A 57,088-nucleotide genomic window follows, 5' to 3' on the forward strand; every position below is an offset into this window, starting at 1 on the left:
CGCCGGTCTCTCGCCCGCGCTGGTCGAGGACGCCTTCGAACTCGTCGAGCGACTCGTCGATCGCGGCGCACGCGTCATCCTCATCGAGCAGAACGTGAAGGCCGCGCTGCGGCTGGCCGATCACGTCAACATCCTCGTCGCGGGCGAACTCGCCTTCGACGGCTCGCCGGACGAGCTCTCCGACGAGAGCGAACTGATGGAAGTGTACCTCGGACTCTAGTCCGATCGAATCCTCTTTTCCCACGGCAGGGCCGACCGACGCGACAGCACCCAGAGGACGACGCCGGCCAGCAGCGCGCCGAGCACGTTCGCCAGCATGTCCAGCAGATCGAACGACCGGAGCGGGAGGAACGACTGGACGACTTCCAGGCCCGCGCCGTAGGCGCTGGCGACGACGACCGCGACCACGAGCAGTCTGGGCGTGACCGTCCACAGCGCGTAGACGACGAGCACGACGAACGCTGCGTAGGTAGCGGCGTGAAGCCACTTGTCCGCGCCGACGAGTCCGAACGGGCCAGCGGGGGAGATCCCGCTCGACGGCGGCGGCACGACGGACCCGCCGAAGACGATGACCGCATACAGGACGGCCGGACCAGTGCGGCCGGGCCAGGCCGTGAGTGAGCGCCAGGGCGATTGCACGTGCGACACTCGGCCGCTCATCCTCAAGACCCCTCGGGTTCTACGACTGCGGTTTCGCGTAACTACATCTGGTTACCACCAACTGGCAACGACTAACATGTTACAAGCCGTAATTAATTACGGTACGTTAACTCATGACAACACTCGGTGGGTTCCACGACACGGTCGCTCGGGTAGACCTGAGCGCGGGCGACGTACAGTACGAGGGCATCGACGAGGCGGACGCCCGGAAATATATCGGTGCCCGCGGCCTGGGCGTCAAGTACGTGTTCGACCAGGGGCCGGACGTCGATCCGCTGGGACCGGACAACCTCTTGGCGTTCATGAACGGACCGCTCACCGGAACGCAAGTGACGATGAGCGGGCGCATCGCCGTCTGTACGAAGTCGCCGCTGACGGGCACCGTCACTGATTCCCACCACGGCGGCTGGTCCGGCGCCCGGCTGAAGTGGGCGGGCTTCGACGGCCTCCTGTTCGAGGGACAGGCCGACGAGCCAGTGTACGCCTACGTCGAAGACGGCGAGGTCGAACTCCGTGACGCCTCGCACCTCTGGGGCAAGGGCGTCCACGAGACGCGCGACACCCTGGAAGAAGAGGTCGACGGCCAGTACGGCAAGAACCTCTCGATGATGGCCATCGGTCAGGGCGGCGAGAACGAGGTGAAGTACGCCTGCATCATCAACGAGGACGACCGCGCCTCGGGTCGCGGCGGCACGGGCTGCGTGATGGGCAACAAGAACCTGAAAGCCGTCGTCGTCAAGTCCACGACGGACATGCCCCAGCCCGCCGACCAGGAGACGTTCAAGAAAGGCCACAAACAGGCGATGCAGGTCATTCAGGAGTCCGACGTCACCGCCCCGAACGAGGGCGGTCTCTCGCTGTACGGGACGAACGTCCTGATGAACCTCACCGAAGAGATGGACGGCCTGCCCACCAAAAACGGGCGCTACTCCTCGACGGAATCGATGTCCGACGCGGAGGGCGACGGCGAGCGCATTATCGACTCGGAGAAGGTCTCCGGGGAGAACGTCCGCGAGAACATCCTCGTGGACGAACCCACCTGTCACTCCTGCCCGGTCGCCTGCAAGAAGGAAGTCGAGGTGACGGCGATGCACAAGGGCGAGGAGATGAACGTCCGGATGGAGTCCTACGAGTACGAGTCCGCCTGGGCGCTCGGGCCGAACTCCGGCCACCACGACCGCGACCGCATCGCGGTGATGCTCGACCGCTGTAACGACCTGGGCATCGACACCATCGACACGGGCAACACCATCGCGATGGCCATGGAGATGATCGAGGAAGGCAAACTCGACTTCGAGGACACCATCGAGTGGGGCGACGCCGACGAGATGATCTCGCTCATCGAGCGCATCGCCCACCGCGACTCGGACCTCGCCGACCACCTCGCCGAAGGGCCGAACCACATGGCCGAAGAATTCGACGCCCACGAGAACTCGCTGGCGGTGAAGGGCCAGACGATGGCCGCCTACGACCCGCGCTGCATGAAGGGCATGGCCATCGGCTACGCCACCTCGAACCGGGGGGCCTGCCACCTGCGCGGCTACACCCCGTCCGCCGAGATTCTAGGCCTCCCGGAGAAAGTCGACCCCGGCGAGTGGGAGGGCAAAGGCGAGTTGTGCGCCCTCTTCCAGGACATGCACGCCATCAGCGACTCGTTCGACATCTGCAAGTTCAACGCCTTCGCCGAAGGCATCGAGGAGTACGTCCTCCAGTACAACGGCATGACCGGACTGGACGTGACCGAAGACGAACTCATGCAGGCCGGCGAGCGCGTGTACAATCTGGAGCGCTACTACAACAACCTCGCCGGCTTCGACGGCGACGACGACACGCTCCCGGACCGGTTCATCGAGGGCCACGAGAACGCGATCCCTGCCCAGGGCGCCAGCGAGGGACAACTGGCCGAACTAGACAAGCTGAAAGGCGAGTACTACGCGGTCCGCGGCTGGGTCGACGGCGTCGTCCCCGACGAGAAACTCGACGAACTGGACATCGAGATCGGTCCCGGGACCGGCGTCTCCAGCGGCGACGCGGCCGCGCCGAGCGACGACTAACCACCTTTTTCTTCGTCGGGTGGCCTCGCGCTGCTCGGCCACCTCTCCTCGAAAAACGTGGGCGAAAAAGCCGCTCGCTCCCGTCGGTCGTTCGCGGTACAACCGCTTAGGTGAGACCGTACCGCAGCAGCACCACAACGGCGCAGCGACAGCACCGCAACGGCACCGCGTCGCGACTGCACTCCGAACCGCCTTTGACCCACGACTCGGAACTGTCGGCCATGACCGAGGGGGACATCGACGATCAGGTCACGCATCACGACGCACTCATCAACGGCGTGCGACTGCACTACGTCACTGCAGGCCCCAAGGACGGCGACCTTGTCGTCCTGCTGCACGGCTTCCCGGAGTTCTGGTACTCCTGGCGCAACCAGATCCCCGCACTCGTCGAGGAGGGATACCGCGTCGCCGCGCTCGACATGCGCGGGTACAACGAGTCCGAGAAACCACAGGACGTCGAGAGCTACGAGATCGAACAGCTCGTCGGCGACGTCGTCGGGTTCATCGACCACCTCGGCGAGGAGTCGGCCCACGTCGTGAGCCACGACTGGGGCGGAGCGGTCGCCTGGGCGCTCGGTATCGCCCAGCCAGAAGTCATCGACAAACTGGTCGTCATGAACGCGCCGCACCCGGCCGCGTTCGCCCGCAACCTCGATCTCGATCAGTTGAAACGCTCGTGGTACGTCCTTTTCTTCCAGATTCCGATGCTCCCCGAGTGGCTCCTGACTGCCGACGACGGGCAACTCGTGGGCGACCTGTTCCGCGACCAGGCCGCCGATCCCGACGCGTTCAGCGAGGACGACGTCGAACGCTACAAGGAGGCGTTCACCAAGCCCGGCGCGGCGACCGGCGCGATCAACTACTACCGGTCGTATTTCCGAGCCATCGCGGAACCGATGGCCAGGAGCGCGCTGCCGGTCGTCGGCCAGTTCTTCGACCCGCCGGGCAGCGAGGAGATTCCCGTCGAGACGCTGCTTTTGTGGGGCGAACAGGACGAGGCGCTCGGCGTCGACCTCTCGATGGGCCTCGACGAGTGGGTGCCCGACATCCAGGTCGAGCGGTATCCGGCGGCGAGCCACTGGGTGCAGTGTGACGCCCCCGAGCAAGTCAACGCGGACCTGATCGACTTCCTCGCCGACTGATCGTCACCGCTCGATCAGCACGCAGTCCCGAATCTCCAGCGCGGACGCGAACTCGTCGCTGCGGTCGTTGCGCCGCCCGTACCGACCGAGTTGTTCGTGATGGGCGCGCCGGACGGCGTCGACCTCTCGCGGCGTGAAGTCCAGCCGCTCGCCGATGGTCTCCCAGTGGCCGTCCTCGACGAAGAAAGCCGTGTAATCGTCGGTCTCGTAGGCGACCTCGTACTCCCGGTCGTAGGTATCGAGTCGGGGACCGAGGTCGGCCTGTACCAGATCGACGAGGTCGGGGAGTCGCTGCGGGCCGACGCTGGCTTTCGCCGCCGTCAGCAGCAGAATCTGACCGTCGATCGGGTCGCCCGCCATCAGCCACCCGCGCGCATCGCCTTCTGGGAGAACCGCTCGACCAATGAGTCGAGCGTCTCCTCGCTGCCCTCGAAGGAAACAGTAATCTCGGTCAGCGTCACCGACGGTCCGATGGACGCTTCGCCGACGGTAAGCGTGGCGGTCCAGTCGTCGGCCGCGACGCGCGCCGGCTCGTCGTCCTCCGGGTCACCGTCGACGAGTTCACCGCCGAGATTGGTCAGGTAGTGGACCGCGAGCCGCTTGGAGATACCCCGGAAGGATTTCTCGCGCTCCATCCTCACTCCCTCGCCGCGGGACGGCGGTCGGGGTCGGCGCCGCCCGCGACCGGCGGGAACACGGAGAGCGTGTCGCCGTCGTCCAGCGACGTCGCCGACCCCGCCATGTGGACGACGTTCCGACCGTTCTTGAGGATGCTCAGCTGTGCGCGGACCTCGCCGTCCTCGTCGAGCAGGCGATCGTTCATGTCCGGGTACTCCTTCTGCAGCGTCGAGAGCACGTCGCCGACAGTCGCGTCGTCGGGGACCTCCCGATCGACGACCTTCTGCCCGACGATCGCGCGAAACGTCGCGAAAAAGCGGAGTTCGAGGTGCATATCCATGGCAGGGTCGCAGGACGTATAAATCTCGTCGGGGATCAGAGGTCCTGCAGCCGGATGCCGTCCTCGACGAGGCGGTGGTGGCGCTCGCGGTCGAGGCGGTCGGCCAGGTCGTCGTGTTCGTACAACTGGCCGATGCAGTCGGCCATGAGGTTGCGCCAGGCGATGGCGTAGATGGGCGACTGGCCCCACGCGCGCATCTCCGGAACGAACTCGTCGTAGGCCTCCAGGCGCTCCTCCATCAGTTCGATGGCGTCGAGGACGTAGCCCGCGGCCTCGCCGTCGTCGTCCGCCTGCTCGACGGCGCGGTTGATGCGTTGTTCCCACCCTTCGACGGCACGGTGCATGTCCTGAGCTGCGACCTGGCCGTCTTCGGGCAGTGAGTCGAGAATCGGCTGCGGAATCGACAGAGATACCTCGTTCATGGCTACCGGGTCGCACGGCAGCGACTAAAGCCTCCCGGCGACGGGACTGCCTGCGTGCACGAGCCCCTCGCGACGTGACAGACAGGAAGAAAACAGGTCGGCGAGCGCTCAGTTCGACGGGAGCGCGTACTGCAGTTCCTTGCCGTCGACGGTGGTCGTCAGCGTGATCGACGAGCTGCCGAACGAGGCGGGCTGCTCCGGAATCGGCGGCTGCTCGCCGATCTGCGCGTCGGCAGTCGTCGCGGAGAACTGGCCACCGGCGACCACGTACAGCGTCTCACCGGCGGTCAGTTCCTCGGAGAGCGTGACGGTCCCGTAGGTCGTCAGTCGGCTCCCGACCTCGATCTCCGTGCCGGCCGGAATCGAGCCGTCCTTCAGTTCGAGCGCGAGCACGTTCCCGTCGGCCGTCGTCGAGAGCGAGGCGCGGGGGGCCGCCGCCCAGTCGGGCTGGGCTGCGGTCGCCGTGCCGATCTCGGAGACGGAGTAGTTCATCGTCGCCGTCTGCGTCTCGCCGTCGGATTCGAGCGTCGCGGTGATGTCGGCCCGCCGGACGATCCCGTCGTCGGTGACGAGGACCGTCCCGCTGGCGTCGGTCGCGTTCTGGACGGTGTTCAGCGGTGAGCTGGACACAGAGGAGTTGAAGCGGCCGATATCGAAGCGATACATCTCTTGTCCGTCGAGTGTCGTGGTTCCGTCGCGCGAGAGGGACACACCGGAAAGGGTCGCAGTGGGAATTATCCGGAAAATGGCTGCGGAGAAACTATAGCTCATCGACATCGGGGTCGAGCCCTGGCTGATCGTCACCGGCGGCGTCGCCGACGCGTTGCGCTTGGCGACGACCGATCCGGACGACCAGTACTCGTCACTCGTGCCGGCAGTCTCGTTCGTCCGCACGAACGCGTCGCCGTCCGAGCCGTTGGTGTACTCGATGCGGGCGACCCGGGACCCCATCTCGACCCGCATCTCTTCGGTGAAGTGCGTGTCGTTCGAATACAGCGACTCGAAGTGGTTCGCCCACAGAGCGGTCGCGTTGTAGACGCCCGCCGACTCGTTGACGCCGGGGAGCGCAGAGACGTCCGACAGCGAATCCTGGGAGCCGTTCGCAGAGGCGTTGTTCGCGTCCGGCGTCGCCGTTCCGCCCGGCGATCCGCCGTTACAACCAGCGAGGACGAGCATCGCCGCGACCGCGACGGCGAGCAGTTGTCGCTTCATGCCTTGCCGACACAGGCAGCAGAAGTATAAACGTACTGACTTTCAGGCGGCCAGAACAGTTTTCTATGCCTACAGTTCTTCGACGTGGCGGACCTCGCTGGCGATCCCCCGCGTCGACTCGGCCATCTCCGGCCCGCTCATCTCGGCCCGGCCGACGCCGAACGCCGACGGTCCCTCGATGACGACCTCGTCGCCCGGCCGGATGTCGTCGCTGGCGTCGACGACGCCCGGCGCGAGGACGCTCCCGTGAGGGACGAAGTCGTCGATCTCGACGCGTTTGACCGGCGCGTCGCTCTCGACCCACCGCTTCCCGCCGGCCAGCGTCAGCGACAGCATCCCGTACTGGGGAACCATCGCCGCCAGTTGTTCGCCGTCGCCGTCGTGTGCGCGGAGCTTCGGATAGCGCGAGCGGGTCTGGAGGTCCGGGAAGATCGCCTCGCCGGCGCCCTCGCCGAACTGGTAGTCCGCGATGGCGCGGATGGTGTTGTGTTCGCGCTCGCGTTTCGGGTACTTCAGTTCGCCCTCGAGTTCGGTCCCGAGGTTCGAGAGCGACTCGCTCGTCGTCGGGTGGTCGTCGACGGTGAACACCGGTTCGACGTCGAGGTCGGCCGTCGCTCGCTCGACGATCTCCCGGTAGCCTTCCGGCGGGACGTGGGCGATCACTTTCGGGTAGTCGTTGCGCCGGAGGTAGGCTTCGAGCACGTCGCTGACGAACTCGATCTCCGTGGCGGTCCACTCGCCGGTGACGACCGAATCGTAGTGCTGGGCGGGGTACGTGGTTTCGAGTTCCTGGGGCACGACGCCGATGGGCGAGGTCATCGAGGCGACGTGGGCGCGCCACTGGATGACGTCGTGGTACTGCCCGTGGCTCTGGGACTCGCTGTACGGCTTCGTCGCCGAGCACGGCACGAGGACGAGCGGGCTCGAAAACCGACTCCGATACCGGTCGGTCACGCGCTGGGCGAACCGCTGGATCTCGACCCGCCGGATGGAGTCGTCGGTGGCCGCAGTGATCTCCGCGCGCCGGAGGACGGGCGTGCGCTGCTCGACGTACCCGTACTGCTGGTCGAGTCGCCGGAACGTGGCGGTGAGCCACTGGTCCTGGCGGGCCTGGCCCTCGACGTAATCGCGGAGGCGGCCGTCCCGAATCCGGCGGCGGACGCGTCGGAGTTCCGCGCGGAGCGCGTTGGCGTTGTGTTCGGCGCAGTCCTCACGGGTGAACTCCTCGCGGGGCTGTTGGCAGGCCGGACAGGCACAGGGAAGTTCGTCCAGGTCTTCCAGGAAGTACTCGTCGTCGGTGGTCTGGTAGAAGCCCCTGGTGCCTCGAACGACGGCGCGGTCGGTGTCGACCAGGTCGACGCCCGCGTACGCGAGCGTCGCGACGTTCCGCGCCGTCGCGACCCCGGAGAGGTACAGCGCGCTGTCGGCGGGAATGGCCTCGCGGGTCTGAATGATCGCGTCGACGAACGCCCGCGCGTGGCCGACGTAGCCTGCGGCGTTCGACAGCACGTACGCGTCGCTCCCGTGGTCGGTCGCGGTCTCGGGCGAGACGACGGCCGCGTTCGGGTAGTCGACGTCCGGATAGTCGACGGCGAAGGCCTGCTGGACGTCCTCGGGCGTCCCCGCTGGGAGGCCACGGTGGGGGAGTACCGTCAGTTCCGTCTCGTCGCCGTCCGGGCGGTCGCGCTCCTCGGGCCAGAGACTGCCCGCGTCGGTGACGACGTCGTCGGCGACGGCGGGCGTCGTGAGCGGCTCGGCGAGCCGCAGTTCCCCGATGCGGGCGGCCCCGTCCCGCTCGTGGATCTCGAAATACTCTGTCATGCCATCCCCTCGGGGGAGCGCGGCCAACTATCTTTCCTTCGCGAGAACGGCGACGGGGCCACAGCGTCCCGTCAGCTCTCGATCTTCTGGACGATGCGCATCGCCGCATCGACGGCCGTGTCCGCGTCGACCGGCTTCTTGAGCAGGACGCTCTCGATGCTCCACTCGTCGCTCCCTTTCAGCTTGCCAGTCCTGACCTCGCTGTCCTCGTGAACCGAGCTGGCCGCGTTGGCCGCCCAGTCCGGCGTCCGGATCGTATCGAACGCGTCCGGGTCCCTGATGCGGACGTGGACGTACTCGTCACCGTCCTCGACGGCTCGGATCTGCGCGCGCGTTCCGGGGATCTGCGTCGGCGGGAGTTGCTGTTGCTGTGACTGCGGTTGCTGCTGGAACCCCTGGCGTTCGCCGGCCTGGTGTGTCTCCGCAGGTCTCTGTCGGTGCTGGGGCTGTTGTACCTGGGCCTGGCCCGAGAGTTGCTGTGGGTGCTGCTGGATCGGCTGTTGCTGTGAGTGCTGCTGAACGGGCTGTTGCTGTGGCTGTTGTTGAACGGGCTGTTGCTGAGAGTGCTGCTGGACCGGCTGTGTCTGGGGCGCTTGCTGTGAGTGCTGTATTCGCTGGCCCTGCTGCTGTGGAGGCTGTGGCTGCTGGCTCTGCTGGAACTGCTGTTCCTGTCGTGGCTGTCGTTCCTGCACCGGCTGCTGGGATTGCTGGAGCGGGAGCGCGGCCTGTGGCTGCCCACCGCCCTGCTGCTGTGGCACCGGCTGGATCGGTTGTGCCGACAGTTGGTGGCCCGGGACGGGTTTGAACTGCCGTTGGGACGGCTGCTGTCCGGGCTGTCCCTGGACGGACTGTTGGTGGCTTCGCGGGTCGCGCTGCTGAGAACTGGGTTGGTATCCGGTCATGAGTATGGCCTCCTGGGGTGTGGAGCTGGTGCGCACGCCGACGCGAATCAGTGACCGCACCGGGCGTTCCACGTCCAGCAGCAAAACGGTGCGGGCGAACCCGTGCGACGAGCGATCACAGTTGCCCGACCACGACACCGAGACCGTACAGCAGCACCGCACCCGCCATCAGATAGGCGAGCCAGGAATCAGTCGCGTCCCCCGCCTGGTCCTGTCGTCGAAGTCCGTACAGCCCGCCGATCAGGATGAGTGCACTCGCCACCACAGCGATGCCAGTAACGGGTGTCAAGCCAGTCTCGCGCACACTTATCGCACTATCGACCACGGTGACAGCGCCGTACAGCGCGAGAGATCCGTTGAACAGCGTCGATCGGTCCATAGCAGTCGTCCGAAGTTGTTCCCGCGAGCCAGCAAAACCCTGTGGTCAGTCCCAGTCGCCGTCCTCGACGCCGAGTTGGTAGACCGACACCTCGTCGGGAACCGCCGCCAGCGCCGTCTCGGGCCAGTCGTGATACGCCAGCGTGAACGTCGCGTCCGGATTGGCCGCGACCAGTCGACTGACGCCCTCGGCGGCCTGTTCGTAGGCCTGCACGTCCAGCCGTTCGGGTACCTCCGCGTTCAGCGGATACACGTCCGAGAGGTCCCGCGGGAACGGGCCGAAGGGCGGGGTGACGCGCCAGGTCTCGTCGTAGGCCTCGTTCGTGTCGCCCTCGCTGAGCAGCACGTTCCCCTCGGCGTTCAGCCGCTCCAGTCGCTGGTGGTGGCGCAGCACCTCCGGCCGCGCGGCGCTCTCCGAGGAGAGGTAGAAAAAGGCGTCCTTCGAGACCGGGTCTGTTTCTTCCAGTTGCGCGGCGTGGTCGACGAGCGCGCGGTAGCCGTCGAGCATCGTCGGGTGCCCGCGTGCGCGCGTCTCGACGAGTTCCAGTAGGTTGCCCCGGCGGATCGCCTGCTTGATGCGGCGCATCTCGCCGTAGGTGACGTGGAGGTTGTGTTCGGCCAGGAGTCGCTCGCGCTCGCGGGCGTTCTCGGCTTCCAGCTCGTCGGGCGTCGTCGACGCACAGACGGGACACTCACACGGGAAGTAGTCGAGGTCTTCGAGGTGTTCAGTTCCCCGGACGGTGAGGTAGCGGTCGTCGCGGGCGTACAGGGCGTACGCCGCCGAGTCGAACAGGTCACAGCCCATCGCCACCGCGAGCGCGAACATCATGGGATGGCCCGCGCCGAACAGGTGGACCGGCGCGTCCTCGCCGAGGCCCCGCTTTGCGGCCGCGACCAGGTCGATCATGTCTGCGTACCGATAGTTATTCAGCAGCGGAACGACCGCACCCACCGGGAAGACGTCCAGGTCCGTCCCGTCGGCGTGGTCGGCCGCCGCCTCCCTGAGATCGGGATAGGTCGACCCCTGGATGGGACCGTTGACGAGCATGTCGCCCGTGTCGACGGTTTCGGCGAGTTCGAGGCGCTCCTGGGTCGTCGCCAGTTCCTCTTCTGCCTGCTCGCGGGGAACGTCGGGCGGCGTCGGGATGTCCACCGGCGTCCCGATGTCCGAGCCGATGTCGCGCTGGAACTGGAGGATCTCCTCGGTGTCGACGTCGATCGTGCCGTACTCGGCGAGCTGAAACGATCCCGAGTCAGTCATGATCGCACCCGAGAAGTCGTAGAGGTCGTGGATGCCTCGCTCCAGAACGTCCTCGCGGTGTTCGTCGGAGCCGTAGAGGCTGTAGGCGTTCGTGATGAGGATCTCCGCCCCGAACTTCGCTTCGAGGACGCTGGGTTCGATGGTCCGGACGTGGGGGTTGATGACCGGCAGCAACGCCGGCGTCTCGACGGTCACGCCCGCTCGGGGAACTTCGAGTTCCCCGATGCGGCCGGCCGCGTCCCAGTCCCTGACCTCGAAGCACTCGCGCATTGCACCGGCGTAGTGGGGGTGCCCGCCTAAGGGTTCCGTTCCGGGTTACTCGCCGAACGCGGCGTAGTAGAGCACGCCGAGCGCCGTTCGCCCGTCGCGCAGCTCGTCGTCGCGCACCGCGGCTTCGAGGTCCGCGAAGTCCGCCGTCGTCACGCGGATGCTCTCGTTGTGATCCAGATCCTGCTCGCCCGTCGGTTCGCAGCCCTCGGCGACGAAGTAGTGAAAGACCGCGTCCGCGATGCCGTTGGCCGGTTCGACCGTCGTCAGGTGGTCGACCGCCTCGGCCTCGTACCCCGTCTCTTCTTCGAGTTCGCGCCGTGCGGTCGTCGCCAGGTCGTCCGCGTCGCTCGCTTCGACGCCGCCCGCCGGGAACCCGCGGTTGACGCGCTTTACCGCCTGTCGCCACTCCTCGATGAGGACGACCTCCCCGTCGGGCGTGAAGGGAACGATCACGACGCTCTCGCTCTCGGAGAGGTAGTCGTAGTCGGTCTCCGTGCCGTCGGGGAGGCGCACGCGCTCGCGCTGGATGTCGAAGCCCGGGCACATGTACGCCGTCTCCCCGTACAGCGTCTCCCAGGCGAGCGGCTCGGCGTCGCCACCGTCGGTTTCGTCCCGTCCCGTCGCATCGCCAGTTCCCTCGGTCATTACCAGTTCTCTCTCGCTCGTCACCCAAAAGCACGCCCAAACCCCGCACAATCGGCGCCCCGTTTGCACGCACGACCTGTTGGCAGTTTGTCCCCCTACTCGTCCCCGTCGGGATCGTACGCCCGCCCGATGTCGAACTTCGGCGCGCCGACGCCGAGCACCCGGGTTCGATCGGGCGCGTCTGCGGGGTTGTACGGCCGAATCGGACTCTCGGGTTCGGCCACGAACACCTCGCCCGCCGGGACGGTGAACGTCTCCTCGGGCGTCTCGACCGACAGTTCGCCGTCGAGAACGTAGAATATCTCTTCGCGCTGTTCGTGGTAGTGATACTGGGTCGCGAGCTGCTCGCCGGGCGCCAGGTCGTACACCGCGGCCGCGAGTTGGGCGAGTTCGGCGGCCTCAGTAATCGACCGGCGGTCGCAGGAGTGGTCCGGCGAGTCAGCCAGTTCCTCGGGGTCCAGCACGTGATAGCCCATATCGAGACGAGGTCGGCTGCGGTAATGAAACGGCCCCCTCGGCAGCGCCGAACCGATTTCCGGCGATGCCGGGGCTTTCGAGGGATAAGCCCTGTATTACAACGAGCAGTGCGGGCATCGAGACGAGTCGAGATGAGCACCGAGAATCTACCTCGCGCCACGGACGAGACCTGCCCGTGGTGTGGCGAGTCGATCACGTCCGCCGCCGACCCCGTCATGGTCGTCCCGAAACGCGGCCGGTCCCGCGAAGAGATCATGCACCATCACTGTGCGGTCGAGTGGGAGACGTTCATCGAACACGCCCGCGACCTCGCCAGTTCCGGCAAGCGCTGGCCGCTGATCGAGAGTCCGCTACAGAAAGGGTGGGAGTTCGAGACGGGGAGCAGAGAGTAACGATCAGAGGAACCAGCGGACTCGTTCGTTCCCCGACTGCCGTCACTCTCTCCGGAGGTTCGTCACTGTCAACACGTCCTGCAGGTGCTCCGTCTCGAAGTCGGCATCCGTAACGACGAGTTCATCACCGGTGGAGCGGGCAGTCGCCGCGATCAGTGCATCTCCAGTCGATAACCGAATCCCGTCGTTCATCATCTCGTCTTGGAGCCTCGCTGCTTCCAGTGCAATCTGTTCGGTGAAATCGAGAGTTTGCACACCGCCAAAGCCCCGGCGTGCTTCGACGACGTCAGTCTTTCCGGCCCCCAGAAGTCCGTCGAGTACCTCGTAGACACAGACGGCAGACGTAAAGAACGGTTCACGCCCGTCGAGATACTCGACGACCGCAGTGTCGTCGCTCATGTAGTCGATGATCGCAGAGCTATCGAGAAAGACCATCTACTCCCAGTTCTCCCGCGCCGAGCGAATTCGATCTTTCGCCTGTGCGGCTTCCTCAGAGGACAGAATGCCCTTCTTGATCGGCGTCTCGTCGGTCGTAATTCGCGTCAGGAACTCGTCCCACGTCTCGTCGTCGCGTTTCAGATCGTCGAGTCGTTCCTTCGTCGAGGAATCGACCGGGATCGACGTTCGGCTCATATTAATTCATACTGAATTCATCGGTTAGTAGCTTTCCCCAGTGGGTTACACAGCCCCCAAACGCCTGTCTCGTTTCGCGGGAAGTGTGAGGCCGGCGCAGATAGTCGAACCGCGTCAGACGTGCTCGCTTCGCTGCGCGCGACTGACTGGCTCGAATCTCCGTGGCCCATTCCCCACAACGGACACGCGTCGCTGTCGCTTCTCGTGGTTGCGTTGCGGGAGAAGTGGGCCGGCGCAGATAGTCGAACCACGCCCAGAGGTACCTGCTCGCTACGCTGCGCGGGCTTGCCTCTGGTCTACTTCGAATCTGCTTCGGCTGCAGTTTTTCACGCTCCTCCGCGACGCCTCGCTGTCGCTCGGCGTCGAGTCGTCGCGGAAAAATGGGCCGGCGCAGATTCGAACTGCGGTTACGGCCACCCGAAGGCCGAAGGATACCAAGCTACCCCACCGGCCCGCACGGTAGCAACCGAAGGAAAGGCCGGCCCAGTTTTAACCGTTGCGAAGTCGCAGTCAGCTCCCGCGCCGCTCACTCGATCGCGTACTGCTCGTACCGCCGGCCGACGGCCCGAAACGACCACCAACAGAGAACCAGCGCGACCAGCAACGGCACCGCGAACCCGCCCCAGTGGACCCACTCGGTCGGGATTCCGGCGACGTCGGCACCGACGCCCTGCAGCGCCGTCGCCACGTCGCCAGCGACGCCCACTCCTTCGCTGGCCAGCAAGCCGAACGGGAGCGCGAGCAGTCCCCCGATCAGCAACGCGAAGGCCTGCTTCGTGGCGCCGGGGGCCAGCGCCGACCCGACCGCGACGGCACCGGGACCCGCGAGCGCGAGCGAGTAGATCACGATGGCGCTCAGACTCGGCGGGACCACCTCGCGGTCGCTCCCGACGCGTACCGAGTCGAACCGCGGGAAGAGCATGCCGACGGCGGGAGCAGCCGTGACGGCCAGCAGCGAGAGCACGGTCACGATCGCGACCAGCAGGCCGACCTCGACGGGCGTGTACGGGCCGTACGTTCCGGACCCCACAGTCCCGACGAGGCCGAGCGGGAGTCCGAGAAGCAATCCGGGGAGGGCCAGCCCCAGCGCGAACTGGCGACCGGACGCGAGCGAGGTGAGCGTCGCGGGCAGCACGGGTCCCTCGTCACCGAGGGGATTGAGCCCGAACGCCGCGCCGGCCAGCCACGGAACGGTGAGCGCGAGCACGGGCGGCAGGACGGCGAACAGCGACCCGAACCGGGCGACGTTGACGAGCATCGAGCCGAGGAAGACGACCGGCAGGAAGACGAACGTGAGCCGCGCCGGGTTCCGGCGGGCGACGACCACTGACCGCTGAGCCACTCGCAGGGTGGGCTGGCTCAGCGACGGGAATGCGACGGGACGGGCCGCAGCAGCGAGCGGATCCGCCGCGCTCCCGGTGTCGGTCCGCGCCTTCGCCTGCGCGACCTCGTGTTCGACGGTGTCGCCGAACCAGAGCGCGGTCGCGATGCGGTCGAGCACGAGCCCCCAGCCGAGAATCCAGGCCACCGCAGCACCGCCCGCGACGGCCGCCCGGACCGGTGACCCCACGATCGGCGAGCCCACGACTGCGAGGTCGACCAGCCAACTCACGGGGAGGTACCCGAGGAGCGACGTGAACCCGCCGTCGCCGAAGTTCTGGAGCGCGACGTAGGCGCCGACGAACCCGACGACGGCGACGCCGGCGAGCACGGACTTGTAGCGAGCGACGAATCGAACGCGGGCGACCAGCAACTTCGCAGCGAGGCCGATGGCGGCGCCGAACACGAGCGCCGAGAGCACGAAGAGCACGGCCGCGAGCAGGAGGAACGGCGCGGTGAGCGGCGAGGCGGTCGCGTAGACGAACGCGCCGCCGACCAGCGCCACCGGGAGCGCCACGTAGGCGGCCGCACGCAGGAACTCGGCGCTGAGCAGCCCCACGAGGACCGATCGGACAGAGACGGTCATCAGCATCAGCGACTCGTTGTCGATGCGGTCGTGGCGCGACCCCGCTCGTTGGGCGAAGATGAACGTCGCGAACAGCCACTGGAGGCCGAACGTGCCCCGTATCTCGTTCGTGAGCGGGAACGAGGAGAGACCGCTCGCGAACCGGAGGACGAGCCACGCGCCGAACAGCACGAACAGCGAGACGAACGCACCGCCGATCCCCAGGAACAGCAGTCGCGTCCTGTCGGACCGAAGCCCCCGGAGCGTGCGCCGGAACTCCTGGCGACCGATCGCGAGGCCGTGGGTCGGCCAGCCGGGTTCAGGCATCCGTCGACCCCTCGGTGGCGACCGCTGCCCCGTCCTCGGTCGCGGGGTCCTCGCTCGTCACGTCGAGGAACACGTCTTCGAGCGTCCGCCCCGTCCCCTCCGTCACACCCGCTTCGGCCTGCCGTTTGAGATCGGCCGGTGGCCCCTCGGCGACGAGGCGGCCGTCAGAAAGGACGCCGACGGTGTCGGCGTGCTCGTCGACCACGGGAAGGATGTGCGTCGAGAGGAAGATGGTCGCGCCCTCGTCCGCGAGGCCGTCGATCATGGTCCGGATCGTGCGTGCGGCGCGCGGGTCGAGCCCGCTCGTCGGTTCGTCGAGGAAGAGCACGTCCGGGTCGTGCAGCAGCGACTGGATGAACGCCGTCTTCTGGCGCATCCCCTTCGAGTAGGTGTCGATGCGCCGGTCGGCGTCGTCGGCCAGGTCCAGGCGCGCGAGCAGGTCCTCGATGCGTTCCTCGGCGTGGCCGGACGGGAGGTCACGGAGGCCGGCGACGTAGGTCAACTGCTCGCGCGCGGTGAGTTCGTTGTACAGCGGCGGTTCCTCGGGGAGGTAGCCGACGCGCTGGATGAGTCGCTCGCGGTCGGTCACCGAAACGCCCGCGACGCTGGCCGTGCCGCTCGTGGGCCGCGTCAGCGAGGTGAGCATCCGCATCGTCGTGGTCTTGCCGGCCCCGTTCGGGCCGAGAAAGCCATACACCACGCCCTCGGGAACCGCGAGATCGAGGGCGTCGACGGCGACCGTCTCGCCATAGCGTTTCGTCAGGGCGGTCGTCTCGATCGCTGGCATGTTGCGATACTGTTCTCCGGACACATACAAAAGCGCAGAGCCACGTTTTCGAGGTCAGAAAGTCGTCGCAACCCAGGAACCGACCATACATTCTTGGCCCGTCGTCCGGACACCTCGCGTATGCACGTCGGCATCGTTTCGGACACGCACGACAACTACAGCGCCGCCGAGCGCGCAGCCGAACTGTTCGCCGACCGCGGCGTCGAGACCGTTCTCCACTGCGGCGACTTCATCGCTCCGCCGCTGCTCGCGGCGTTCGACGGGCACGACTTCGCGTTTCACGGGGTCCTCGGCAACAACGACGGCGAACTGGACGGCCTCGAAACGACGATCGACGGGCTAGGGCCGGAGAGCCAGCTCCACGGCCGCTACGCGACGCTCGAACTCGGCGGAAAGCGGATTCACATGCTCCACGGCGACCAGGGCATCGAGACGGTCAACGCACGCGCCGAGTCCGGCGAGTACGACTACGTACTCTACGGGCACTTCCACGTCGCCGAACAGCGCGACGTCGACGGGACGACCGTCGTCAACCCGGGCGCCCACTTCCCGACAGTCCCCGCGGAAAACCGGAGCGTCGCGGTGTTAGACACCGAAACCGACGAAACCGAGTTCGTCGAGATAACGGGCTGAACTCACACTTCGTCCACCCGCACACCGCAGCTATCATCCGTTCATTGAAGAGGCCAATGTGACCCAATCGTTTTTGTACTACGATCGACTACATACGACTACATACAGGGAAAAACGATGCCAGTAGACCTCCGTACCCACGACCCAGACGACGGCGTCGACATCGACCCCGGGACGAACAAGGCCAAGATCATCAAATTGCTCTACAGCAACCCACATCTCGGATATAAACCATCTGAAATACATACTAATCTCGACATCCCGAAAGGAAGCGTGACGACGACGCTTCTCCGTCTCTGCGAATCTGATCACATAGGGAAGACCACCGACGGGTACTATCACGCACTCGAATCCCGTGACGATCTCCGCCGGTTCGCAACGGGGCTCGTCCAGGTTGAGGATCTCACTTCGCGGTATGCAGGTGACGAACTCAGTCCGGGAGACGCTGAGCAAACGCGATCCCGTGAAGAACGGCTCGAAAATATTACGGAATCAGAGAGAACAGCAAACGAAATCGACACTGAGCTGGCCGGGCTCGAAGACGATCTCGAATGAGCCGGTATCCCCGCGGTACAGTCGGCTTCGCTGACGACCCATTCGATGTCCACACTAACCCACGTCCTGTCGTAATTCTCTCACCCGAAAATCGCCCGTATGGACACGAGGAGAGTACGATAGTCTGTCTCGGTTCCAACGCCGAAGAGAGATACGAGTACCACACTCCACACCTTGCGAACGAGTACATAGACGGGGCTCGATTTCCACAAGAAGACCTACGTCTTGCCGTGGGCACTGTACACGATCCCGCTAGGGACGATCGACGAGTCTGAACCGATGGGTCAACTCACCGCCGACGGGATGAAACTGGTGGCACAGTCAATCTACAAGATGATGCGGAGTTGAGTGGCGACTACTTGGCGGTAAGATAACGAGCCACAGCTGTGTGGCTCACCGGCGAAGATAGTCGGGAAAAACCGGGGCCGATCAGGAGAGGTCCGGAACGAGCGGTGCGTCGGCCTCGTCGTTTACAAATTTGGCTCCGATCGTCTCGTCGAGGATGCGTCCACCGTCGGTGCGGACGCGGGTCTTGGGCATCTCTGGAACGAGCGGAGCCATCGTGTCTTCGTGAGGCCGTTCGGTCATTGTGTCTTCACGCTATCCGATGAGCTACGGGTACATAAACATCACGGTCTATAATTAACAGGGAAGTTAATGTTAGTCACAGGTCGACGGTTCACGGGAGATGGCAACCTCGAAGTGACGGCCACGCGCAGCGATAGTATGGCGGAAGACAAGCCGGTCCCGGACGACGAGTGGGAGACCGTCGTCCGGAACGTCCCGCTGGTGTCGGTCGACCTCGTCGTCGAAACCGAGAATGGTGTCGTCCTCGGGAAACGGGAGAACGAACCCGCGAAGGGCGAGTGGTTCGTCCCCGGCGGCACAGTTCGAAAACACGAGCAACTCACCGACGCAGTCCACCGGATCGCAGCGGACGAGTTGGGCATGTCAGTGACGGTCGAGCGCCAACTGGGCGTCTACGAACACTTCTACGACGTCGCCGACGTGGAAGAGGCGGAGGGCAAACACTACGTCCCGATCGGCTACCACGTTCGGCCGGCCGGCGAGGAGACGTTAGAACCCGACGACCAGCACTCCGAACTCAACGTCTTCGAGAACCCGTTCGAGGAACTGGCCCTCCATCCGTACGTCGAGGCGTATCTCGTTGATGCAGGGATCATGCCAGCCAGAGAGTGAGCGAGTGGAGAACAAACAGCCGCGGGATACGCCAGAGTGTCTGTAGAAATGCTCAAACCCGCGGTCAGCGGCCAGCGCAAGCTATAACAACTGGCTGCATACGAAATGTCCACATGAGTACGTCAATTCGGATCTCCGAGGAGACGAAACGGAAACTCGAAGCGATCAAGCGGGAGGACGAAACCTTCGACGAGTTGCTCGATCGACTCGCAGTAAGCCACACTGAGGAGGACGTCCACGAGATGGGAGGGTTTGCGGACGAAGGGATCGAGGAACACATGAGACAGACACGCGAGGAACTAAACGAATCGCTCGAAGAGCACACGCAGCGCCAGTGAGACAGTTGCTCGGCAAATCCTTGCTGTGGGAGTTTGGACGTTGCTCTCAGTACTCGGAGAACCCGTCCGTATCCAGGTAGTTGTGTGCGACCGTGATCGCATGGTCGGCGTGGAGCGCCCGCGGCGACAGTGAGACGCGGGCGTCAGCTTGCTCGGAGAGGAGCGCAGCCTCCTCGTCGGTGAAGTCGTGGTGGTCCGAGAGCACGAACACCGGATTCGCTGGGGGTTCGCGCTCGACGATCGGATCGCCGTCCTGGTGGAGTTGGACGACGGTCCCGCCGTCGGCGGCCTCCGACAGCGTCGTCGCGAAGTCCTTCCGGGAGATTGAGACCCCCGGACTGCTCTCGGCCGCCATGTGACCGATGGCCTCGTCTTTGTGTTCGAGCGCCTTGCGAACCAGTGCAGCCGTGCTGCGCTCGTCTGGGTTGAGCCGATGCAAGTCGCTGCCTTCGAAGGTGATTGTCACGTCGTCCTGGAGGACGAGCGAGACGCGAACGTCGTCACGGAGGTCGTGGGAGAGGAAAAACGCCGAGTTGACGCACCGACAGAGCACGTCGAGGCGGCCGGCTTCGCTGGGGAGTGCGTCGAGGGGAAAGTCCGGCGTCGTGGGGACGTCGTGGCCGAGCACGATGAACTGGCGCATACCGAGTGGTGCGTGGCGAGGTTCTTGAACGCCTCGTTTACACCACTGCGTCACGTCCGCAGCAGCGGCTGGTCGAACGACACGAGCGTCGGGAGACAGAGTCAGCGACGGGTTTCGGGGGACTCCCGATCACCGTCACCGTCGGCGTCGTCGGGGACGATGACCTCCGGTTCGGACTCCGACGCGTCGATCGCATCAGCACTCTGCGCCCCGGCGTCGGGAGTCGACCCGTTCTGCGTCGACGGCGGCGACTTGCCGTTGGTCCGGGACTGACCGTCGGCGACCGGGGGTTGGAAACCTCGCTCCGTCGGGCGGGCGTCGGTCGCGTCCTGCCGGTGGCGACCGATGAGTTCGTCGAGCAAGAGCGCCTCGCGGTCGGTGATGTCGTACGTCTCGGTGACGTACGCGCGTGCGTCGTCGACCTCGCCGTGGAGCAGGTAACGCCGAACCTGGAGGTACGACTCCAGGAACGGGACGTCGCCGTCGCTCGTCGCCACGTCGTCGGGCTGGAGCGATACGCCGCTCTCGTCTTCGAGGTCGGCCAGGATGTCCTCGTAGCCCAGCACTGACGGATCGTGGTCTGAATCGAGCACGCAGAGGAAGAAGTCGGAGGCGAAACGGTGGAGTTCGGACTTGGACTCGAACACGTCGGAGTCGGCGACCAACTCCTCGATGCGAGCCACGAGCGCGTCCGGATACCGCACCGTCTCTTTTCCCATACTGGGTCTGTTTCACTGACGCTACTTAATTCGTGAGGGCCACGTCAGACGAGTATCCGGTAACTAATACAACAGTTGAACCACGCTAGACGCCATACATTACCATACTGGCGGCAAAAAACGCGGCTTTATTTATCCGTCCCGTGGAGTATCTCGTAATGTCCGAGTCCGGTATCGCGGTCCGGGAGCCGGCGACAGTATTGCCCGATCCTGAAACAGCCGACAACGTCGTTTACAACCCATCGTTCGAGGAGCTTCGTTCGTTCTCCGAGCACCTGGAGACGACCACGGAGTTCGGCTCGCCGTCCTACGTGAGCGAGGAGCGCTCGCGTAACGCGGACAAGACGAAAAACGCGATCGACCACGACTTCGACGACGACGACCTGGCGCACTTCGAGGACGCCGTCACGTTCGTCGAAAACAACGAGATGGTCTGTCTGGACCGTCAGATGGGGCGCCACGACGAGCACGCCTACGTCTGCCGGTACTACGTGCCCAAAGAGTACGGGCGCATCGCGCTCGCGTGGGCGAAGCTGTTCGAGCCGGTCGACGACCCCGACCGCGAACCCGACTTCTACACCGTCCAGGTCCCCGAGTGGGACGAGACGGCTGTCCGCATCTTGCCCGACGAAGGCTTCACCGCAGTGCTGGGCAGCGATTATACCGGTGAGGCCAAGAAGTCCTTCCTCCGCCTGCACATGTACTACGCGAAACAGCAGGGCGGCCTCGGCCTTCACGCCGGCAGCAAGCGCGTCGAACTCGAACGCGACGGCGAGATGGAGACCGTCGGCCAGCTGTTCCTCGGCCTTTCGGGCACCGGGAAGTCCACGCTGACCGCGCACGGTCTCTGGCTCGACGACCCCGAGGACGCGACGATGCTCCAGGACGACGTCTGTGCGCTGCTCCCCGACGGGAGCGTCGCCGGCAGCGAGGGCCAGGGTCTGTTCATCAAGACCATCGGCCTCGAACGCGAGGAACAGCCCGGCCTCTACGACGCCGCCACCGACGAGTCTGCCGTCATCGAGAACGTCGACGTCGCCGACGACGGCACCGTCGACTTCCACAGCGACAGATACACCACGAACGGCCGCGCGGTCATCCAGCGCTCGGAACTCGCTTCCGCCGGCGAGGACATCGACCTCCCGGACGTCGACCAGGTGTTCTTCATCACGCGCAACCCGGCGATGCCGCCGGTCGCGAAACTGGACCCCGACGAGGCCGCCGCCGCGTTCATGCTCGGCGAGTCCGTCCAGACCAGCGCGGGCGACCCGTCGGCCGCCGGCGAATCCATCCGCGTCGTCGGTACGAACCCCTTCATCATGGGCTCGAAGGGCGAGGAAGGCAACCGCTTCCGCGACCTCATCGACGATCTCGACGTGGACTGCTTCGTCCTGAACACCGGCACGGTCGGCGAGAAAGACGTCGGCGTCGAGGACACCGTCTCGCTGCTTCGTGCGATCTCCCGCGAGACCGTCGAGTGGGACGGCGACGACGCGACCGGCCTGACGGTGCCCAGCGAGGTTCCCGACATGGACGTCGAGGACTTCGACGTGGCGTCGAACCTCCCGAACCACGAAGAGCGGCTGGCTGCGCTTCGCGAAGAGCGCCGTGAGTACCTCGCGCAGTTCGAGGATCTGGCCGCGGAGATCCGCGACGCCGTCTACTGAGGCTCTCAGAAACGTACTGGTTTTTGTTACGGCTGGCCTGACGGAGTGTTCGCAAACGGACTTGTCGATGGCTTTATTCGCTTCAGGCCGGTGCCCCCGAGTATGACTGACGAGCGCGACGTCGCTACAGTGCTCGCGGAGCGGCCGGAACTCGAATCCGCGCTCGAATCGATCCGGTCCGTCGACGACGCCCACGAGACGTGGACGTACGACGACCTCTCGATCGATTCAGGAACGTTCGGCGAAGTCGTCTCCGAAGGCTTGGTCGAGAAGACAGGCGACGGCTACAGACTGCCCGACACGACGCGACGCGCGCTCGACGGGGAGGTGGAGACTGACAAGGAGCAGTCGCCTGGGTTGTCACTCCCAGCATTCGACGTTGACTCGCGCGCCGCGGGAGCGCTCGCGGGTGCGCTCGCACTCGTCGTGCTGTTCCGGACCGTCTTTTCGTACGGCGACGTGTTCCGGAATGGTGACGTCGTCCTCTCTGGGAACGACCCCTACGCGTATCGCTACTACGTGGAACAGATGCTCGCCGGGACTGGCGGCGGGTTCGAACTTGCAGTGCTGAGTGAGATGCCATCTGCAAAAGGCGAACCCTTCATGATTGCGACGCTGTACTCACTGTCGAGTCTCATTGGTGACGGAGCGTCAGCAGCCGGAACGGTGCTGGCCTGGTATCCAGTCGTTTCCGCCTTCGTCACCGGGCTAATTGTCTATCTGCTGGCAGTGAAACTCACCGACGACAGGAGAGTCGGACTCGCCAGCGTCGTCTTCTTCGCGACGACGCCCGCACACGCTATGCGGACCAGTCTCGGCTACGCCGACCACCACGCGTTCGACTACCCCTGGCTCGCACTGACCGCGCTCGCGCTCGTGATGCTGGCCCGTCGCGACGAAACAGATCTTCGTGACCCGTGGACGTGGGCGGTCGGCCTGGGACTCGGCATCGGCGTCGCGGGCCAGATTCTCGCCTGGGAGAACGGGCCGGCGCTGGTCTTCCCCCTCGCGCTGTACGTGGGACTCGTCGTTCTTCAGGACGTCAGAGCCGACAGGTCACCGCTCGAATCGAACGCACCGCTTCTCGGTGGGCTTGCCGTTGCGGCCGCGCTCACACAACTGGCTCACAGCCAGTTCGGATGGCACACTGATTTCGTCGCGTTCACGCCGATTCTCCTGTTCGTCGGCGCGGCCGGGGCACTGGCCGTCGCAGAGGCGACGTCTCGCCTTGGTCTGTCAGTGGGCGTGCTCGCGAACGTCGAGATCATCGGGGCCGTCGGAGGTCTAATAGGCGCCCAGTTCGTCGTGCCAACGTTCTGGGCAGACCTTACAAGAAGGTTGGACAGGTTCTTCGGCCTCAGAGGAATCGTCGAGACGAAGGCGCTGATCACCGGCGACATGATGTGGTTCGTCCTCCTTGGGTTCGTCCTCTTTCTGGCACTCCCGCCGCTGGTCTGGGCGAGCCGTCGGGCAGTTGACGGCTCGAAGTCGTGGCTCGCAGCGAGCGTCTACGCGTGGTTCTTCATCCTCCTCGGCGCGTTCCAGATCCGGTTCGTCGGCGAACTCGCGACCTTCACCGCTCTGTTCGCCGGGTTCGGCTTCGTCTGGCTTGCACACGTGGTCGATCTCACAGACGCGCCGACGGCGTTCGAGGCCGGAACTGCGACGACCGCACGTGACGGCGGCGAGGAACCACCGCAACTCAGGATTCCGACCCTCCGAGAAGCTGGGACGATATTCGTCCTCTTCCTGCTGGTCGGCGGCGTCGGAATCTTCCAGGTCCCGATCAAGACGGATCAGTTGACGATCAGCGACGAAGCCTACGGCACTGCAGCGTGGATGGACGAGTACGCTGTGGGGCAAAACCTCACCTATCCCGACAACTACGTCACCAGCCGGTGGGGCCGCAACCGGATGTTCAACTACTTCGTGAACGGCGAGTCGCGATCCTACCAGTTCGCCCAAAACAACCACGAGACGCTGTTCGTGGAGTCCGATGGCGAAGCCTGGTATCAGAAACACGGTGACCGAGTCGGGTTCATCGTCACAGAACCGCTGAAGACGGACAAAGGGACACTCCACTCTCGACTCCGCAACGTCTACGGGAGCAAGACCAAGAACTATGACGGGTTGGCTCACTACCAAGCCGTCTACGTCTCGCCGTCTGACGAGTACAAAGTGTTCAGACTGGTTCCCGGCGCGAGGATCAACGGCACGGCAGCACCAAATCAAGCCACGATCGTAGAAAAGGAAATCGAGATATCCGGCGCGTCGTTCACCTACAGACGGCTCGTCAAGACTGACAGAACTGGGTCGTACGCCGTGCGAATGCCATATCCGGGCGAGTATACGATATGGAACAAGACTGCGACGGTCTCCCAGCGGAACGTCACCAACGGTGAGACGGTGACAGCCGACTGAGCAGTTCTACCACGTCAATCCTTCGTACGTGATTCCCTTGCGGCGGCGAATGATCCGCCGTCCGTCGACGACGACCGGATCGGCCATCGCGTCGAACTCCTCATCGAGCGCTGCGAACTCGTCCCAGTCTGTGACGACGACTGTACCCGCCGCCCCGTCAAGCGCCTCGTCGGCCGCCTCGGCGTATGTCACCTCGGGGAACCGTTCGCGCATGTTCTCGGTAGCAACGGGATCGTACGCGACGACCTCGGCCCCACGCTCTTGGAGACCTTCGATGACCGGAATCGCACGGGAGTGACGAATGTCGTCGGTCCCGGGTTTGAACGACAGTCCGAGGACGGCGACGCGTTCGCCCTCGACTTCGGTGTGGTCGTCCAAGAGGGAGAGAAGCCGTTCGGGTTGCTGGTCGTTGAGTTCGACTGCGGCCTCCAGCACGGGAGGTTCGTAACCCGCTTCGCGAGCGTGCTGGATTATCGCCGCGGTGTCTTTCGGGAAACAGCTACCTCCCCATCCCACCCCACTCCGAAGGAATTGTTCGCCGATGCGGTCGTCCATCCCGATCGCCTCGGCGACCTCGTAGGCGTCGATGTCGTACTCCTTGCAGATGTTCCCGAGGTCGTTGACGAGGCTGATCTTCGCCGCGAGGAACGAATTGTTGGCATACTTGATCATCTCGCCTTCGCGACGGCCGGTTTCGACGACCGGCACGTCCCAGTCGGCGACCAGCGGTTCGTACACTTCGGCGAGTAAGTCGAGGGCTCGGGCGTCGCCGTCCGTGCCCAAGACGATCTTGTCCGGTTCCATGAAGTCGTCGACGGCCGAGCCCTCCCGCTGGAACTCTGGGTTGACGGCGACGCCGAACTCCTCGCCGGCGGTCTTGCCCGACGCCTCCTCGATGAGCGGTTCCAGTTCGTCCTCGGTCGTTCCGGGGACGACGGTGCTCTTGACCACGACGAGGTGGTAGCCGTCTTTCTCGGCGAGTGTTTCGCCGATGGATTCAGCGCCGGCTTTCATTGCACCGAGGTCGATGCTCCCGTCGTCGTTGGCCGGCGTCGGGAGCGCCAGGAAGGTGACGTCGGTGTCGCGGATGGCGTCGTAGTCCGTCGTCGCCCGGAGCCGGTCGCCGCCGTACAGCGACACCATCGGGTCCAGGCCCGGTTCGTGAATCGGGGCATCCCCGTCATTGATGGCGGCGACGATGTCCTCGTCGATGTCGATCGTCGTGACGTCGTGACCGAGGTCGGCGAAACAGGCGGCGATCGTCGTGCCGACGTAGCCGCTGCCGACGACGCTTAGATTCATCGTTCCAGACGTTGCTAGCCGGGGCCTTCAGGATTCGGTTTGTCCGAAATCATGGACAAACGTTTTGTTGACGGGTCAGTGAGATGGTACGCATGCAAGCCGTGGTGCTGGCCGCGGGCGAAGGGACGCGCCTGCGACCGCTAACTGAGGACAAACCGAAAGGGATGGTCGAAGTCGACGGGAAACCCATCCTGACTCACTGTTTCGAGCAACTGGTCGAGTTGGGGGCCGACGAACTGCTGGTCGTCGTCGGCTACATGAAAGAGACGATCATCAGTCACTACGGCGACGAGTTTCAGGACACGCCCATCACTTACGCCCACCAGCGTGAACAGAACGGACTCGCGCACGCGTTGTTGACCGTCGAGGAACACATCGACGACGACTTCATGCTAATGCTCGGGGACAACGTCTTCCAGGCGAACCTCGAAGACGTAGTCAACCGCCAGTACGAGAGTCGTGCAGATGCGGCGTTCTTGGTAGAGGAAGTTCCCGAAGAGGAGGCCTCCCGCTACGGCGTCTGTGATACGAACAAGTACGGAGAAATCGTCGAAGTGGTCGAAAAGCCCGACGACCCGCCGTCGAACCTGGTGATGACCGGCTTCTACACGTTCACGCCAGCGATTTTGCACGCCTGCCATCTCGTGCAGCCCTCCGATCGCGGTGAGTACGAGATCAGCGAGGCGATCGACCTGTTGATTCAGAGTGGCAGGACGATTGACGCCATCCGGATGGACGGCTGGCGTATCGACGTCGGCTATCCCGAGGATCGCGAGGAAGCAGAGCGGCGACTGAAAGCCGCCCGTGGTGAGAGTGAAACCAGCGACGCCGGGGAAAACGCGGACGCGACGACGATTTGAAACAGAAAACCGTTTAGACAACGACGGGAATCAGTTCTCCTATCGCTCTCGCAAGCGGGAGTGCATATTCGGCGTACTGGAAGTAGACGAAGCCAGTGAACAGCAGGAAGAGCGTGGTAAGCGCAGCCGGCAGCGCCAGCACGACGGCACCGAAACGAACGCCCAACCGAAATCCAACCCCCTCCACCAGCGACCAGACGGCGATCAGTGTCGCACTCGCTAATCCGACGAGCGCGTACAACTGCATCGCCTCGCCCAAGGCGAGGTCGAGCCAGCCATGTGCACCGAAGAAGACGACCGCTCCGACGAGAGTGAGACCGAGATACGATCCAGCTAGGTATCGCCAGTTGGCGCGTGCGACACGGTGGACGGCCCCGAGGCGACCGACGCCGTACAGTCCCAGCGGAACAATTGGGAGAAGGTACCGAACGGTAATCTGTGCATACAACGGGAGCCTGGTAATGTACACCAGAACAAACAAGCACCCGACAGTGATCGCGAGGAGATCAGTCTGACGCTCGGGGCGCTGGAGATCAGACAGCAGTGCGTCCACCGACGGATTTGCCAAGGCTTTGCGTCCAGCAACCCCGATGGCACCGACGAGTGCGCCCGCCAGCGGGACGGCTTCAAGGAGCGCGAGTTCGATCGCCTCCTGTTCGTTCACTCCGTATTTGACGTACGTCGGGATTCGTCCGCTCCTGATAAACGTGTGATAGAGTCGTTCTGGTTCGTCGATCACGATCTCGATCCCACCACCGAAAAGCGACCAGATTTTCTCGAGTGCCCATAGGGCCCGATCGACGACTGCAGTCCCGAGCCCGCTGATCACTGCGATGAGTGCACCGACGAGTCCGACCGGAATCGTCGGTATGGCACTCGAACGGTCGAGATTGGGCGGCGCACTATCGGCGCTAGACGACCCTGTGGTCGTCGAAGCGGAGCCAGCAGCCGGCGTCGTCGTTCCCGTGGCCGTACCGGTCTGTGTCGCAGTCTCTCCTGTGCCTTCGCTACCAGATCCGCCAGTAGCCCCATTTTGGGCGTTTGCCCCCGGATCAATCTGTCCGGAGTAACTAGAGAGGGTCCGCGGTGGTTCCAGTGGGTTGCCAGCGATCGCGAGATTCGTCAATAGGAACGGCGTCAATGCCAGTAGGAACACGAGACCGACGACAGCGAGGTCGCGTGGACGGTTGGACGGTGCCGTCAAGAAGTCCAGCGGAACGAGTGCAGCGAACAGGATCAACGCCTCACCGCCGTGTAGCCAGGTGAGCAATCCGACAGTCGTGTACGACAGTGAGCGAGCGCCGAGCGCCCGCCAGTTCGAGTCAGTCGCCCGAGCGACGTAGAAGGTCGCCAGTAAGGTGACGACGGCCAGCGACGACAGGACGTGTCGCTTCGGAATGGACGCCCAGAACCCGAGTGGCGAGGCCACCACGACGAACAGTCCGATCACTGCGCCACTCCGCCGTCCGTGAACGTGAGCCAAGAGTCGATAGAGTCCGACGGCGACGAACCCGGCTGCGAGCATCGAGGTGATCTGGAGCGCCATGAACGGACGCCAGGTGCTGTCCAGTGGTGTCGCGTTCACGACGTTCAGCAGAAACACGATCAATGCAGCCACAGCTCCGCCGACGGTCAGCGACTGATGACAGTCAACGAGGTGACCGAGTCGATCGGCCAGTAAATAAACGAGCAGACTGAATCCGGCGGCGAGTGCGAGGCGCAGGTCGAACAGCCACGAAACGGCTTCGAGGAGCCAGAGGACTGGCAACGCGAGAAAGACGTGTGCATAGTTCCGGCCGTACACCGCACCGTCTGAGACGTACAGTCCAGGTTGTGACCCGAACGTGAGCGAGTACTGGAGAGAGCGAACGTCCAGGTGCCCGCTGGAGACGGCTGCGAGCGCGTTCCCGATCGCGTACGTGTCAGTAATGAACACGCCGACTCGCCAGTAGAGGGCGAGAAACGTGAGTGACGCGAGGAAGAGAACGGTACCGAGCCGATCACCGAATACGACCCGGGCAGCCCATCGAGACCAACGGTGAATCGGTTTCCACACACTGTGGCGACCGGTCATCTGTGTGAACGATGGTACTTCCACATTGACGACTCTACACTGCTCAGACTAAGAGTTTACCTAATCCCGACACGTTTTTGTCGTCACTATCAGTCCACTCGACAATGCGAATCCTCGTGACGGGCGGAGCCGGATTTATCGGCGGACATCTTGCCGAACGGTTCACTGTCGAGGGCCACGACGTCACCGTGATCGACAATTTCGACCCGTTCTACGACGTTCGAATTAAAGAGCATACAGTCGAGCAGTGTCGAAATGTCGCGAGCGAGGACGACGGTACGTATCAGCTCGTCAAGGGAGATATCCGTGACGCTGAACTCGTTTCTGAACTCGTTGCTGAGACCGACGTCGTGTACCACCAGGCTGCACAAGCTGGCGTTCGTCAGAGCGTCGAGAATCCCCGAAAGTACGACGACGTAAACGTCGACGGAACGCTGAACGTTCTCGACGCAGCCCGGTCAACCGACGTCGATCGGGTGGTTCTCGCCAGTTCTTCCTCAGTGTACGGGAAGCCACAGTACCTTCCGTACGACGAAGACCATCCCACCACGCCGGTCAGCCCCTACGGCGCTTCAAAACTCGCCGCCGAACGCTACGCCATGGCCTACAACGAGGTGTACGATCTCCCGGCAGTCGCGTTGCGATACTTCACGGTCTACGGCCCGCGGATGCGCCCGAACATGGCAATCTCGAATTTCGTCTCGCGATGTGTGAACGGGAATTCGCCCGTAGTCTACGGCGACGGCACTCAGACGCGGGATTTCACGTACATCGACGACATCGTCGCTGCGAACCAGACGCTGTTGACGACCGACGCGGCCGACGGCGAGGTGATGAACGTCGGAAGTACGGACAACATCGAGATCCGAACCCTGGCCGAGGAAGTGCTGGCTCAGCTCGCACCGGAGCTAGAACTCGAATTCGACGACCGACACGACGCGGACGCCGACCACACGCACGCAGACATCGAGAAAGCGAGCGACTTGCTCGACTACGCCCCGACGTACACCATACGGGAAGGCGTCGAACAGTTCATCGAATGGTACCAGGACAACCGCGACTGGTACGAATCGCTCGTCTTGTCGTCGTGATGGTCACTGCACTTCCGACGTCCATCCGCCGGCATGACCGTGGTGGGGAAAATATAATGAATGATAACTGTCGCAGGAATTATATTCGGAGGATGGTTTGTTTCGGGTAATGGCGACAGGGCTGCGGTATCGAATATTTAGTGTCACTGGCTGTGCGGGGTTTACCGCCTTCGCAGTCTGGTTCGCCAATCTCCAGTTCGTCCAGCGGGCCTTCAGTCAGGTCCCGTATTTCGGTCGGCCAGCCCCAGTAGTCCTCGCCAACGGTGATCTGGGATTCGCGATCACGACGACTGTCCTGGTGATGCTCGGGGCTATGTGGCCGGTGTTCAAGCCACAGCCGCGTCGAATCCTCGACACACTGCTTCTCACCCAGAAGCGCGTTTTTCTCTCGATGGTCGGGCTCGCTGCGCTCGGATACTTCAACTACAGCTATCGACTGCCCCGGTCGACGCTGATAATCGCGACGGTGATGTTACTGCTGTGGCTCCCCGCTTGGACTGCGGCCATCAGGCAGCGACCAACGACAAGATCGCGAGCGATCATCGTCGGTGACGATCCCACTGCTATGGAAGCGATTCTCGAGAGCACAGACCTGCCAATTCTCGGTTATGTTTCACCGCCGCCCTCCTACGAAGTGTCAAGAAGAATGTCAATGGGCGCTCCAGAGATATCGGACGGAGGGGCGATCGAGACAGAGCTGGACCAACTGAGTTGTCTCGGTGGTCTATCACGACTCGACGAAGTATTTATCAAACATAATATCGACACAGCATTGTTAGCGTTTAGTAATGCCGACCGAGCCGAGTTTTTCGGCGCACTCGACGCCTGTTATGACCACGGCGTCACTGCGGTAGCCCATCGAGGCCATGCGGACAACGTCCTTACGACGGGTTTCGCTGGTAGTGACCTCGTTGAGGTCGATCTCGAACCGTGGGACTGGCAGGATTACGTCGCTAAACGCGCGTTCGATATCACGTTCGCAGCAATTGGGCTGTTTGTGCTCTCTCCTGCTGTCGTCGCTATTTCGGTTGCAGTCAAGATCGACAGTCCAGGACCGGTACTGTACAGTCAACAGCGAACAGCCGAATTCGGGGATACGTTCACCGTCTACAAATTCCGTAGCATGATACCGGAAGCGGAGGCCGAAACTGGTGCCAAATTATCGGAAGAAGATGATGGGGACTACGATCCCCGGGTAACCCGCACAGGCCGATTGCTTCGACAGACGCATCTCGATGAGATTCCCCAGTTGTGGTCGATCCTGATCGGAGATATGAGTGTTGTCGGACCGCGACCCGAGCGGCCCGAGCTTGATAGTGATATGGAGTCGGGAACTGATAAATGGCGAAGTCGATGGTTCGTGAAGCCAGGGCTCACCGGTCTCGCTCAGATTAACGAGGCCACGGGCTATAATCCAGAAGAGAAACTTCGCTATGACATGGAGTACATTCGACGCCAATCGTTCTGGTTCGACCTGAAGATCGTCATCAGACAAATTTGGATTGTTTTAAGTGATGTTACCAAGACAGCTACCGGAGCCGATGAGGAACAATAGATGAGGATCCTTCGGGTCGCCCAAAAAGCATATCCTGACGTGACTGGAGGCGGGGCATATCACGTCCACGCGATGAGTCGCGACCAGGCAGCGATGGGACACGACGTGACTGTGCTGACGGTCAACCAAGGCGACGACCGGCCGGCCACAGAAGAACGCGACGGGTATACAGCCGTCCGGTACCCTGCAACGGTCGAACCGCTCGGAAACGAGATATCCCTTGGCCTCGCCAAGCATCTTCGCAACGCCGACGAATTTGACGTCATCCACGCACACTCGCATCTCTACTTCTCGACGAACCTGGCAGCGCTGCAGCGGCGGTTGGGAGACGTCCCGTTGGCAATCACGAACCACGGGCTGTATTCCCAGAATGCCCCCGAATGGGTCTTCGACTTGTATCTGCGAACGCTCGGCCAATGGACGTTCAATCAGGCTGACGTGGTGTTTTGTTACACCGATGAAGACCGAAATCGAGTTCGGGATTTCGGCGTGGATTCACGGATCGACGTCGTGGCGAACGGCGTGGACACGGACCGATTCACGCCTGAAGGACCAGCGAGTAATCGGATCGATCATGACGGGGCGGTGGTGCTGTTCGTCGGACGGTTAGTCGAGGGCAAGCGACCGCAAGACGCGATACAGGCGGTCTCGAAACTCGTAGACGATCAGGACGTGCAGTTGTATATGGTCGGAGACGGCCCGATGCGTGCCGAGCTCGAGGGACTGGCTGGCCCGGCAGTCGATTTCCTCGGGCAGGTCCCGTACGACGAGATGCCGGAGATCTACCGAGCTGGCGACGTTCTCATTCTGCCGAGTCGGGCAGAAGGGTTGCCACGGACCGTTCTGGAGGGGTTTGCATCCGGTGTGCCGGTCGTTTCGAGCCACCTGGAGCACACTGCATCGATCGTCCGGAAAGGTGGACAGACCGCCCCAGTCGGAGACGTAAACGGGTACGCCGACGCACTGCAGAACGTTCTGGCTAAGGGAGAATCCCTCGGACAAGCCGGACGGGAGACTGTCGTCGAGGAGTATCGCTGGCAAGAGACCGTCGAGCACACGACCCGAGCGCTCGAAAGTCTACTGTAGATAGCCGAGGTCTTCGAGTCGGGCTTTCGTCTGTTCGTCCATCGAGACGTCGTCGGAGTAGTCGGCGTGTTCGAACGAATCGAGCCACTCGTCTAACTGCGCGTCGAGTTCGTCGCCGACGTCACCGTGCGTGTCCGCAATGTCTTGCGTTTCACCCGGGTCGTTCCGGATGTCGTAGAGTTCCCGTGACCCGTCAGAGCCTCGAATGTACTTGTACTTCGCCGTGCGGATCGCCCTGAGCGACCGGTCGTACTGTCGAACGCTGTCCGGAAGTTCGCCAACACGCTTTTTCAGTGCGTCCATCGAAGGCTGTGGAGCCAGATACTCCGCGATAGCGTACTCACGGGTCTCTGGAGCGTCGGGGTGGAAAGAGATGCCCTGGAACTGTTCGCGAGCAGCCGGGGCATCGATATCGAGAACGTCGAGGATCGTGGGAGGGAGGTCGATGAGCTGGACGAGGTCGTCGACGGACTTGTCCTCGAAGGGGCCGCCGTGGACGAACAGCGGGACGTGAAGGAGCGTATCGTAGAGCGCGTACTGGTGGTCCATCAGCCCGTGCTCGCCGATGTTCTCGCCGTGGTCGCTCGTGACGACGAACAAGGTCTCTTCCCACTCACCTGCAGCTTTGAGTATGGCGACGACTTCCTGTATTCGCTCGGAAAGGTAGGAAATCTCGGCTCGGTAGAGCGCCCGGAGGATTTCGAAGTCCTCGTCGGCCATCTCGTTCGTTCCGGCGATGTACTCCCACGCGTCCTGTGAAACCTCCATCGCCTCCTCGTACGTGACTCCGCCCGGAAGATGGTCTATGGCGTGTTCTTTCGAGGGTCGGTATTCGAGATGGGGTTCGAGGTAGTTGACGAACAAGAAGAACGGCCGCGAATCGTCTCTGGTGTCGAGCCAGTCGTTGATCCACTCGTTCGTGCGGGCGGCGCCGTCGTCGTCGGTCTTCCTGAAGAACTGACCGTAGATCGCGTTCGCGAGATTCGAGACGGGATTGCCTTCGAAGAGCGCTTTCGCGGCTCTGGTGATCTTGTCGAGTCCTTCTTCTTGGCGGGCGATGCGCCCGAGATCCGTATCAGATTGGACGTACTGCCACGTCTTGTAGAACGTCTCGAAGCACTGGTTGAAGCCGAATTCTTCGCTGATCCATGTGTTGTTCGACACGGCAACTGTTTCGTATCCCGCGTCACGGAATACCTCGGCAAGTACCGAAACGTCTGGTTCTAGTTGTTTGTGATCCGCGTGTGCGCCGTGTTTAGAGGGATAGAGACCAGTAAAGATGGAAGCGTGTGATGGCAGCGTCCATGGACTCGCGCTAAATGCCCGATTGAATCGCGTCGCGTCCTCTAGGATACAGTCAAGTTGCTGCGAGGCGTTCTCCCGAGCAGTGTCCATCACAATGAGCACGACATTCCTCACATCAGATAGTTGTCCAGGCTGATCCATAAAGTATTCACCGCTACTAAAACGGACGGCTTGATTTTTCTGGTGTCGTTACGACAACCGTATAACGAAGCCTTCCCGACAAAAGATAGGGATTCATAAGCGAACAGAACAAATTGAAAGTAGCCTCAGACTGTCAGCGACTATGGACCTCTTGATACTGACCGACTGGGAGTTCCCGTGTGATGAGCCGTTCATGCGTGAGGTCTACGCGAAGCGGTGGCAGGATGCTGGACACCGCGTGACCTGGATTATGCGCCCCTCGGGGAACGACGCCAATTCCCAAGAGACGTGGCATGGGAGTCCGGTATACGTGGCCCCTGACCACGTCTACAGGTACCGCAATGTTCTGGGCGTCGGTTCCGCGGCTGGGACGAAGTGGCTGGAGTCAATATGGGACGCTGAAGGGGGGTTTGACGTCGTACAGGTCCGTAACGACCTTGCGGCGATGCCCCCTGCCCAACAGCTGGCGAGTACCCACGATATTCCGTTGGTCTTCAGACACTCCCATCTCAAAGCTGAGACGCTTATTCTGGGTTACAGGGAAGGGGTGGATGGATACGGACTAATCGACTATGGAAAGGGGTTGTTTGGGAGAACAATTCGGGACAGACTACTCGCGGATGTTGATGCGGTATTCACGATTAGCAACGCAATGTCGCAGTATCACCGGGAAGTGCGAGGAATCGAAACACCGCTGTATTCGGTCCCCATGGGGGCAGACACCACTCTCTTGGCGGACGAAATAGACCCTGAACCGTTCTGCTTGCGCTACGGCCTCCCCGTGGACGAGTACCTAATATACATGGGGAGCATGAATCCGCTCCGTAATCTCGAGTTTCTGTTCAGGGTGCTGTCGATCGTTCGCGAGTCAAAACCCGAAGTGAAACTCGCCCTTGTCGGCGGCCGGGACGAACGACAACGGGAGCGGTTACGATCACAAGCTGAGGCGCATGCAGTTGGCGACGCGACCGTGTTCACTGGATGGGTGAATGAGACAGACTTACACCGTGCAATCGTGGGCGCAGCACTGGGGCTGTCCCCCCTCCCACCGAACAAGGTATTTCGAACGAACTCCCCAACGAAGGTGCTCGAATACCTAAACCTGGGAACACCAGCAGTGACGACACGGACGCCGGAACAGGTCGATATGGTCGAGTCGAACGGAGCAGGGAAAGCTGTCGATTACACCCCCGAAGCGTTTGCCGACACTATCTTGGCCTTTCTAAACGATTCAAACGCTAGACGAGAGATGGGCTCTGCTGGACGGGAGTACATCGCCAAAAACAGGAGTTACTATTATCTCAACAAAACTGTGTTAGAAAAATATAAGAGCATAATCGGGACATAGTATTGTTTGACAAGTAGACAGCTGTTTTGGAAGGTTAATTAATTGTTGAGTGTTTCGCTAGCGAACGAAACTCCGCAGCCAATTCAAGTCAAATTTTTTATATTTTCGAAAAAGTAACAAAGCTCATCGTTTAAGCTCTTGAAAAACCATACGACAGCACACTTATTTCCGTGTGGCTACACCTTGAATTGAAGCCAGGCTCGTGGTAGTACAGTTTGGGATATTTGATTCCATTGACCAGAAACTCGGCGATCACTGTTTCGCCGAATACAATCGGATTCGGAATTTTCCCAGATTTTGGCTAGAAATCAGCTTACAGGACCATATTGAGAACGTTTGACACCTATTTGTCAAATGTCCAAAAATATTCGACAGAGATGGTCCTGCAACGTACGATTGAGTACCTAGTGCCGGCGCCGACTCGGGTGCAGACTCCACAAGATCCAGATTAACCACTCTCTCCTACCGCTGAGGTTGGCGGTTTTTGCTATGAAATCACACCTCACTGTTCACATTCAACTAAAAACTGCTCTGTAGGATCGCTAGACGGCGTTGCGACAATCTCGTTATCTTCGTAAAAAGCGAAGAGACAGATTGCTTTGATGTCTAAACTTTCTCTCTTCACCCGTGATTCGGTGTCGAAAGCTAAAAGAGTTGTCGAGATTCCAGACGAACCTGCCGAGTGGGCGATGGTCGCGCTCCAAGCACTGCGAATCGAACTTGGGAAATCCTACCGCCAAACAATCGATAACTCGAGCGAAATGTCCGGGATTCTCGAGGAAATCGGACTTACGCGTCTTCCTCACTACACGATTTTCCGTGATTGGTTCGAGAACATCACGATGGAGACCTACCGCGCGTTTCTCGGCATATTAGCCGAGAAACGCTCTAGCCACCGCAATCGATGCAACTGGTTTCGACCGCGACCAACCGTCACGCCATTACGCCCAGCGAGCACACTACAACGTTCGCTCGCTGAAAGTCACCGCCCTCATGGACGTGAAAACGCTGCACGTCTTCGATGTCCACTGTACCACAACGAAAAAATACGATGGCAAGATAGGCCCGCAGGTCGCTCGGCGCAACGCCGAGGACCTGCGGTTACTGGCTGCTGACCGCGGCTATGATGGAAACTGTTCCATGACGAACTTCGTGAGGATGGGATTCGTCCGCTGATCAAACACCGTATCTACTCGTCGCTGGATCTCGCGCACAACGCCCGGATGAGCTGTCTCTGGTACAATCGCCGCTGGATGGCTGAAACCGTCTTTTCCTCGATCAAGCGCACGCTCGGCTCCGCCGTGCGTGCGCGGAGCTGGCACCTGGAATGCCGTGAGATGGCTCTCAAAGGTGCCGTTTACAACCTTCGTTGAGCAGTCAGATACCCGGTTAATTAACCGCCGTCGCCGGTTTCTGCGTGCTGAGTGGCCGAGTGAAAACACCGAAATCAAGCTCCGTGTAGCGATCCTACGAAGCACTAAAAAACCGCTCTTTCTGGAAGAGACAATGCTTATATATGCTCTTGATAACTATGTAAGCCGAAAATGTCGAAGAGAGTTGGGATTGTGACCAATCCATTAGACCACGGAATGGCAGGAAACATGACTAACATGAGGATCTGTCGAGAACTAAAGCGACGTACCATTGACGACCTTGAGTTCGTATATATCCATACGGACCAATCTGATCTTGATCTGTATAATAACGTGGATGAAGCAATTGTACCGAGGGCACCGATTCTGTTTCTGCGAGAGGTAGCGAAGTTAGATCTCGATCTGATTTACTATCCTCAATTTCCGTGGCTCCGACCGGGATTTTTTTTGACTGATACAAAGAAGGTAGTCAGGTTATACGGAGACTTACCGTTTACCTGCCCATCTTATGTCTCATGGCAATCCCGGATGAAAAAGTACGCTTATGCGGCCTTCTATCGCAAAACTGGTCTTGCAAATAGGGTAGATCAATACGTAATTCCGTCCGGGAGTCTTCGCCAAAGCAAAAGAAGGTCGCTTGATATCTCGGATGAAAAGTTTACTACGGTACCGCTTGCACATGGAATGACGTTTGACAAAATAAACGACAAAGAAATTGAAGAGATACTCAACTCTTTCAATCTAAAGGAAGGGTATATTCTTGACGTCGCGTCCACTAACAAAATAAAGAATGTCTCTTCACTTATTAGAGGAGTCTATCAATTACAAGAGCGGGGTATAGATGCACCTCATCTTGTCATTGCGGGTGATTGGTTGGGGTCCGATGTTAGTGACCTTGGCCGTGAATTATTGGGAGACGGCATCACCTTCACAGGGTACCTAGAAGCGGAAGAGCTAAAAGCGCTGTACAAAGGAGCGAAGCTCTACGTTAACACCTCACTTCATGAAACCTTTGGAATAACTAATTTAGAAGCAATGGAGGCGGGACTCCCCGTAATAACGAGCGATAAGTACGCGATTCCAGAAGTCGTTGGCGATGCAGCGTATTTTCTTGAAGATCCCGAAGATCCCAAAGAAATTGCTGATGCGATCGAACACTTCCTATGTAACGAGGAGATCAGGGAAGAATATATTGAAAAGGGAAAAAATCGAGCAGATAAGTACTCTTGGAAACGAACGGTTGATGAATTACTAGATGTCTTTTATTCTGTCCTGTGATCATTCGATTATAGGAAATGAATTATAATACTTGGAGTGGACTCATCAAGGAATGGAATCTGCCGATCAAAAGTGTTATTCGATGATAGTTGATTTCGTAAGTTATGTTGATCGTGATGGGATTGGACAGTCTTGACGCTGATACCCTACAGCGATATACAACTCCCTCCATCGATACGATAAGTGAAGAAGGCGAGGGTGGTCGGATGGAAACCCCGGACGGCCTCAATCGAGATGAGCTGAACACGCAGCTGCTGTGGCCTTCGATGCTCGCCGGACAAAACCCGCGGGATCTCTTTCCGTCATATTACGAGGACAACAGTCAGTCCACCAAACACTGGAACACAAAGGTCCTGTCTAATCCGCTCGTACGGAGAATAGAACGCGAGGTCTCGAATATCGCCTCAAGCAAGGCCAAGCGCTACCTAAAGAGCCTGCTGGCACAATTTGGCTACGAGAAAGAACATGTCGGTGAAAACAGACTCGCGGAAGCGGGTTCCCTCCTCGACTCCGCGGCCGCACCGCATCTGATCTCCGTTCCCGGAATCAGCGAGGACGACATGAACCGCGATCTAAAAGGCATGATCGCACCGAAGTCGGCTCGTTCGGAAGGAAGGTCAGGATACGAACCGGCGGGTGATATCTCATTGTTTGAACAGAAAGCTCTCAGCGCTGACGCCAACCGACTAATCCGATTTCTGAACGCTATCGCGTCGCGACGGCACGACTTCGTTATGTGCCACTTCTTCAGTCTCGATCTCGTGCAGCATGTGTGGGCGGACACGCCACCGAAGCTACAGCGGTGGTACGGACTCTACGACGACTTCGTCCGCCGCGTCCGGCAAACGCTCTCCGAGGACGATACACTAGTCCTCGTCTCGGACCACGGAATGGAGAAAGAAGGTATTCACTCAAAACGAGCCTTCTATGCGAGCAACAGGCGGCTATGGAAGGACACACCACGAAAGATGGAGGACCTTCGAGAAGTGCTCGAGTCAGAACTGCCACGGCATTCGCCGGCCGACGGTGAGCAAATGGACGATTCGGCACAGATCACCAATGATACGAAGGAACACCTCAGTAAGCTCGGATACTTCAGCTGATGACGCCGTACAGCATTGACTAATAGGAAAGGTTCTATACTTCTAATGATCTCTCAGAACCAAAAACGAACAGTTGATGCACTTACTGAGTCTGGGTCAGTGCGACATCGATTCCTCCAGTGGATATTGCTACTCTACGTGCCAGTGTCGCTGGGATACTGGATGTACGATCACCGCGTGCTCTACTATCTCGCATTACTGTTGCCGCTGGCTATCCCTCTGTTCATACGATACGTCAGTGATCTAGAGGCGTTCGTCGCCATTATACTAGTGGTGCTTTCTTTAATCTACTCGGCCCATCTCGTGGTCTACGACCTAGTTTTCTACACGGGTTACGTGACACTAATAAACTTTCTTCTCGCACTCGGCCTACTCAGGGCCCGGTTTTCACACCAGCTGTGGGATCTGATCACCCTCGCACTATCTATGTATGCTATCGTCGGCGTAACGGTGCTGGAGATTCCGAGCAACGACCTTATTGAGGTCGGAAGCAGGAACGTCATGGTTACGATCCTGTTCTTCTTCGCGAGCATGGGCCATCTGTATCGGGTGAGCGACGGAATCGAGAGCGAATTGCTCGCCGTAACGAGCGGCGGAACGACCATCATCGCCATCTTGATGGTCGGCGGTAGAACCGGTGTTGCGATCGGAATCGGACTGCTGACGATCTATTTAGTCCACTTCCTGAGCCACACGGGCGCCAGCTTCACGATGCTCTCTGTCGCCGGCACTATCGCCCTCATCGCCACACTGAGCGGTCTCATACTTGCCAGTAACGTCCATATATTGTCAATTGAACGGTTGCTGAATCGAGGTCTGGAAACACCCCGATGGCGGACTTGGTCCACCGGCATACGTCAGTTGAGCGCGAAGAGTTGGTTGATCGGGGGGCCCCCGGGCTGGCCGCGGCGGGAAACAGGAATGCTGTTCCACAACTCATTCCTGCGGGCGCTGATGGTGTACGGTGTCGCCGGATTCATTGGACTGTCTGCCGGTGTCCTCTACCTTTTATACAAATACGCCAGGACAGATGCGAGTCTTACGTTCCTTGTCTTCCTGCTCGGGTTCAGGATCACGTTCGACTCCCACTTCATCGCCCCCTATCTCGGCATACTAGTCTTCCTTCTATTCATATTCCCGAAATTCGACTAGTCCTACTTCGGTCAGTTGAGGTCTCAGGAGAAGCCAGGGATGACACCAAACCAAAAAAAATTATTCACGCTGACAGAGTAAGAGTGGCAGACAGTACTCTCTATGACTGATTCGATCCTATTAATTACAGTCGACTGCCTCCGGGCGGACCACGTCAGTGGGTATGGATACTACCGGGCGACGACACCGAACGTTGACAAACTGATCCGCGGTGGGACGAAGTACACCCACGCATTCAGCAACGGACCGGGCACCCGGTTCGGGTTCAAGTCGATCCACGGCGGCGTCCATCCTCTCCGAATAGAGGGAGCAGGACTACCGAGGCACGCCGGTAAGACCGTTGCTGAACTACTCAGCGAGCGGGGATACCAGACCGGTGGGTTCTCGGACAATCCGTTCGTCTCGAGGTACTTTAACTATCACAGAGGATTCGATGAGTTCGCCGACTACACGCAGTGGATGAACGGGAAGAGCAGCACTACTCTCCATGATCTGAACCACATCGTTCGACAGAGGATCGGGAAATCGATCCCAAAAGGACACGTCTATGACGTCCTCAAGTGGGGCTACGATTCACTGATTAAACTCGTTGAGAGTAGAGGCGCGAACGTGAACTCGAACGATGAGGCAGTGGTGAGTCACGCCCTCAAGTGGATTGCCGAGGCCAACGAGCGGGACGATCCATATTTCGCCTGGGTCCACCTGATGGACGCGCACCACCCATACGGATATTTCCCTGAACATCGGCAATCACTTGATGTTCCATCGGACAGAGATCATGTCCGAATGCCGTCTGTTGATCCAGGGTCGCCCCCGTCAAAGAAGCTAGTCGACGCGTACGACTCGAACGTCCGGAATGCTGACGACCACGTTGGACGGCTCCTCCGTGAAGTCGAAAATGAACCAATGGTGGTTTTAACCGCTGATCACGGGGAGGAACTGGGACTCCATAACCGGTTTCACAAGGAGTCCGTGTACCAGTCGATGGCGCACGTACCACTAATCGTCGACGCGCCGGACTTCGAAGCAGCCGAGAGTAACGCCACCGTTAGTCTGATAGACGTTCCCGCGACGATAGCCCGTCTTGCCGATGCAGACGTTCCGGCCAGTTGGGACGGAATGGACATTAGGGATCGAACGAGCGAGGAAGAGGTGTTTCTCGGCTTCGAGAACAACGAGGGCGTCTCCGCCGCCGTCATCCACAAACAGTGGAAATACATGCGGCAACAGGATTCGCTCGGGACTCCCCCAGAAAAGGAATTACTTTTTGATATTGTCGCCGATCCCGAAGAATCGTATAACCAAATAGATGACGCGGAGACAGTCTATCGGGAACTGCGCGACGTGTGTCAGGACTACATTCACGAGATCGGGAGCTCCAGGCTTAAAGCCGAACGTGAACTCTGGGACGCCAGCAAGAACCTCTCGAAGACTGTACGAGCATCGGATAGCGAGGCCCAATTAGAGTCACCGGACAGCATTGACCAGCGGTTAGAGGACCTCGGGTACAAATAGGAGAGTGCCCGCCCGAGTTGCTTCTGAATTACCGGAGGCTCCGGAACAAGTCAAGGACTTTGGCCGCCACATCGTTCCATGTTGAGAACCGAACCGATCGATCTTGTCGTGACTGACGGCGGTGCAGGCCATTTGAGAGAACCTCTTGTAATGCGGCCATAAGTCCATCCGTGGTATTGTCCTCGTATACGTAGCCTGCCCCGTCTGGTACAATCTGCGGGACACGTCCGATAGCGGGTGCGACAGAATAGGTGCCGCAGGCGAGGGCTTCTTTCAGTGCGATCGGGTGATTCTCCATCGCAGAGGCGAGGACGAAGACGTCGCTAGCGTTCAGGTGTCGCGGAATCAACTCGTGATCCACACGACCTTGGAAGTGAACTGGTGTCGTCTCAAGGATCAGGTCCGCGAGCCTTTCGAGTTCAGCCCGCTGTGAGCCGTCGCCGAGGATCACCAGCGTCAGATCGAATCTCGATTCCAGCTGACTCACGGTCTCGATGATGCTGTCTACCTGCTTGACCGGTTCGAGGCGTCCGCTGAAGACCACGACTGTTCTGTCGCCACTGGCGTACCCCGGTCGATCAGACATGCCGAGATCCCGCGGCCGAAACACGTTAGGATCCACACCGGGATTGATAGTCTGGTTCGGAATCGAGAGAAGTGATTCGTCCGCATACTCCTCCTCACACCCACCCCAGAAGACCAGTCCGTCCGCTCGTTTCAAATATCGGTCGTACACCGGGTTCACGCGGCCGCGCACTGCGTAGACAAAGGGTGCGTCCGTGAGCGAGCGCAGTCGGCTGAGAACCGGACGACCGGTCGCATACACGACGTCGGCCTCCGCGAGAAATTCAGGTTCCCTGCGCCGGAGCCGGTGAATGAATAGCTCCTCATTGAGGTGACGTGTGATCTTCCCCACTGGTTCCGGAAGAGAATAGCTGAGATCGTATGCGTACGGACAATCGACACCGAGAGTCCAGGTTTCTTGGGGAATATCGTCGCTGTCGTTTCCGATCGTGGCGTAAGAGACTTCATGGCCCAATTTCGAGAACTCCTCACCGAGTGTCAGATCGTTGATCTCGGCGCCGCCTCGAACGTGGCCAAGGTGGGTTGAAACGAAACGGATCGTGAGAGACATGTTGTGGTTTCGTAATGTATCTGTCTGCGGCCGAGATATATGAAGACCCCGCACTAAATTTGCACTATCATAAGGAATACGGTCCGTTATCCGGATCGAACCGCCGGTTGGTTCGGAACGTGACTACCGGATCGCTGACGTAGTTGACCGAACACCCCGCAAAGTACCGTCGCATCTTCTCGTCCATCGCGTCCAATCCGTAGTACTCGATGAACGAGTATTTTTCAACGGGTATCGTAGCGAGGTTTGAAAGAGCGGTCGAGAGACCTGTCGAACCAACCGACACGCACTCTACTTCCTCATGTCCGATCAGGTGCCAAACAAGGAGTTCCACCGGATAGTTGGCCTCGGTCAGTACCGTCACATCTCGGTCAGACAGGTCCTCGTATTGCTCTGTGCCCTCACCGGGATGTGGTTTCACCAGTACATTATACGTTTCACGGAGAGATTTCACGAGGGCTGCGGTCTTCTCTTGATAGACATGATCGGAGAGATAATTGTTTGCGACCAGTGGTTGCGTCACGAGGACGAACAATGGACGATCAGCCGAAATCTGATCAGAATTGATGTCCGGCTCAAAGACCGCAGTTAATAATTCTACGTGAGCATAGAATTTGATCTTTCGGGTTTCAGCGTCCGGATAGACACTATTGAGATTGTCTGGCCGCATACAGTAGACACCATCAACGGCCCCACTCGAGAGTATGGTTTCCAGCGTCAACGGGAAGAAAAATTCGCTTAGGTTGCTCCTGTCCTTCAGTCCCTCCTTCATGTACAGGCTTATTCCCTCCTCGAAATGATACAGTCTCACCCTAGTGTGGTTCCGTATCCAGACCAGTCCGTTGTTTAATACCGGCGACCGTGTAGCAAAAAATAAATTCATCTTGGATATGAATATACTTAGGCAAGCTAGGACAGTACTCATCAATAGAAGTGATACGTACGACAGCACCCTGTTCAGGCTAGATTGGATCGAATCGGGAACAAGAGGGAAGGGTCTGTGATTAATATTGAGTTTGTAGTTCCCGACAAAATGCCGGTCGAACGCCTCGTTAAGGGCAACCGCGTTCAGATCAGACACGCGAGATGCATTGAGTACTACCAGGATATTATGAGAATCCTCGAAATCTTCCGCAGCTATACAAGTTGCTTCTGCAACATGTAGACTAGATTCACAGAGGAAAATGTTCATCTCTTTACCTATGTTCAGCATTAGTATTAATAAATGGTGGGTTCGCATCAATATGTTGGATTGATCCAACTAGTGACAGTGTTTCCAAGATGTTGGTCATCACGACTATCCGATCTGCCACAATGGAAGCGCTTTACAGTTGGTATAGCGCCAACAATTAGTTACCATGTGATCACCGCGACTCAACCTGAGCGACAATCCAGAAGTTCTGCGCCCCTAGTGTCTCAAACCCAAGCGACCAAAGGAAGCGCGTCGGGCTAATCACCTTCCTGTTTTTGAAGCCGAATATTTTTCCCAGAATGGTTCGATGTACGTGAATTCCGAGACTGCAAACCCCGCTCGAGAGAGTAACTCGACTATCGTTTTCCGATCGAACCAGCAGGTATGTTCTGGATTAACCGGGACGTCACCCCGTAGTGCATGCTAGAACCGAGACACCGCCCATGGGTTTGGTGTCGTTAACAGAAGACGGCCGTCCGGTTTGAGATGTGCCCGAGCACAATCTAAGAACTTTCCGGGGTTCGCGAGATGTTCGATCAATTCGCCGGCAACAATCACGTCAAAATCTCTATCCAGACCGAATTGTTCTGCATTCTGATGTTTTACAGTGTATCCGCGTTCCTGAAGAATTCGAATGTCCTCCTCAAGAACGTCAATTCCAACTACCTCCCGACAGATGTCGCTTAGACGTTTGTGTAACCAGTTTTCGTTATTTTCATTCTCCACAGAGTGTTGAACACAACCCACATCAAGGACCACGTCTTCTGGCGACACCCGGTCGAGAATTGCGGGAATGCGAGAATTCATTGAGTATACCAGTAAAATGGACAACTATATTAAACATATTTCGTTGGGGTGAATGAAAAATTGCCATACCTAATATCCAATTTGGCCGTGGTGAATCGCCAGATGGTGCGTGATTTCACTGGTTCACTGCCTGCTTGATGTTGTAAACCGCACACATCAGAACGAGTTCTCGAAACTCACCGTACCAGGTTCGCGCGCACGGCGTCGCCGAGCGTGCGCTTGATCGTCGAGAAGACGGTTTCACACAGCGCTCGTTGCCGGAACACGCGGGGTTTGATCAGCGGTCTCACGCCTTCTTCGCGGAGTTTTTCACGTAACTCCATCCAGTCGTAGCCTTTGTCGGCAGCGAGGCTGGCGAGGTCGCCCGCGTTGCGGCGGGCGACCTGCCAGCCAAGCTGTGTGTCGTGCGTTTTCTCGGTCGTACAGTGAACGTATAGAATCGCGCGACTTTCTGTATCCGCGAGTGCAGTTGTTTTGAGCGTTTGAACGCGGTAATTCGTCCGGCGGCAGTAGTGTTTGCTCGCGTTCTCGCGGTCGAAAAATGTCGCGTCGATGGCAGCGTGACCACTCGGGTCGTGAGCTGCGCCGACAGGCGCAGCAGCACTCGCCAGAGTGCTGTCTTGATCCTGTCAAACCACTTCACTAGCGTCGAGTGATGCGGGAGATTGGCCACCTCGAGGCCGATCTCCCTGAGTATATGTGGCATCTCACTTAACAGGTCGAGTGTCTCCCGGTACGATTTCTCCAGGTAAATCCGCAGACAGCGCAGCAACAGTACCGCATACTCGGCGAAGCCGCCACCCCCTTCGGGGCGGCGACTTCGCCTTAGCCTCCAACAGCATTTTTAGCTAATTGGATCGCTTTGCTAGTGAAGCAAAAAATCGCAGACATGAACCATCGGCGGTTTCCCGCTTCACCTTCCTAGTTCTGACGGTAAACGGCGACGCCGTCATGCGATTCACCAGAGCCGAGTTCGTCATTGAACATGGGATAGGCAGTACAGATCTGGAAACAGTTGCTGTCGAAGATAATGTGAAAGAACGGCCGGACCAGCTTGGATACAAATAAAATCTGGAAAGATACCGCGAGAGATATCCTGCTGTATTGACCATTCTGATGTCAAGGATATCTGTCCTTGTCAAGGTATCCCTAGGGACTTCCATTACATCCAGCAACGTAACCTATACACTTGTGCTCAAAGTAGCCATGACAATATGTCTGATCAGATTCCGTTATTCGAAATCGCCTGGGACGAGCAAGAGATCCTGAATGCCGTCGAGTCGATTGGAAGGGGGGGGTACTGGGCAAAAGGGCCTTTCGTTGACAAATTCGAATCTCGGCTAGAGGAGTACCTCGACGTCGAACACGCAATCGTCGTCAACTCCGGCACGTCCGGCCTCGTGACGGCGCTGGAGGCCAGTGATATCGGACCCGGCGACGAGGTTATTGTCCCGTCGATGACTTTCATCGCGACGGCGAACGCGGTTCGACTCGTCGGTGCCGAGCCGGTTTTCGCCGACATCGACCGAGACACGTACGGACTGAGTCCAGACTCCGTTCGTGAGAATATCACCGAGGATACGGCGGCCATCATTCCCGTCCACCTATACGGCGCACCTTGCCGGATCGACCAGATCCAGGATATCGCTGCACAACACGATCTCACGGTCGTCGAAGACGCCGCCGAAGCGTTCGGATCTACGTACGAAGGCAAGAGTGTCGGGACCTTCGGCGACGCGGGAATACTCTCGTTTTGTCAGAACAAGATCGTAGTCACTGGAGAAGGAGGGGCAATAATCACCGACGACGACGAGATTGCCTCCAATGCCCGTCTCTATCGATCACACGGACGCGCCCCTGGAGACTACTTCGAGAGTGTCGGCTCGGGAGAGTACGTCGCACTGGGGACGAACCTCCGAATGTCCGACCTCACCGCCGCAATCGGCTGCGCACAGATGGACAAAGTCGACGAGTTGATCGGCAGCCGACAAGCTGCAGCCAAGTATATGAACGAGCAGCTAGCCGAAATCGACGGGGTCCAGGTTCCACGCCCAATCGACGGTGGTACACACGTCTATCAGCTGTACACTGTCGAGTTCGATTCCGGGATTGATCGCCAGATCGTGATTGACACGCTGGACGAACACGGAGTCTCCTCGAAAATCTACTGGGACACGCCGGTCCACGAGACTCACTACTATACAGAGACGATGGATGGCCCGTCGCCGAACACCCCGACGACGCAGGATGTAGCAGACACGATCCTGTCGCTGCCCATCTATCCGGATCTCACTCCCAGAAAGACCGATCAAATTGTTGCTGCGGTCAAAGATGGAGTTCGACAAGCACGGTAGCTGGCAGAGGTGTTTTTCGTCCCCACGTTCGATCAATGCCGAAAGAAAAACACTTCCCAACCGTCGTTCTTCTCAAGATATGGACTCTCTAGTAGGTAAGAACGTACTCATCACGGGCGGTTGTGGATCGGTCGGCTCCGAACTCGTTTCACAGGTGCTGAATGCTGATCCCGAAGTCGTTCGAGTGTTCGACAACGACGAAGCGTCCCTCTTCGACCTCCAGACGAACTATCAGGACGAGTCACGACTTCGATTTTTGCTTGGCGATATCCGCGATCGTGAGCGACTCAGGCTAGCGATCGAGGGAATCGATGTCGTGTTCCATGCGGCAGCGGTCAAGCACGTCGAGATCAACGAGTACAATCCGTTCGAAGCGGTGCAAACGAACGTCCAGGGGACGCAGAACCTCATTCGTGCTGCGATCGAGGAGGAAGTAGAGGCGGTCGTCGGGATTAGCACGGACAAAGCCTCGAATCCGACATCAGTGATGGGTGCAACCAAACTCCTGTCAGAGCGACTCATAATCGCTGCGAACAACTACAAAGGGGACAAAGACATCTGCTTCGGGTGTGTCAGATTCGGGAACGTTCTCGGTTCGAGTGGATCCGTGATCCCACTGTTCCTTGACCAGATCGAAGACGGCGGTCCAGTCACCGTAACAGATCCCGAGATGACACGGTTCATTATGCCGATCGCAGAAGCGGCCGGCCTCGTTATCAAAGCCTACGAACGGATGACGAGCGGCGAAATATTCGTTCTGAAGATGCCGGCGTTTCGAGTCGGAACCCTGGCCGAAGCGATGGTCGAAAAGTACGCACCTGCCGCAGGCTACAATCCCGACGACATCGAGATCGACATAGTAGGTGCCCGCCCGGGAGAACGAATTCACGAGAAACTCATTTCTGAGGACGAACGGCGACAGGCTCGCGAACTCGATAGTATGTACGTGATATTGCCGCAGATTGACGTCTCGGCGTACCAGGACATCGCGCACACCAATGCCGATCCCGTCAAGAACGCCTACACGTCGGCTGACGAGACATCACTCTCGAAAGAAGAAATCATCGAGAAAATCGATGACCACATGTCCCCTCACACCCTCTTATAAATGCGGGTATTACTCACCGGACTCGGATCGATCGGTCAGCGCCACGCAAGGTTGCTCAAAGAGTCATCTAAGGATATCGAGTTGATCGCGTATCGGAGTGGAACCTCGACGTCGGGGAACGATTTGGGGATTCGAGAGTACACACGGTTAGAGGATGCACTTGACACGGATCCCGATATCGCATTTATAACTAATCCGACAGCGAAACACGTCGAGACTGCTCTTTCGTGTGCGAAAGCAGATTGTGACCTCTTCGTAGAGAAACCACTCTCTCACGATCTGGATAGGATCGACGAACTGATCGCTATAGCTGACGAGAGAAACCTCGTCACCTACGTCGGTTGTCAGTTGCGGTTCGATCCTGTGTTGAACGCTACACGAGATCGGCTCGACGATGGAGAACTGGGTACCGTCATCTCGTTTCGTACGACTGCAGGATCGTACCTCCCCGACTGGCGTCCGGGTAGGGACTACCGCGACTCCTACAGTGCGGATCCCGATCGTGGCGGCGGTGTCGTCCTCGATCTGATTCACGAGATAGACTACTTACACTGGTTGTTCGGTCCGTTGCGGTGTATCGCCTCTGATCTCGGATACACGGACACACTGGACATTGAGTCAGAAGCTATCGCCGAAGCGATCGTGAGAACGTCGGATGACGTCCTTGGAAGTATACACCTCGACTACTGCCGGAGACAGCCACGGAGAACGCTCGAAGTCGTCTGCGAGAACGGAACACTTGTCGCAGACCTCGAAGATCGAATACTGACTGTCAAGTATCCGTCCTCGACCGAAACTGAGACGTTCGACTACGACCGTGACGAGCGGTTCCGGAAACAACTGGCGTACTTCCTCGAACACATCGACACACGGGCAGCCTGCGAGAACGATCTGAGAGAGGGAAAAGAGGTATTACAAGTAGCGCTCGACATAAAAAGAGGACACGATGAGTGAGATCCTCTGTACGATCTGTGCCCGTGGAGGATCGAAGGGCATCCCCGGAAAAAACGTACGAGAAGTCGGCGGGAAACCCCTCGTTGGCCACGCCATCTCCGATGCACGGAGATGGAATCGGAGCGCAGACATCGTGGTCTCGACCGACGACGACGAGATCGCATCAGTCGCCGAAGAGTACGGGGGACGAGTTCCCTTCCGCCGGCCAGCCGAACTCGCTTCTGATACCGCAGGAAAGCTGCCCGCAATCCATCACGCCGTCAAACAGATGGAAGCCATCAAAAAAGAGCAGTATGACTATGTCGTCGATGTGGACGCGACGACACCGCTCCGACGACCCTCGGACATCGAGGACTGCTTCACGGCGGTTCAGAATGACGACCACACGACCAACGCATACACCGTCTGTGAGGCTGACAAAAACCCGTACTTCAACATGGTCGAACTTGACGAAGACGGCTATGCATCACTCTCAAAAGAGATCGGCCCCGACATTGTCCGTCGACAAGACGTTCCCACCGTGTACGAGATGAACGCGGCGGTCTACGTGTACGAACGGGACTTCCTGATGGAGACTGATACCATACAAGGCGAGTATACGCGGGTTTCGGTCATGCCCCCGGAACGGTCGGTCGATATCGACACGGAACTCGATCTCAAGTTCGTGGAGTTCATGTTTGAGCGCCGGGAGCCCGAGGTATGACGGACAATCTCTTCGACCTGACGGGAGACGTCGTTCTCGTTACCGGTGGTGGGGGACTGATCGGCACCGAGGTCTGCCAAGCGATTGATCATCACGGCGCCGCCGTCGTCGTCGCAGAGTTTGACGAAGAGCGAGGACGCAAAGTCGCGGAGAAATTGGATCGCGGTGAGTTCGTCTCACTAGACATCACCAATCCCACGTCGGTTGACGCGGTCTATGAGTACGTAATCTCGGAGCACGGTCGTCTCGATGGGTTGGTAAATCTGGCTTATCCTCGGACTGACGACTACGGACAGTCTTTCGAGTCCGTAGACAAAGAAGAGTTGATCAAGAACGTCTCTATGCACCTTGGCGGTTACTACGCGGTGACGAAAGCCGCCGTCCTGAAGATGCTCGAGCACGGCTGTGAAGGTTCTATTGTGAATTTCAGTTCCATCTACGGAATGCAGGCGCCTGACTTTACCGTCTACGAGGGAACACATATGACGAGCCCAGTCGAGTACAGCGTGCTCAAGGCAGGTGTTCTGAACTTTACCCGGTACTTAGCTTCATACCTGGGCAGCGACGGAATCCGAGTTAACAGCGTCAGTCCGGGCGGCGTGTTCGATGAACAACCAGAACAGTTCGTCGAGAACTACGAACGGAACGTTCCGCTCGGTCGCATGGCAGAACCCGAAGATGTCTCTGGAGCGGTAGTATACTTACTGAGCGCCGCCGCGTCGTACGTGACAGGACACAACATAGTGGTGGATGGTGGCTGGACGATCAAATGAGGAAGGAGTCACGACACGATTGTAACGATGGACTCACATGAAAAAAGATATGGTCGCTAACACTCGGGATATCGTCGTCCTCACGGGGACTAGAGCCGAATATGGCCTCCTGAAGTCTTCGATGGAAGCCATCAGAAATGACGATCGTCTCTCGCTTTCGGTGGTCGCGACGGGGATGCACCTCTCTCCACGACACGGAATGACAGTCGAGGAAATTCGGAACGACGGATTCTCAGTTGACAGGGAAGTATTGATGCAACTCGACGGTGACTCCGGGACTGCGATGGCGAAGTCACTAGGCGTCGGGATGATGGGTCTGACTGAGGCGTTCGAAAGTCTCGATCCAGACATCGTATTGTTGCTAGGAGATCGAGACGAGGCGTTGGCAGGTGCACTCGCAGCGGCCCACATGGGCATACCTGTCGCACACATTCACGGTGGCGATTCCATGCATGGCGCAACAATCGACGACAGCATTCGCCATGCGATTACGAAGTTTGCTCATATCCACTTTCCGGCTTCCGAGTTGAGTGCCGATCGAATCCGAAAGATGGGCGAAGAGGAGTGGCGAATCACGGTTTCAGGGGCGCCTGGACTCGATGATATCCTGGCTGGTGAGTACAACACTCCCGGGTCAGTGCTCGAGAAACACGATCTCGATCCGGACCAGCCACTCCTGATCGTCGTGCAACATCCAGTGACGACACAACCCAATAACGCCGGTGAACAGATGGCAGCAACACTTGACGCTGTCAAGTCCTTCGACGCACAGACGGTACTGATCTATCCTAATGCAGACGCTGGTGGTGATCGGATAATCCAGGAGATTGAGTCACGATCACTAGACGAACAGACCCGGACATTTCAGAGTCTCCCACGTCGCGAATATCTTGGCCTCATGGCTGCTGCTGACGTGATGGTCGGAAACTCGTCAAGCGGGGTTATCGAAGCCCCCTCATTCGATCTGCCCGTCGTTGACGTCGGTCCCCGGCAGAAAGGTCGCGAACGGGCAGCGAACACACTATCAGTTCCGCACGATCGAGACAAAATCCGTACTGCTATCTCGAAATGCCTTACTGACGACTCCTTCCAAGAACAGGCTGCCACGTCTGCCAACCCGTACGATTATGGCGGGGCTGGGACGGAAATCTCCAAGCGTCTAGCTGAGGTGGAAATAAATGAACAGTTGCTCCGGAAACGTCTCGATTTCGAGCAGTGACTGCTTCAAAGGTAGTACGGCGGTATACAATAACATAGATGGGTTTCCACGTTAGTAGAGACCGCATGGGTAACGATCCACGAGAGAGATTTGAGGAATGGGAGCAACCAGAGATCGTTGACGGCGAACTCACCGAGTATAACTGGTTAGTGAACAACCCAAGTGGGCTACAATTGGAGGAGTATGTCGATATCGGGGCGTTCACGGTGATCAATGCTCACGCCGGAGTGACAATCGAAACCGGTGTCCAGATCGGTCCCCATTGCGATATCCACAGTAAATCGACAATCGATGGTGAATCTGGGACGATACACATCCGAGAAGGGGCAAGAATCGGTTCACATACAACGGTTCTCCCTGGTGTCGAAATCGGCCGTGACGCACTCGTTGGCTCACATAGTTTGGTTCGCGATGACGTTCCTGATGGGGCCTTCTACAAAGGGGTTCCAGCCACCAGCAACTGAACGATAGGCCAGGGGTGCTCTACAAAAATATTATTCTAGATCATTTTGTCTAATTGGGTCGCCTTCAGCCCGAGGATTTATGACCTGTTTTCCTAGTACCGTCTGCAATTCACGCGGTGACAGTCCTTCTGCTGGTCGAACGATCTTGATATCTGATTCAGAGAGCACAGTTCCTGACTCGATATCAGTCGCTGCGTATAAGCTCTTTCGCGAGATAGCCCGATTTTCCAGCTCAGCATCTACAGGATGTTTCTCGCCGTCTCCGAGGGCCCTTGCTGCAGTTTCAACTAACTCGATACAGCGAGCTAATTCGTCCGGTTCGAGCGATGCCTCATGATCAGGCCCCGGAAGAGTTGAGTCGATCGTGAAGTGTTTTTCTATGACACACGCACCAGCAGCGACAGCCAGTGCCGGTGTTTCGGGTAACGTCGTGTGATCCGAGTAGCCGACTGGTACCGTTAGTTCGTCAGCCATCGTTTGCATTGCGCGGAGATGGATGTCTTCGATTGCTGCTGGGTATGATGACGTGCAGTGAAGAAAGATCAGATCAACATCAGGATTTGCCGCTGTGATCGCCCCATGGGCGTCGTTAACTTCTTCCATCGTTCCCATGCCTGTGCTAACGATCATGGGTAAGTCGAGATCAGCAATGTGTTCGAGGAGCGGATGATTATCCAATTCGCCTGAGCCAACTTTGATCGCGGGTACTCCGAGATCAGCTAACATATCCGCGCTCTCGGGATCGAACGGTGTCGAGAGAAACGTGATGCCCTTCCCTGTGCTGTATTCTATCAATTGTTCGTGTGCCTTCCGATCCAACTCGTACTGGCGTAACATCTCGTACTGTCCATCTTCGTCAGTCGTCTCTCCCTGATACTTGGCCTTCCGGGCATCCTGGGTAACGAGACGGTCTGCACTGAACGTCTGGAATTTCACTGCATCGGCACCGGCGTCCGCTGCAATATCGATCAGACGCTTGGCCAGATCGAGATCGCCATTATGATTGACGCCAGCTTCAGCGATAAAATATGGTGTCTCCTCGGTTCCCACCGGTGTCCCATTAATTTTCATGCGACTGTGCTCACTCCGAGAAATTATAGGAGTGGTGTTAAATCACTCGTTATATTGGTATAGCCCGGACCGATCTGTCTTCACCGTGGACTAACCGTTTCGCGACTGAATCGCATACAGTTCGGCGTACTGCCCGTCGTTCTCGATCAACGTCTCGTGATCACCGGTCTCGACGATCCTTCCGGCGTCCACCGAGTAAATCCGGTCGGCGTTCTTTACAGTCGAGAGCCGGTGTGCGATCCCGACCATCGCGTAATCACGCTCCATGCTCTCGATTGACTGTTGCACCTGCTTCTCTAGATTCGAGTCGAGATCACTCGTCGCCTCGTCGAGTACCAGCACGTCGGCATCTTTCAGCAGCGCCCGTGCTAGCGCGACTCGCTGTCGCTGTCCACCCGACAGCCGAACGCCGTCGTCCCCGAGCTGCGTCTCGTATCCGTCAGGCAGATCGTCGAAGAACTCGTCGACTTTAGCGATCCGAATCACCCGATCGAGTTCGTCCTCAGAGATGTCTCGATTCCCAATCGTCAGGTTGTACCGGAGCGTGTCGTTGAAGATAAACGGATCCTGTCGTACCACTGCGATCCGGGATCGCCACTCGTCGATGTCCATTTCGTGGATCGATCGACCGTTCGCCCGGATCTCTCCGGAGTCCGGTTCGTACATCCGAGACAGCATCGAGACGATCGTCGATTTGCCGGCCCCGGACTGCCCCACGAATCCGATGAACTCCCCTTTCTCGAACTCGAAAGACACACCTGAGAGCGCCTCGTCGTCCTGTCCCTCGTAGGAGAAGCGCACGTCGTCGAACTCGACAGTCTGAATCTCGTCGGGAACCGGCTCCGAATCGCTAGTCGGCTCGGTATTCCGTTCGAGTTCGTCGATGAACTCCTGGGTCCGCACGAGATGCGGGAGGTTGTTCTCGATCTTGTATAGTTTCGAGTTCAACGCACTCGCTTTCGGCCCGAGGCGGAACATCGCGAACAGGAACACACCGAGCGCACCGAGCGAGAGGTTCGCGAAGGTGAGCGCGAGGTAGATCAGGACGAACACCGAGATAGCGGTCAAGAGATTGTAGAAGTTCTGAATCGCCTGCTCGTTGCGCCGCAGCCTGATACTCGAACTGGCGTACTGATTCACCGCGTCGAGAAAGTCCTCGAAGAGTTCGTTTTTCAGCCCGAACAGCTTCGTGTCTCGGATCCCCTGTGTCCCGGCCTGGGCAGCCTGCTGGACGCGCTCGTTCGAGTCAGCAACCTGGTCACCGAGTTCGTACCCAGGCTCGACGACGTACCGGAACAGCACGGCAAAGCCACCGAGAAACACCAACGCAAAAAGTGTGAGAAACGGTGCGATGACTAACGCGACTACGAGGTACATTAGCGTCAGGAACCCCTGTTCAAGAAAGTCGATGACAAGCCTGATCGTTTTTCCTGCGTACTCCGCCTGCGTAACAATTGCGTTCAGAATGTCATCTGATCCTTCCTGATCGAAGTACTCGATCCGGGCGTTCAGTGCATGGTCGAACGATTCCCGCTGCAAATAACGGATATAATCGATCGACAGTGCACTCCGCATCCACCGCACGAAGAACGTCAGCGTCCACCGCACGGCGAGGACGGAACTCACACCGACGACGACGGACCCCAGCGTAAAGGGAATCTCCAGAAACTCGTACATAGTAACGAACGCTAGCATAATACCGTCGGCCTGCTGTGCCGGATCGCCGGGCGACTGGACTATCTCGACGATCGGCAAAATAAAGCCGAGACCGACACCTTCGAGAAGGGCAGCAAAAACGCCGCCGAGAATGATCGCCGCAGTGAGACGCGGCCGGTATCTAGCGACCCGGATCAGCGCTCGGAGTTGCTCTCGCCGGCCGATATTCTCTGAGTCACTCATTAGAGAAACGATCCTCTCTCGGATTTTATACTCGTTGGTTTGGTGATAGTCGAGAACCCGATGCTTATTTATTCGATTTCAAATCTGGGAGTGGAAATCTTTGTTTTCCCATCTGCAGATTTAACAACATCCGATTTCGCTTCACCGTTTATCCGGATATCATCCGACACTCCCGGAAACCCGTGACGAGAGAAAGCCAAAGATCGATGCCCCAAGCGAGTCGATCTGCCCCAGTCTAGTTCGCCTACAGAAGCGGATTCCTGTTTCTGGAGTGTCGTCAAGCCCGCTGTCAATTCTACCGATCGTGGACAGCGTGGAAGTTGAGGCAGATGCCGTCAACGACGCAGTTCAATTTATCTCCCCGAGAGCAGTGCACGAATCGACTGCCGCACTGATTCTCGTGGCTCCCAGTTGAGCTCTTCTCGAGCGCTATCCGTCGCGACCTCGAACGTATCCACGAGCGTTTCGTTCCCACGCGGATTCTCGATCAGTTCGACATCGGCCTCAATATCTCGCTCTTCTGCTGCAATCTCAGCCACCCACTCGGCCAACGTCATCACGCTCGGATCTTCGTCACTCGCGATCTCGTACCTCTCGACCCCAGTCTCCCCAGCATCCAACTGTTCGACCATTCGCTCGGCGCTCCGAACGTACGCCCGAGCGACGTCCTTCACGTGGACGAAGTTCCGGGACTGCGTGCCCGGCTCGTACACCGTCAGCGTCTCCCCGGCCAGCGCTCGGTTGACGAAGAAGTTCGTCACCGTCCCCTTCGACACCGTCGTCCCGTCGATCTCGTGCTCACCATACAAATTCGAGATCATGTACAGGTGCGCGGGGAACGCACCCTCGGCGAAGTCCTCGATCGCGCGCTCGCTGAGCAACTTCGTGCGTCCGTACCAGTTCATCGGATCGCGGGGATGATCCACCGTGATCGGGAACTCCTGGGGATCGCCCAGCACGGCCATCGAGAAGGGGAAGATCAGCCCAGCACCGGCCTTGCGGCAGAACCACGCCACGTTGTTCGTCCCCTGGACGTTGACCTCGTAGGCCAGATCCGGCTGCTCGTCGCAGTCGTCCACGCCGGAGATCGCCGCCAGGTGCATCACGACATCCGCGCCCGACAGCGCGTTCTCCAGTCGATCCCGGTTCCGAATGTCGACGTGGTCGACCTCGACGTCGCCGATCTGTCGAACCTGACCGAGGTAGAAGTTGTCCAGCGCAGTGATCTCCCAGTCCGGATGCTCGTCTTGCAGGACCCGAACGACGCGACTGCCGATGTAGCCCGCGGCGCCGGTGACGGCGACGCAGAGTTCGTTGTCTCGTTCACTCATTGTTTGCCTCCATGAACCGCTCTGCCAAATCACGGACGCCCTCGCGGAGCGTCCACGTCGTCTCGAACCCGGTTTCGCCCAGTCGGTCGAAGTTGACGTGATACGACGGGCCGGGGTGTTCGTCTTCCAGGTAGGTGATGTCGACCGGGCCGACTTCCTCCTGAACCAGATCGGCGATGTCGGCGATCTGGAAGTTGCCCGCGTTGGTCCCAACGTTGTACACGCGGTGGTTCCAGTCGTCCGGCCGAAGCGCCGCGTGCTTGTAGGCGCGCGCGGCGTCCTCGACGTGGACGAACGGCCGCCAGTTCGACCCGTCACCGTACACCGTCAGCGATCGCCCGGTCAGCGCGCGGAACACGAAGTAGTTGACCACGAGATTGAACCGAACGCCCGGCGAGTAGCCGTAGTTCGTCGCCATCCGCAGCGCCGTCCC

At 59.5% G+C, this 57,088-nt stretch carries 55 protein-coding genes, 1 tRNA gene and 2 pseudogenes (2 of these 58 running past the window's edge); 27 read left to right on the plus strand and 31 right to left on the minus strand.

From position 1 onward, the window contains the following. On the plus strand, window positions 1-220 hold the 3' end of the coding sequence (locus MU553_RS10735; protein ID WP_247376995.1) for an ABC transporter ATP-binding protein. Its footprint begins 518 nt before the window's first position; the window shows 220 of its 738 coding nt (coding positions 519-738); the start codon falls outside the window, past its left edge; the stop codon is at window positions 218-220. On the opposite strand, the gene MU553_RS10740 is transcribed toward MU553_RS10735, so the two are convergent. Continuing rightward, window positions 217-660, minus strand: a complete 444-nt coding sequence (locus MU553_RS10740) for a VanZ family protein (RefSeq protein WP_247376993.1) — start codon at window positions 658-660, stop codon at window positions 217-219. The genes MU553_RS10735 and MU553_RS10740 overlap by 4 nt on opposite strands. 113 nt (window positions 661-773) lie before the next feature. Here MU553_RS10740 and MU553_RS10745 point away from each other — a divergent pair, with 113 nt between their 5' ends. Beyond that, complete coding sequence (locus tag MU553_RS10745; RefSeq protein WP_247376992.1) at window positions 774-2,714, plus strand: aldehyde ferredoxin oxidoreductase family protein; 1,941 nt, start codon at window positions 774-776, stop codon at window positions 2,712-2,714. A gap of 221 nt (window positions 2,715-2,935) precedes the next feature. Further along, complete coding sequence (locus tag MU553_RS10750) at window positions 2,936-3,856, plus strand: alpha/beta fold hydrolase (protein WP_247376990.1); 921 nt, start codon at window positions 2,936-2,938, stop codon at window positions 3,854-3,856. Window positions 3,857-3,859: 3 nt separating this feature from the next. Here the strand turns inward: MU553_RS10750 and MU553_RS10755 are convergent, their stop codons facing one another. The 11 genes from MU553_RS10755 to MU553_RS10805 all read right to left on the minus strand — a co-directional run bounded on the left by MU553_RS10755 (window position 3,860) and on the right by MU553_RS10805 (window position 12,201). After that, complete coding sequence (locus tag MU553_RS10755) at window positions 3,860-4,216, minus strand: DUF8048 family protein (RefSeq protein ID WP_247376988.1); 357 nt, start codon at window positions 4,214-4,216, stop codon at window positions 3,860-3,862. Further along, window positions 4,216-4,491, minus strand: a complete 276-nt coding sequence (locus MU553_RS10760; protein ID WP_247376986.1) for a MoaD-like domain-containing protein — start codon at window positions 4,489-4,491, stop codon at window positions 4,216-4,218. The genes MU553_RS10755 and MU553_RS10760 overlap by 1 nt, the downstream gene beginning before the upstream one ends. Window positions 4,492-4,493: 2 nt before the next feature. Further along, on the minus strand, window positions 4,494-4,808 hold the full coding sequence (locus MU553_RS10765; RefSeq protein WP_247376985.1) for a ubiquitin-like small modifier protein 1: 315 nt from the start codon (window positions 4,806-4,808) through the stop codon (window positions 4,494-4,496). A 41-nt stretch (window positions 4,809-4,849) separates the two neighbouring features. Further along, a complete protein-coding gene (locus tag MU553_RS10770; protein WP_247376983.1) occupies window positions 4,850-5,236 on the minus strand; it encodes a DUF7971 family protein in 387 nt (128 codons plus the stop codon). A gap of 108 nt (window positions 5,237-5,344) precedes the next feature. Next, on the minus strand, window positions 5,345-6,448 hold the full coding sequence (locus tag MU553_RS10775) for a DUF7537 family lipoprotein (protein ID WP_247376981.1): 1,104 nt from the start codon (window positions 6,446-6,448) through the stop codon (window positions 5,345-5,347). Between the two features lie 69 nt (window positions 6,449-6,517). Further along, window positions 6,518-8,269, minus strand: coding sequence for an archaeosine synthase subunit alpha (gene arcS, locus MU553_RS10780; RefSeq protein ID WP_247376979.1), 1,752 nt, complete (start codon window positions 8,267-8,269; stop codon window positions 6,518-6,520). 71 nt (window positions 8,270-8,340) lie between these two features. Further along, complete coding sequence (locus tag MU553_RS23865; protein WP_247376977.1) at window positions 8,341-9,171, minus strand: hypothetical protein; 831 nt, start codon at window positions 9,169-9,171, stop codon at window positions 8,341-8,343. A 115-nt stretch (window positions 9,172-9,286) separates the two neighbouring features. Beyond that, window positions 9,287-9,550: a hypothetical protein gene (locus MU553_RS10790; protein ID WP_247376975.1), complete on the minus strand. Its 264-nt coding sequence runs from the start codon at window positions 9,548-9,550 to the stop codon at window positions 9,287-9,289. A gap of 45 nt (window positions 9,551-9,595) precedes the next feature. Next, on the minus strand, window positions 9,596-11,080 hold the full coding sequence (gene tgtA, locus MU553_RS10795; protein ID WP_247376974.1) for a tRNA guanosine(15) transglycosylase TgtA: 1,485 nt from the start codon (window positions 11,078-11,080) through the stop codon (window positions 9,596-9,598). Window positions 11,081-11,125: 45 nt separating this feature from the next. Then, a complete protein-coding gene (locus tag MU553_RS10800; protein ID WP_247376972.1) occupies window positions 11,126-11,725 on the minus strand; it encodes an NUDIX hydrolase in 600 nt (199 codons plus the stop codon). Between the two features lie 95 nt (window positions 11,726-11,820). After that, complete coding sequence (locus tag MU553_RS10805) at window positions 11,821-12,201, minus strand: cupin domain-containing protein (RefSeq protein ID WP_247376970.1); 381 nt, start codon at window positions 12,199-12,201, stop codon at window positions 11,821-11,823. 132 nt (window positions 12,202-12,333) lie between these two features. Between MU553_RS10805 and MU553_RS10810 the strand changes: the two genes are divergently transcribed. After that, window positions 12,334-12,594, plus strand: a complete 261-nt coding sequence (locus MU553_RS10810) for a hypothetical protein (RefSeq protein WP_247376968.1) — start codon at window positions 12,334-12,336, stop codon at window positions 12,592-12,594. A 42-nt stretch (window positions 12,595-12,636) separates the two neighbouring features. Here the strand turns inward: MU553_RS10810 and MU553_RS10815 are convergent, their stop codons facing one another. From MU553_RS10815 to MU553_RS10835, 5 genes are all read right to left on the minus strand, one after another. Continuing rightward, entirely contained in the window at window positions 12,637-13,029 is a 393-nt protein-coding gene (locus MU553_RS10815) for a PIN domain-containing protein (RefSeq protein ID WP_247376966.1), read from the minus strand. Continuing rightward, on the minus strand, window positions 13,030-13,227 hold the full coding sequence (locus tag MU553_RS10820; RefSeq protein WP_247376965.1) for a DUF7557 family protein: 198 nt from the start codon (window positions 13,225-13,227) through the stop codon (window positions 13,030-13,032). Window positions 13,228-13,608: 381 nt separating this feature from the next. Then, window positions 13,609-13,681, minus strand: a tRNA-Pro gene (locus MU553_RS10825). 72 nt (window positions 13,682-13,753) lie between these two features. Then, entirely contained in the window at window positions 13,754-15,499 is a 1,746-nt protein-coding gene (locus MU553_RS10830; RefSeq protein WP_247376962.1) for a hypothetical protein, read from the minus strand. Further along, a complete protein-coding gene (locus MU553_RS10835) occupies window positions 15,492-16,286 on the minus strand; it encodes an ABC transporter ATP-binding protein (RefSeq protein WP_247376960.1) in 795 nt (264 codons plus the stop codon). The genes MU553_RS10830 and MU553_RS10835 overlap by 8 nt, the downstream gene beginning before the upstream one ends. Window positions 16,287-16,406: 120 nt before the next feature. Between MU553_RS10835 and MU553_RS10840 the strand changes: the two genes are divergently transcribed. Beyond that, the gene (locus tag MU553_RS10840; RefSeq protein ID WP_247376958.1) at window positions 16,407-16,919 is read left to right on the plus strand and encodes a metallophosphoesterase; all 513 of its coding nucleotides are present in this window, start codon (window positions 16,407-16,409) and stop codon (window positions 16,917-16,919) included. A gap of 117 nt (window positions 16,920-17,036) precedes the next feature. Further along, window positions 17,037-17,474 (plus strand): BlaI/MecI/CopY family transcriptional regulator, encoded by a 438-nt coding sequence (locus tag MU553_RS10845; RefSeq protein WP_247376956.1) that lies wholly within the window; start codon window positions 17,037-17,039, stop codon window positions 17,472-17,474. Between the two features lie 429 nt (window positions 17,475-17,903). Here the strand turns inward: MU553_RS10845 and MU553_RS10850 are convergent, their stop codons facing one another. Continuing rightward, on the minus strand, window positions 17,904-18,062 hold the full coding sequence (locus MU553_RS10850) for a hypothetical protein (protein ID WP_247376954.1): 159 nt from the start codon (window positions 18,060-18,062) through the stop codon (window positions 17,904-17,906). A 138-nt stretch (window positions 18,063-18,200) separates the two neighbouring features. Here MU553_RS10850 and MU553_RS10855 point away from each other — a divergent pair, with 138 nt between their 5' ends. Beyond that, entirely contained in the window at window positions 18,201-18,674 is a 474-nt protein-coding gene (locus MU553_RS10855; protein WP_247376952.1) for a GDP-mannose mannosyl hydrolase, read from the plus strand. A 113-nt stretch (window positions 18,675-18,787) separates the two neighbouring features. Further along, window positions 18,788-19,012 carry an antitoxin VapB family protein gene (locus MU553_RS10860; protein ID WP_247376950.1) on the plus strand — a complete coding sequence of 75 codons (225 nt, stop codon included), beginning with the start codon at window positions 18,788-18,790 and terminating at the stop codon, window positions 19,010-19,012. Window positions 19,013-19,058: 46 nt separating this feature from the next. Here MU553_RS10860 and trmY read toward each other — a convergent pair whose 3' ends face one another. Together trmY and MU553_RS10870 are read right to left on the minus strand one after the other, a co-directional pair. Beyond that, the gene (trmY, locus tag MU553_RS10865) at window positions 19,059-19,655 is read right to left on the minus strand and encodes a tRNA (pseudouridine(54)-N(1))-methyltransferase TrmY (protein ID WP_247376949.1); all 597 of its coding nucleotides are present in this window, start codon (window positions 19,653-19,655) and stop codon (window positions 19,059-19,061) included. A 101-nt stretch (window positions 19,656-19,756) separates the two neighbouring features. Beyond that, complete coding sequence (locus tag MU553_RS10870; protein ID WP_247376947.1) at window positions 19,757-20,374, minus strand: hypothetical protein; 618 nt, start codon at window positions 20,372-20,374, stop codon at window positions 19,757-19,759. Window positions 20,375-20,532: 158 nt separating this feature from the next. Here MU553_RS10870 and MU553_RS10875 point away from each other — a divergent pair, with 158 nt between their 5' ends. Next, complete coding sequence (locus MU553_RS10875; RefSeq protein WP_247376944.1) at window positions 20,533-22,041, plus strand: phosphoenolpyruvate carboxykinase (ATP); 1,509 nt, start codon at window positions 20,533-20,535, stop codon at window positions 22,039-22,041. A gap of 102 nt (window positions 22,042-22,143) precedes the next feature. Then, window positions 22,144-24,462, plus strand: coding sequence for an STT3 domain-containing protein (locus tag MU553_RS10880; RefSeq protein ID WP_247376942.1), 2,319 nt, complete (start codon window positions 22,144-22,146; stop codon window positions 24,460-24,462). 6 nt (window positions 24,463-24,468) lie between these two features. Here the strand turns inward: MU553_RS10880 and aglM are convergent, their stop codons facing one another. Continuing rightward, window positions 24,469-25,764: a UDP-glucose 6-dehydrogenase AglM gene (gene aglM, locus MU553_RS10885; RefSeq protein WP_247376939.1), complete on the minus strand. Its 1,296-nt coding sequence runs from the start codon at window positions 25,762-25,764 to the stop codon at window positions 24,469-24,471. A gap of 92 nt (window positions 25,765-25,856) precedes the next feature. Here aglM and aglF point away from each other — a divergent pair, with 92 nt between their 5' ends. After that, the gene (aglF, locus tag MU553_RS10890) at window positions 25,857-26,624 is read left to right on the plus strand and encodes a UTP--glucose-1-phosphate uridylyltransferase AglF (RefSeq protein WP_247376938.1); all 768 of its coding nucleotides are present in this window, start codon (window positions 25,857-25,859) and stop codon (window positions 26,622-26,624) included. Window positions 26,625-26,637: 13 nt separating this feature from the next. Here the strand turns inward: aglF and MU553_RS10895 are convergent, their stop codons facing one another. After that, window positions 26,638-28,560 (minus strand): hypothetical protein, encoded by a 1,923-nt coding sequence (locus MU553_RS10895; protein ID WP_247376936.1) that lies wholly within the window; start codon window positions 28,558-28,560, stop codon window positions 26,638-26,640. Between the two features lie 242 nt (window positions 28,561-28,802). Here MU553_RS10895 and MU553_RS10900 point away from each other — a divergent pair, with 242 nt between their 5' ends. The 3 genes from MU553_RS10900 (at window position 28,803) to MU553_RS10910 (ending at window position 32,430) form a co-directional block, all read left to right on the plus strand. Continuing rightward, window positions 28,803-29,789, plus strand: a complete 987-nt coding sequence (locus MU553_RS10900; RefSeq protein WP_247376933.1) for a GDP-mannose 4,6-dehydratase — start codon at window positions 28,803-28,805, stop codon at window positions 29,787-29,789. A gap of 109 nt (window positions 29,790-29,898) precedes the next feature. Then, window positions 29,899-31,344 carry a sugar transferase gene (locus tag MU553_RS10905; protein WP_247376931.1) on the plus strand — a complete coding sequence of 482 codons (1,446 nt, stop codon included), beginning with the start codon at window positions 29,899-29,901 and terminating at the stop codon, window positions 31,342-31,344. Beyond that, the gene (locus MU553_RS10910) at window positions 31,345-32,430 is read left to right on the plus strand and encodes a glycosyltransferase family 4 protein (protein ID WP_247376929.1); all 1,086 of its coding nucleotides are present in this window, start codon (window positions 31,345-31,347) and stop codon (window positions 32,428-32,430) included. It abuts the gene before it with no gap. Here MU553_RS10910 and MU553_RS10915 read toward each other — a convergent pair. Beyond that, window positions 32,422-33,876: a sulfatase family protein gene (locus MU553_RS10915; RefSeq protein ID WP_282594222.1), complete on the minus strand. Its 1,455-nt coding sequence runs from the start codon at window positions 33,874-33,876 to the stop codon at window positions 32,422-32,424. The two genes, MU553_RS10910 and MU553_RS10915, sit on opposite strands and share 9 nt — an antisense overlap. 142 nt (window positions 33,877-34,018) lie before the next feature. Between MU553_RS10915 and MU553_RS10920 the strand changes: the two genes are divergently transcribed. The 6 genes and pseudogenes from MU553_RS10920 to MU553_RS10945 all read left to right on the plus strand — a co-directional run bounded on the left by MU553_RS10920 (window position 34,019) and on the right by MU553_RS10945 (window position 41,645). After that, complete coding sequence (locus MU553_RS10920; RefSeq protein WP_247376926.1) at window positions 34,019-35,224, plus strand: glycosyltransferase; 1,206 nt, start codon at window positions 34,019-34,021, stop codon at window positions 35,222-35,224. Window positions 35,225-35,826: 602 nt separating this feature from the next. Then, window positions 35,827-36,597: pseudogene (locus MU553_RS10925) on the plus strand (IS5 family transposase). Window positions 36,598-36,768: 171 nt separating this feature from the next. Then, window positions 36,769-37,875: a glycosyltransferase family 4 protein gene (locus MU553_RS10930; protein WP_247376924.1), complete on the plus strand. Its 1,107-nt coding sequence runs from the start codon at window positions 36,769-36,771 to the stop codon at window positions 37,873-37,875. A gap of 104 nt (window positions 37,876-37,979) precedes the next feature. Further along, window positions 37,980-38,978, plus strand: coding sequence for an alkaline phosphatase family protein (locus MU553_RS10935; RefSeq protein WP_247376923.1), 999 nt, complete (start codon window positions 37,980-37,982; stop codon window positions 38,976-38,978). Between the two features lie 45 nt (window positions 38,979-39,023). Then, window positions 39,024-40,130 carry a hypothetical protein gene (locus MU553_RS10940; protein WP_247376921.1) on the plus strand — a complete coding sequence of 369 codons (1,107 nt, stop codon included), beginning with the start codon at window positions 39,024-39,026 and terminating at the stop codon, window positions 40,128-40,130. 102 nt (window positions 40,131-40,232) lie between these two features. Beyond that, window positions 40,233-41,645, plus strand: coding sequence for a sulfatase (locus tag MU553_RS10945; protein ID WP_247376919.1), 1,413 nt, complete (start codon window positions 40,233-40,235; stop codon window positions 41,643-41,645). 28 nt (window positions 41,646-41,673) lie between these two features. Here MU553_RS10945 and MU553_RS10950 read toward each other — a convergent pair whose 3' ends face one another. The 4 genes and pseudogenes from MU553_RS10950 to MU553_RS10965 form a co-directional block, all read right to left on the minus strand. After that, window positions 41,674-42,780, minus strand: coding sequence for a glycosyltransferase family 4 protein (locus MU553_RS10950; RefSeq protein ID WP_247376918.1), 1,107 nt, complete (start codon window positions 42,778-42,780; stop codon window positions 41,674-41,676). Between the two features lie 67 nt (window positions 42,781-42,847). Continuing rightward, window positions 42,848-44,020 carry a polysialyltransferase family glycosyltransferase gene (locus MU553_RS10955; protein WP_345893369.1) on the minus strand — a complete coding sequence of 391 codons (1,173 nt, stop codon included), beginning with the start codon at window positions 44,018-44,020 and terminating at the stop codon, window positions 42,848-42,850. 375 nt (window positions 44,021-44,395) lie between these two features. Further along, window positions 44,396-44,779: a class I SAM-dependent methyltransferase gene (locus MU553_RS10960; RefSeq protein ID WP_247376916.1), complete on the minus strand. Its 384-nt coding sequence runs from the start codon at window positions 44,777-44,779 to the stop codon at window positions 44,396-44,398. Between the two features lie 115 nt (window positions 44,780-44,894). Continuing rightward, window positions 44,895-45,670: pseudogene (locus tag MU553_RS10965) on the minus strand (IS5 family transposase). 323 nt (window positions 45,671-45,993) lie between these two features. Between MU553_RS10965 and MU553_RS10970 the strand changes: the two are divergent. The 7 genes from MU553_RS10970 (at window position 45,994) to MU553_RS23590 (ending at window position 52,354) form a co-directional block, all read left to right on the plus strand. Continuing rightward, window positions 45,994-47,133, plus strand: coding sequence for a DegT/DnrJ/EryC1/StrS family aminotransferase (locus MU553_RS10970; RefSeq protein ID WP_247376914.1), 1,140 nt, complete (start codon window positions 45,994-45,996; stop codon window positions 47,131-47,133). Then, on the plus strand, window positions 47,111-48,241 hold the full coding sequence (locus MU553_RS10975; RefSeq protein ID WP_247376912.1) for a UDP-N-acetylglucosamine 4,6-dehydratase family protein: 1,131 nt from the start codon (window positions 47,111-47,113) through the stop codon (window positions 48,239-48,241). Before MU553_RS10970 ends, MU553_RS10975 begins: the two co-directional genes overlap by 23 nt. Beyond that, window positions 48,242-49,195 (plus strand): Gfo/Idh/MocA family protein, encoded by a 954-nt coding sequence (locus MU553_RS10980; protein WP_247376910.1) that lies wholly within the window; start codon window positions 48,242-48,244, stop codon window positions 49,193-49,195. Next, window positions 49,188-49,898, plus strand: a complete 711-nt coding sequence (locus tag MU553_RS10985) for an acylneuraminate cytidylyltransferase family protein (RefSeq protein WP_247376908.1) — start codon at window positions 49,188-49,190, stop codon at window positions 49,896-49,898. The genes MU553_RS10980 and MU553_RS10985 overlap by 8 nt, the downstream gene beginning before the upstream one ends. Then, window positions 49,895-50,671: an oxidoreductase gene (locus tag MU553_RS10990; protein ID WP_247376906.1), complete on the plus strand. Its 777-nt coding sequence runs from the start codon at window positions 49,895-49,897 to the stop codon at window positions 50,669-50,671. Before MU553_RS10985 ends, MU553_RS10990 begins: the two co-directional genes overlap by 4 nt. A gap of 49 nt (window positions 50,672-50,720) precedes the next feature. Next, on the plus strand, window positions 50,721-51,890 hold the full coding sequence (gene neuC / locus MU553_RS10995; RefSeq protein WP_247376904.1) for a UDP-N-acetylglucosamine 2-epimerase: 1,170 nt from the start codon (window positions 50,721-50,723) through the stop codon (window positions 51,888-51,890). Between the two features lie 65 nt (window positions 51,891-51,955). Then, window positions 51,956-52,354 carry an acyltransferase gene (locus tag MU553_RS23590; protein ID WP_282594221.1) on the plus strand — a complete coding sequence of 133 codons (399 nt, stop codon included), beginning with the start codon at window positions 51,956-51,958 and terminating at the stop codon, window positions 52,352-52,354. A 30-nt stretch (window positions 52,355-52,384) separates the two neighbouring features. On the opposite strand, the gene neuB is transcribed toward MU553_RS23590, so the two are convergent. From neuB to MU553_RS11025, 4 genes are all read right to left on the minus strand, one after another. Further along, window positions 52,385-53,425, minus strand: coding sequence for an N-acetylneuraminate synthase (gene neuB, locus MU553_RS11010; RefSeq protein ID WP_247376902.1), 1,041 nt, complete (start codon window positions 53,423-53,425; stop codon window positions 52,385-52,387). A 90-nt stretch (window positions 53,426-53,515) separates the two neighbouring features. Continuing rightward, on the minus strand, window positions 53,516-55,324 hold the full coding sequence (locus MU553_RS11015) for an ABC transporter ATP-binding protein (protein WP_247376900.1): 1,809 nt from the start codon (window positions 55,322-55,324) through the stop codon (window positions 53,516-53,518). Window positions 55,325-55,677: 353 nt separating this feature from the next. Continuing rightward, on the minus strand, window positions 55,678-56,655 hold the full coding sequence (locus tag MU553_RS11020) for an NAD-dependent epimerase/dehydratase family protein (protein WP_247376898.1): 978 nt from the start codon (window positions 56,653-56,655) through the stop codon (window positions 55,678-55,680). Continuing rightward, on the minus strand, window positions 56,648-57,088 hold the end of the coding sequence (locus MU553_RS11025) for an NAD-dependent epimerase/dehydratase family protein (protein WP_247376897.1). It continues 531 nt past the right edge of the window; 441 of the gene's 972 nt are visible here — the last part of the coding sequence; its start codon lies beyond the right edge, outside the window — the gene reads right to left on this strand; its stop codon occupies window positions 56,648-56,650. The genes MU553_RS11020 and MU553_RS11025 overlap by 8 nt, the downstream gene beginning before the upstream one ends.

It is taken from the genome of Halorientalis brevis (assembly GCF_023077655.1).

Coding starts and splice junctions, on each gene's coding strand:
- MU553_RS10740 (WP_247376993.1), bottom strand. CDS start 660: ATGAGCGGCCGAGTGTCGCACGTGCAATCGCCCTGGCGCTCACTCACG.
- MU553_RS10745 (WP_247376992.1), top strand. CDS start 774: ATGACAACACTCGGTGGGTTCCACGACACGGTCGCTCGGGTAGACCTG.
- MU553_RS10750 (WP_247376990.1), top strand. CDS start 2,936: ATGACCGAGGGGGACATCGACGATCAGGTCACGCATCACGACGCACTC.
- MU553_RS10755 (WP_247376988.1), bottom strand. CDS start 4,216: ATGGCGGGCGACCCGATCGACGGTCAGATTCTGCTGCTGACGGCGGCG.
- MU553_RS10760 (WP_247376986.1), bottom strand. CDS start 4,491: ATGGAGCGCGAGAAATCCTTCCGGGGTATCTCCAAGCGGCTCGCGGTC.
- MU553_RS10765 (WP_247376985.1), bottom strand. CDS start 4,808: ATGCACCTCGAACTCCGCTTTTTCGCGACGTTTCGCGCGATCGTCGGG.
- MU553_RS10770 (WP_247376983.1), bottom strand. CDS start 5,236: ATGAACGAGGTATCTCTGTCGATTCCGCAGCCGATTCTCGACTCACTG.
- MU553_RS10775 (WP_247376981.1), bottom strand. CDS start 6,448: ATGAAGCGACAACTGCTCGCCGTCGCGGTCGCGGCGATGCTCGTCCTC.
- arcS (WP_247376979.1), bottom strand. CDS start 8,269: ATGACAGAGTATTTCGAGATCCACGAGCGGGACGGGGCCGCCCGCATC.
- MU553_RS23865 (WP_247376977.1), bottom strand. CDS start 9,171: ATGACCGGATACCAACCCAGTTCTCAGCAGCGCGACCCGCGAAGCCAC.
- MU553_RS10790 (WP_247376975.1), bottom strand. CDS start 9,550: ATGGACCGATCGACGCTGTTCAACGGATCTCTCGCGCTGTACGGCGCT.
- tgtA (WP_247376974.1), bottom strand. CDS start 11,080: ATGCGCGAGTGCTTCGAGGTCAGGGACTGGGACGCGGCCGGCCGCATC.
- MU553_RS10800 (WP_247376972.1), bottom strand. CDS start 11,725: ATGACCGAGGGAACTGGCGATGCGACGGGACGGGACGAAACCGACGGT.
- MU553_RS10805 (WP_247376970.1), bottom strand. CDS start 12,201: ATGGGCTATCACGTGCTGGACCCCGAGGAACTGGCTGACTCGCCGGAC.
- MU553_RS10810 (WP_247376968.1), top strand. CDS start 12,334: ATGAGCACCGAGAATCTACCTCGCGCCACGGACGAGACCTGCCCGTGG.
- MU553_RS10815 (WP_247376966.1), bottom strand. CDS start 13,029: ATGGTCTTTCTCGATAGCTCTGCGATCATCGACTACATGAGCGACGAC.
- MU553_RS10820 (WP_247376965.1), bottom strand. CDS start 13,227: ATGAGCCGAACGTCGATCCCGGTCGATTCCTCGACGAAGGAACGACTC.
- MU553_RS10830 (WP_247376962.1), bottom strand. CDS start 15,499: ATGCCTGAACCCGGCTGGCCGACCCACGGCCTCGCGATCGGTCGCCAG.
- MU553_RS10835 (WP_247376960.1), bottom strand. CDS start 16,286: ATGCCAGCGATCGAGACGACCGCCCTGACGAAACGCTATGGCGAGACG.
- MU553_RS10840 (WP_247376958.1), top strand. CDS start 16,407: ATGCACGTCGGCATCGTTTCGGACACGCACGACAACTACAGCGCCGCC.
- MU553_RS10845 (WP_247376956.1), top strand. CDS start 17,037: ATGCCAGTAGACCTCCGTACCCACGACCCAGACGACGGCGTCGACATC.
- MU553_RS10850 (WP_247376954.1), bottom strand. CDS start 18,062: ATGACCGAACGGCCTCACGAAGACACGATGGCTCCGCTCGTTCCAGAG.
- MU553_RS10855 (WP_247376952.1), top strand. CDS start 18,201: ATGGCGGAAGACAAGCCGGTCCCGGACGACGAGTGGGAGACCGTCGTC.
- MU553_RS10860 (WP_247376950.1), top strand. CDS start 18,788: ATGAGTACGTCAATTCGGATCTCCGAGGAGACGAAACGGAAACTCGAA.
- trmY (WP_247376949.1), bottom strand. CDS start 19,655: ATGCGCCAGTTCATCGTGCTCGGCCACGACGTCCCCACGACGCCGGAC.
- MU553_RS10870 (WP_247376947.1), bottom strand. CDS start 20,374: ATGGGAAAAGAGACGGTGCGGTATCCGGACGCGCTCGTGGCTCGCATC.
- MU553_RS10875 (WP_247376944.1), top strand. CDS start 20,533: ATGTCCGAGTCCGGTATCGCGGTCCGGGAGCCGGCGACAGTATTGCCC.
- MU553_RS10880 (WP_247376942.1), top strand. CDS start 22,144: ATGACTGACGAGCGCGACGTCGCTACAGTGCTCGCGGAGCGGCCGGAA.
- aglM (WP_247376939.1), bottom strand. CDS start 25,764: ATGAATCTAAGCGTCGTCGGCAGCGGCTACGTCGGCACGACGATCGCC.
- aglF (WP_247376938.1), top strand. CDS start 25,857: ATGCAAGCCGTGGTGCTGGCCGCGGGCGAAGGGACGCGCCTGCGACCG.
- MU553_RS10900 (WP_247376933.1), top strand. CDS start 28,803: ATGCGAATCCTCGTGACGGGCGGAGCCGGATTTATCGGCGGACATCTT.
- MU553_RS10905 (WP_247376931.1), top strand. CDS start 29,899: ATGGCGACAGGGCTGCGGTATCGAATATTTAGTGTCACTGGCTGTGCG.
- MU553_RS10910 (WP_247376929.1), top strand. CDS start 31,345: ATGAGGATCCTTCGGGTCGCCCAAAAAGCATATCCTGACGTGACTGGA.
- MU553_RS10915 (WP_282594222.1), bottom strand. CDS start 33,876: ATGGATCAGCCTGGACAACTATCTGATGTGAGGAATGTCGTGCTCATT.
- MU553_RS10920 (WP_247376926.1), top strand. CDS start 34,019: ATGGACCTCTTGATACTGACCGACTGGGAGTTCCCGTGTGATGAGCCG.
- MU553_RS10930 (WP_247376924.1), top strand. CDS start 36,769: ATGTCGAAGAGAGTTGGGATTGTGACCAATCCATTAGACCACGGAATG.
- MU553_RS10935 (WP_247376923.1), top strand. CDS start 37,980: ATGTTGATCGTGATGGGATTGGACAGTCTTGACGCTGATACCCTACAG.
- MU553_RS10940 (WP_247376921.1), top strand. CDS start 39,024: ATGATCTCTCAGAACCAAAAACGAACAGTTGATGCACTTACTGAGTCT.
- MU553_RS10945 (WP_247376919.1), top strand. CDS start 40,233: ATGACTGATTCGATCCTATTAATTACAGTCGACTGCCTCCGGGCGGAC.
- MU553_RS10950 (WP_247376918.1), bottom strand. CDS start 42,780: ATGTCTCTCACGATCCGTTTCGTTTCAACCCACCTTGGCCACGTTCGA.
- MU553_RS10955 (WP_345893369.1), bottom strand. CDS start 44,020: ATGCGAACCCACCATTTATTAATACTAATGCTGAACATAGGTAAAGAG.
- MU553_RS10960 (WP_247376916.1), bottom strand. CDS start 44,779: ATGAATTCTCGCATTCCCGCAATTCTCGACCGGGTGTCGCCAGAAGAC.
- MU553_RS10970 (WP_247376914.1), top strand. CDS start 45,994: ATGTCTGATCAGATTCCGTTATTCGAAATCGCCTGGGACGAGCAAGAG.
- MU553_RS10975 (WP_247376912.1), top strand. CDS start 47,111: ATGGAGTTCGACAAGCACGGTAGCTGGCAGAGGTGTTTTTCGTCCCCA.
- MU553_RS10980 (WP_247376910.1), top strand. CDS start 48,242: ATGCGGGTATTACTCACCGGACTCGGATCGATCGGTCAGCGCCACGCA.
- MU553_RS10985 (WP_247376908.1), top strand. CDS start 49,188: ATGAGTGAGATCCTCTGTACGATCTGTGCCCGTGGAGGATCGAAGGGC.
- MU553_RS10990 (WP_247376906.1), top strand. CDS start 49,895: ATGACGGACAATCTCTTCGACCTGACGGGAGACGTCGTTCTCGTTACC.
- neuC (WP_247376904.1), top strand. CDS start 50,721: ATGGTCGCTAACACTCGGGATATCGTCGTCCTCACGGGGACTAGAGCC.
- MU553_RS23590 (WP_282594221.1), top strand. CDS start 51,956: ATGGGTAACGATCCACGAGAGAGATTTGAGGAATGGGAGCAACCAGAG.
- neuB (WP_247376902.1), bottom strand. CDS start 53,425: ATGAAAATTAATGGGACACCGGTGGGAACCGAGGAGACACCATATTTT.
- MU553_RS11015 (WP_247376900.1), bottom strand. CDS start 55,324: ATGAGTGACTCAGAGAATATCGGCCGGCGAGAGCAACTCCGAGCGCTG.
- MU553_RS11020 (WP_247376898.1), bottom strand. CDS start 56,655: ATGAGTGAACGAGACAACGAACTCTGCGTCGCCGTCACCGGCGCCGCG.